Below are 46814 nucleotides of genomic sequence, written 5' to 3' on the forward strand. Positions count from 1 at the left end.
TATATTTCATGGGAGGAGGAGCATACTAATGGCGTTTACTAATGAACAGCTTGAAAGGTATTCACGCCACATTATTTTAAAGGAAGTTGGAGCTAAAGGCCAGAAGAAGCTTCTTAATGCGAGCGTGCTTATAATCGGTGCAGGCGGACTTGGTGCTCCTGCAGCTATGTATCTGGCAGCAGCCGGAGTTGGAACAATCGGTATTGTTGATGCTGATGAGGTTGATTTATCTAATCTTCAGAGACAGATTATCCATTCAACAGCAGATATCGGTAAGGCTAAGGTTAAATCTGCTAAAGAAACAATGGAAGCAATCAATCCTGATGTAACAGTTAAGACTTACAGAGAATTCGTTACATCTGAGAATGTTATGGAGCTTATCAAGGATTATGATTTCATCATTGATGGAACAGATAATTTCCCTGCAAAATTCCTTATTAACGATGCGTGTGTTATGGCTGGAAAGCCTTTCTCTCATGCCGGAATTATAAGATTCAAGGGTCAGCTTATGACTTATGTACCAGGAGAAGGACCATGCTACAGATGTGTATTCAAGAACCCACCACCAAAGGACGCAGTTCCTACATGTAAGCAGGCAGGCGTTATCGGAGCAATGGGTGGTGTTATCGGAAGCCTTCAGGCAATGGAAGCTATCAAGTACATCATTGGCAAGGGAGACCTTCTTACAGGAAGACTTCTTACATATGATGCTTTAAAGATGGAATTCCATACAATTAAGCTTCCAAAGGACCATCATTGTGCTATATGCGGAGATAATCCTACAATTCATGAGCTTATTGATTATGAACAGGCTGAATGTGATATGCATATGTAGGAGAAAGATATATCAAGGCAGAATAATGGGATAATCATGTGCAGGCACGCTTTCGCTACTTGTCGTTCACAGCGGTACTAAGCTCGCCAACGCCGAAGGCGTTGGCTTGCTAAGTGCCGGTGACTCCAAAGTGCGCTGCACATGGTTATCTCATTATTCTGCTTATATATGTTTTCTCTGCCAGCGTGTGCGCGGGGCTTACGCTGGATAAGTATGAAAGTGATAATTTTGTTTTGGAGGACAGGTATGGTTATACGAATTAAAAAGCTGGATTATGATTCAATTGTACGTTATTGCTTAGATGGGCTTCCTAATGAATCTTGTGGGCTTATTGCGGGATTTGTTGATGGGGATGTTAAGTCTGTTGAGAAGGTGTATTTTCTTACTAATCTTGACCATAATAATGTACATTTTACTATGGATCCTAAAGAACAGTTCGCAGCAGTCAAGGATGCAAGAAGTCTTGGATTAACCATGCTTGGAAACTTTCATTCACACCCGGAAACTCCTTCAAGACCTTCCGAGGAGGATAAGAGACTAGCATATGATTCGACTGCTGTATATATGATTATGTCACTTATGGATAATGATAATCCGGTGTTTAAAGCATTTGGTGTCGATAAGGATAAGAATGTTACGGAGCATGTGCTGGAGATTGTGTAATATTTGTAATATTTATAAAAAGTATTGACAAAATAATATTTAATTCATATTATTAATAAGTAAATAATGTTCGCCTACCACTGGCGGCTGATAAATGAATGGTTCGAAAATAATGCTCGCTCACCATTGGCGACTGATAAATGATTGGCTTGAAAATTACCTCTTCACTTAGTTTAAGTGAAGGGGTTTTGTTTTTTATTAGGGGATTATGGAGGACAAATGGAGATAAAACAAGGATATGCGTATCATATAAAAGATGAATATTTTACAACGGCAAAAGATGAGCATCTTATGAAAAATAAGGAAGATAATTCCCCGATTCTCGCTATGATAGATTGCTATTTCTAAGATTTGTTAGTAACATTTTAATAGACAAAGAACAGTGCTGTGATATTAATACTACAATCAGGAGGTAGCTCTATGGACAAACAGAAAACAGGTGAGCTTATTAAGAGTGCGAGAATTAAGAAAGGATATACACAGGTTGAATTGGGTGATTTGCTTGGAGTGACTAACAAAGCAATTTCCAGATGGGAAAAAGGAGACAGTTTTCCCGATATCAGTGTAATTGAGGAATTGTCGAGGGTGCTTGATATAAGAATTCAGGATATTGTGATAGGAGATGTTACGGAGCCTGATAGCGAAACAGCAGTTACAGAGGTTGTAAGAGCAGTAAAGCTTCAGGACAAGGTGAAGAAAAGAAAATTCATTTCGAGTGGTGTATCCTGCATAGCTGCCGGATATATGCTTGTATGTGGATGGTATTCATTCAGAGGACAGGCAGATAATTCAATTCTGGGTTATCTTACGGTTTCGCTGGCTATAATGATTGCTATAATGCTTGCAGGTGAAAAGTCTGGCGGAGTACATATGCATAACGGGAATGCAGGCGGGCGTGTATATAATATAATAGGATTTGCAAGTATGGGATACTGTTTTATTATGATGATTGCGTGCAGCTGCATATTTAATAATCATGAGGTAGATTTATGGAAGATTGCCAGATACATAGGAAAGATTATAAATGTGCAGCTTATTATAGTTTTTGTGCTTAATCTGGCTGTGCTTGTTATTCAGGATTATATCAACGAGCATAAATACGAAGGAGTAATGAGTGAGGCTTACAGTCTTGTAACAGCATGTTTTATGAGCATGATGTATGCTTGTTTTCTGCATACATTATCAGATATTCATAGTTTTAATAAATATATTATGATAATAGCTGTTGTTGCAGTGATTGAAATGCTGGCAGCTTATTTCATTAGTTTCAGAATTAAAAAACATAATTGGTCTTTTGAAAAGTAAAAAATAGATAATGAAAATGTATAGGAGCATGTTGCAAGATATCAAGTAACATGCTCCTTCTTGTTGTAACAAATTAATTATTATTAAGAGTCTTTTCAGTTTTTGAATAATCTTCTTTGGATTATTTCTCAACAAATTTCCACATGGCAGTCTTACCTACATTATCAGCATTATAAGATATATCTTACTGACTTGAATCAAGCATCAGCCGATTCCTAATAAAAAATAAAATGCCAAATATGTCGAATAGGCGTCTAAATATGCATGGTATGAAATTGTTATATTAGAATGTGATAGTATAATCTTAACATGAAACAGGTGCTAAACATGAGGAGGTGATAAAAATATGTTTACTGAATTTGTCAGGGGGAAAATTGCTAACAAAACAAAGAATGCAGCAATTAAAGTCGCAACACATTATGCAAATGTTGCATGTCCGTTTTTTACTTACCAGCCAAAGATGAGTGCAGAAGTAAAGAAACTTAGAAAATTTTAATTGAGGAGGAAAATGTTATGAAGAAGCGATTTAATTTTACATCAGCGTTGACGGTAGTATTAAGTTCAGCGTTGATTGCTATGACAACTCTGCCAGTATTGGCAAGTAATACCAATTATGATTTTGATTTCAGTTTTGATGCAGGTAATACTTGTGTGACCAGTACAGAGTATAAAGAAACAAGACATGCTATAACAATGTATTGCACATGGGAAGAAGGAGTATCAGGTTCATCATATGCAGTTCGACCACGTGGAAGATCTTCTGGAATTTGGGGAGGTGAATACAATATGTATGAAGGAAAAAGTGTCAGATGGTATGGAACCGGAATATATGATGAGGGTGTATATATGCAGGCAAGACTTAATTCAAATGATTCAGACGCATTCTCAGGTTATTGGAATCCAGATGATGCGCAGTATTAAGATTTCGTAGCTGTATGAACAAGGATGCCTTCATTTAGAGAAAGTGTAGGCATCCTATGTTAATAAAGGGGGACACGGCTTATGAGAAGGAAATTGATAGAGAAGACAGCTATATTGGTGGTGAGCATGACTGTTATATCAGGGTGTGGAGTTTCGTATAAAGATTATTCAGATACGAATGTAACACAGGAAGATATAGAGAAACCGGATGAAATTGAAACAAGATGTGAATATGTAATTGAGGACGAGGTTGCAAAATTGCCATCAGATGTAGTTATTATAGATGATTATTCAAAAGAAGGAACAATTTTTACATCACCACATTTGAATTATGATATCAGTATTAAAGTTAATAAGGTTATTCTGGCTGATAATATGGATGGGTACAAAGAAATAGGCGGTACCGACAGCAATTTTATGGAATGGATAGAACAGGTAAGTGAAAGAGAAGCAGGGTTTACTAATATATATGATAAAGATAATGGAATGTTTTATAGCAGATATGAAGGAGTAGGAACTAAGATTTTTATGATATCAGCTGAACTTGATAATAATTCGGAATCTGAAGCAACAATAAATATTGATGGAATCAGACCTTATTATATGGACAAGGGAAATGGGGAAATTACAAGATTGAATATCAGCGAGTCGATATTTCATGATTATGCAGAATCAACAGGTGCAGACCGTGGATATATTACACTTATGGCAGGAGAACGCCGGAATATAGTTTTATGCATGGTTGAACCGGATAAGATAATACAAAGTTATTATAAAAATGAAGATGATAAAATTGTTGCGGCTGCTACAGAGGATATAGATTATGACAATATTTATCTGAGATTAAGTCTTCTGGGAGTCCAGCAGGTAGCTAATGGAGAAAATTTTATAAAAGTTAATATAGAATAAGAGGGTGATGTAGTGGGGAGAATGATAAGAATAGAACTGTATAGAGCTTTTCATGGAAAAGAGCTGAAGGCAGCAATGCTGTTAGGTGGATTGCTGGGAGTGGCACATTTTGTGTTGGAAGTTATTCCGTTGGTTAAACATATATTTGACGGATATAATCCATATATTGCGTCTTCTGTAGTACGAAATGTTAGTGAAGGCTGGATGGGTGGAATGATTAATGCAGAAATCAATATATATCAGATGGTAGTATTTCTGCTGATAACAATACCATATGCAGCATCATATTATACAGACAGGAAATCTGGGATACTTAAGAATATTGCCATAAGAGGAGAGAAAAGTATATACATGGTGGCAAAATCAATAGCAGTGTTCATCACAGCCGGGGTTTCGGCAGTATTTCCATTATTACTTAATCTTATGCTGACAATGACTGTGCTACCGGTTATTACTTATGACTGGTATCAACTGCCTAATTATAAGGCTGTATTTATGAAACTGGCTATTAAAAATGTTGTTGTATATTCGCTGGTGTATATGATACTGATATTTGTATTTGCGGGACTTATAGCTGGCCTTGCTTTATCCTTATCTTTATATGCTAATAACAGATTTGTTGTTATGTCACTGCCATTTCTTATATGTGTTGTATCGGGCAGACTTGTTACATATGCCAGCAATCCAATCATAAGAGGTCTTGCAATACAGAAAGTGTTTTATGTTCCACAGAGTTCACCAACAACACTGGTTTCCTTATGTATATTGTTTGTTGTGCTTGTTATATGTGGTTATGTACATTTTATAGTAAGGGGCGTGAAAATGGATGTTTTATAATGACAGATTATCTGGTAAAGAGGGAAAGAAAAGAACTGCAATCATTGTCTGCATAATAGTAGTTATTATAGCATGGCTTGTGCTTGTAATAAGAATCAATACGATATTCCCCAGGAAAAAGATTGAAAAATGTGGGTATGGTCAATGGATTAATTACACACCTGATATAGAGGATGTTATTACAGCAGATGTGAGTATTTCGCCAGTTGCGTGTAAAATGTATGATAGAGAAAGTATATTAAAAGAGTATACAAAGGAACAGCTTGGAGTATTTTCAGTGGGGAAAGATGACACTGATTATCTAGTGTTTACAATTGATATAAAAAATAATGCACAGGAGGCGGTAAGCATAAACCGTCTGATAACATTTTTTTTCTATTGTACAGAATTTAATGGGGACAGTAATTCACTGGAAAAAATGAATATTGACATAAATTCAGTTGAAGCTGGTGAGATACAGAGAGTACAGCTGGTAACCAGTATAAGACATGATGATGTCTGGAAGATAAACAGCAGACAAAGATATGCAGAATCTGATGTTTATATAATTATGTCACAGTATCCGTTGGAAAGAAGAATGGTGTTTTACATTGAACAGTTGTAGGAGAATTTATGAAATGTGGAGTCAGGATAAGTAAGTCAGAATTGGGAGATATGTTTTTTTATGTAATTGTAAATCTTATTTCAGTTATTGCGTGTGAATTTGCATTTGCATCAAGAAAGACGATGGGAATTACATGCGTTAAAGATTTTGTGATTACATATAATTATAAAATCGTTCCATATATGGCAATGCCGGTTATTATGTTACTGTTAATATCATATTTCAGGAGAATGTATGATGATAACAGAATGGTAAGATATGTTAATGTAAGAAAATTCTATCTGGCTGTTATTGCCGGAGGGGCTGTAAGAATTGCAGCATATGTATTTATTACGGCAATTGTTGTGCTTACAGGAGGGATTATATCAACACATGGAATTATGAATAACTGGAATGAGAAAAATGCCATGGCACAGAGGGTTTATGGAGGATATCTGACATATACAGAATCCGTGACGGTATTTGCAGGTGTATTCATAACTCTCATTTTTATAATGTTTATTATTATGGAATTGTTATTAATAATATATAGATATGTGCGTAGCTGGATTGCTGGATATTTTATATGTATGGTTGTTAATCTTTACATGCTGATAGAACAAGGCAATATCAGAATATTAAGAGCGTATATAACTTACCGCGTATATCAGAGCGGATGGGAATATAGAAATCTTGTATATCTTGTGGTCTTGGCGGTAGCACTGCTCATGGTTGTGTTAATAATGGGAAAGTCTGACAGTTTAAGGAGAAACAGATAATGTTTTGGAATATATTAAAGAATGATATAGTCCGTGGAATGTTTAAAAGAAAATATTTGTATATAATAGCAACAATTGTAATAGTGGTATTGGTAATTGTGGCAGATTTGAGTCTAAGAAGAAAAATAGGAACGCAAGGATATTGTGGCAGTGTGTCAGCAGGAGATCTGCTTCAGGTGTTCTACAGGGGCAGTAGAATAATCAGACTGGATAATATCATGGAGTATTACATGTCAGAACAATATCTGTTTATGGTGCTGGGTATCTCATTTATTGTGGGGAGCTATTGTGTTAAGGACTTAAGCAGCGTTGGAATGCAGATAATATTGAGGTGCGGAAGCATTGGCAAGTGGTTTGTAAGTAAAATAGTGTGGTGTTTTGCAAGTGCATTTTATATAACTGCCATAACAGATATCTTGATTGAAATTATAAGTGTAATCCATCGTTATGAACCAGGACTTAATGTACATATGGAAGTGCTTCATATGTATGGATATTCGAAGAATACATCAGCAGTAGCTACAAGTGAAATGGTTATTATAAGTATTGTTCTTCCATTGATGTCATTATTTACCATTGCATTGGTGCAGATGCTGTTGTCTATGCTATGCTCACCAATAATATCACTACTGCTTATATCAGCAGGAATGGTTATAACAATATTTTCGGGGAATGCATTTCTGATATTTAATGGATTGATGTGTATGAGAAATAATGTATATATATCAGGGGGAACAGACAGTGTGCATATGATGCTGGCTGATGCTGTAATAATATTGCTATGTGCAATACTGGGATATGTATATATAAGAAGGATAGATATACTGAATGCTAAGGAGGTATAGTGCATGAGAGTTGTTTTAAAAAATGTATGCAAAGACATAAAAGGTGCAAGAGTACTTGATAATGTTAATCTTGAACTTGAAAGCGGCAGAGTGTATGGATTTAAAGGTAAGAATGGCTCAGGTAAAACCATGCTTATGCGGGCTATAAGTGGGCTTATAAAGGTGAAAGGTGAAATTGAGATTGATGGGGAAATACTTGGAAAAGACTTTTCATTTCCACCAAGTATAGGGATTCTTATAGAAAATCCATCGTTTGTTCAGGAATATACAGGGTTAAAGAATCTAGAAATGCTGGCATGCATTAAAAATAATACAGGAATTGAGGATATAAGGCATGTCATGGAACAGGTAGGACTTGATCCTGACGATAAAAGAACATACAGGAAATATTCACTGGGAATGAAACAGAAACTAGGAATTGCTGCAGCCTATATGGAGAATCCGGATATTATTATACTTGATGAGCCAATAAATGCGCTTGATGAAGCAGGAGCAAAGCAGGTTCATGAGATACTTGAGGAGCAGAAAAAGAGAGGAGCACTTATAATAATTGCCTGTCATGATAAGGAAGAACTTGAAATGCTGTCTGATGAGATAATTGAGATTTACGAGGGCAGGATTGTTGCCCAAGAGAAAGTGTGAATGAAATAATAATGGATAATAGAATATATAATTATATTGTGCATAATTCTGATATAAATAATAAAGATGAAAATAAAGTTATTGAATTTGGAATAGAAATGATTAAGATGTTAAGTGTGGCTGCAATTGTTGCAATATTAATTGCTATGATAATGAAAATGTTGCCTGAAGCAGTTTTTTTCCTTTTTACATTTATACCGTTGAGACAAAATGCTGGTGGTTATCATACCAGACATAGAATTACATGTGCAATAATGTCTGTGTTCATATATATATTTGTTTTAATTATTATAAAGAATTTTGAATTCAATGCATTAATGCAGATATTTCTGTGTTTTATTGATTCACTTATTATATTATGTTTTGCACCTGTTGAAAATGAAAATAATGAGTTAGATGATAAGGACAAACAAATCTATAAAATGCGGACACTGAATATTCTGATTTTGGAGTCGTTAGCATTTTCAATACTTTTTATTGGTAATCAACAGTCTTGGAGTGGTATAATAATTATGTCTGTAACAGTTGCAACAATGTTGTTGAGCATTGGGAAACTGCAGAATATTATAATGAATATAAGGTGAACTGTATGAGGTACAGGATTGGAATTTGTGATGATGAGATATCAACATGTTCGGAAATAGAAACATGTATTCAGCAAAGATTTAGGAATAAAAGCGATAGTGTTGAGGTATTTGTCTGGAATAGTGCAGAATCCTTCATAAATGATGTGCCAGAAAAGACTGATCTGGATATATTATTTCTTGACATAGAATTACCAGAAAAGAATGGTGTGGATGTTGGTTACTATATAAGGGAATCAATGATGAATGTAGGAATGCATATAATATATATTTCTTCTAAGACATCTTATGCATTAGATTTGTTTGATATACATCCGTATAATTTTTTTGTAAAGCCATTAAGTTGCGAAAAGATATGTTCGGAAATAGAAAAACTCCTCCAGCTAGACAGACAGGATAAGAGATTTTTTACATACATTTATAATAAAAGTCAATATAAGGTTTTATATGGAAATATTATATATTTAAAAAGTGATAAACATCAGATTAACATAATTTGTTCTGATAGTGAAAAAAGATATGTGGGAAAGCTGAAGCAGGAGTTAAATAGACTCCCGGTTTATTTTGTTATGGTTAATCAGTCCATAGTAGTTAATATTAGACATATTAAAGAATTTTTACTTAATGAGATTGTAATGGATAATGGGGATTATATTGCAATAAGCAAGAATTATAGGAAATCGTTCAATATGCAGATATTGGATTTGCAAATGGAGCAGGATAATATATGAGAATGTTTGATATAGTATTGACTGTAATAATTGAGTTAGCCAGAATTTTTATTACATTAGAGTATTTTAGGATATTTCTGGATTGCGAAAGCAGATTTAAGGAAATGTTGGCAGGTTTATTAGCATTTTTATTAACAACGGGGTGCTTCTTGATAATCAGTAATAATTATATTAATACATTGTCTACAATAGCAGGGATAATTATAATTTCACTGGTATATGAAGGGAAAATCCGGAGCAAATTGTTACTTAGTATACTTTGTTATTCAATAATGGTAGCTTTGGATTTCATTGTTTATATGGTGACAGCAGTTAATATTGTTACAGAGCAATATCAGGTAGTTGCTGCATTTGTCTCCGTTTTGTTTTTTTATATAGTTATTATGATGTTAAGACTTGGATTTAGAAAAAAGTTAAAGTCAGAATTTATGGGACAGTGGTATATATTGTTTATCGTATCTATTATGAGTGTATGCACACTTTTTGCAGTCTATAAGGAAAGTGGATTATCTTCATATGGAATACTATTTATGAGTACATCTGTATTGATATTAAATTTAATGCTTTATGTGTTTTATTCTAATATGTTAGATAGATATATATTTATGCAGGAAAATGAGAATCTTAAACAACAAATGCATTATTATGATGCGCAGATGAAGACGAACATTGAGAATGATAAGAAAATAAGAGCTATCCGACATGATATGAAACATCATATAAGGGAGATTAACAGTCTGGCAGAGGCTGGAAAACTATATGAATTAAAGAAATATTCAGATGAATTGATGGGAGATATAAATGGTTCGGAAACGGTATTTAATACTGGAAATATCACATTAGATGGAATTTTTAATTATTATAATGGAAAGTTTAAGGATAAATGTATAGAAACGGATATTAATGTAGTTGTACCTGAAAATATGGGGATTAGTGCAATGGATATTAATATAATTATGGGTAATTTGCTAGATAATGCTTATGAGAATGCTATTAAAGTAAAAGACTCTTATATAAAAGTGAATGTAAAATATAATGGAAATATGTTATATATATATGTATCCAACACATTTGATGGGAAAGTAGAAGAAGAAAATGGTAATATTGTCAGTCTGAAGGGGAAAGAGCATGGTTATGGTTTGGAGAATATAAACAGGATTGCAGAAAAATATGGAGGAAATATCAAGATTGAACATAGTGATAAAAGGTTTGTAGTAAGTGTTATTATGTACATTATCAATTAGACAAAATAAAGCACGAGTGTTTTCTGATAATTGAATAGTCAGAAAACACTCGTTTCCATTCTCACACATGAAATATCTCAACAAGAAATATCATTGCAAGTCCGTAATAAGTGACAACAGCAACGAGGTCGTTCACAGTCGTGATAAGCGGACCTGACGCAACAGCCGGGTCAATGTGAATCTTGTGGAAGAACATAGGAATAATAGTTCCCACAAGGCTCGAAACAACCATTGCAACAATAAGAGATAATCCGACACAGCCAGATATTAAAAATGCTGATATCCACGCATATTTCTTGAATATATGAATATAGACACCTAAGAATACAAGTGCCATGATTCCAAGACTTGCACCATTAATGAAACCAATCTTCATCTCTTTGAAAAGAAGTGATAACTTTTTCTTAGCACTTAAAGTCTCATCCATAAGTACACGGATAGTTACAGCAAGTGACTGTGTTCCGACATTACCAGCCATGTCAAGAACGAGAGACTGGAAACATATTACAATCGGAAGGACAGCAACTACTGATTCAAATATTCCTACAACTGATGAAACTGCCATTCCAAGAAACAGCAGTATAATAAGCCAAGGCAGACGTTTCTTGATACTTACAAGAGTTGGCTCGCTTAAATCATCTTCAGAAGTAAGACCGGCGAGCTTTGCATAGTCATCACTCATTGCATCGTCAACGAGTTCAACGATATCTGTTGCAGTAAGGATACCGCATATTTTTCCATCATCAGTAAGTACAGGAATGGAATCCTCTTCGTAATCTGCAATCTTATCAATACATTCATTGATATTTTCATGCTCATATACATAAGGGTATGAACTGCTTATTATGTCGGCAAGATTATCATTCTGCCTTGCTATAATTAAATCTTTTAAATCAATTGCTCCGGCAAACTTGTCAGCACTATTGACTACATATATAGTTGATATATTGTCGTGCTCACCAGCCTGCTTGACAAGGGCACTCATGGCTTCTCTTATAGTAAGGTTATCTGGTATGCATATGAAATTATTAGTCATGCAGCTACCAATCTCATCGTCCTCATAAGAAAGAAGCTTCTGGACATCTTCCTTTGCATCAGCGTCTAAGTGTTCAACAATTTCATTCTTCTTAGTTTCTGACAAATCGTCAAGTACATCAACCGCATCATCAGAATCCATGTAAGATACTACACGTGCAGCTTTCTCTAATGACAGTTCTTCAAGATATTTTTCAGCATCATCAAGATAAGAGAAAATCTCAGCAATCATATGTTCATCAAGAACGTTATATATATGCTGTCTTTCAGCAGGTGTAAGAAGAGTGATTGCTTCAGCAATATCTTTTTCATGATACTTAGAAAGTGCCTTAACTAATTTCTGCGAATTCTTAGATGACTTAAAAATCCTGCCAAGTTCTTTTACATAATCTTTCTTTGGAAATAATACTTTGTTCATTGTGACCTCCTTCTTGCCTGAATTGGGCATAAAAATACATCGCTACAGATGATTGTGATAGTAAGGATCCTCTGATGCGATGTATAAAAGGCACAATTTATTAGAATGTGGTTATGAGATTCTCACAGACAGCCACATTCCGAGCTTACACTTATAGTATACACCGCAGTTCTTACTTCGTCCTATACGATCGCAACTATCCATGAAAATCCACCTCCGTTCATAATCAGAAATTTTTACGGGCTGATTGTATCATAATATTTTTTAAAAAACAACAAAAATATGTTACAATATTTTAAATATTATTCAGGCAGGTAAGAGTATGACATTACAGCAGTTAAGATACATCGTTATGGTTGCAGAGACAGGCACGATTACTGAGGCGGCAGGGAAATTATATATTTCACAGCCAAGCCTTACCAATGCAATTCATGAACTTGAAAAAGAGATGAATATTACGATATTCAACAGAACTAATAAAGGAATAAGTGTATCTAAAGAAGGTGAAGAGTTCTTATCGTATGCAAGACAGATTCTTGACCAGGCGGCAATCTTAGAGGATAAGTATAAGGGCGATAATGGTGGAAGAAAGCAATATTGTATATCAACACAGCATTATTCTTTTGCAGTCAACGCATTTGTTGACCTTATAAAGCAGTTCGGGCAGGATGAGTATGATTTCAGCTTAAGAGAAACGCAGACTTATGAGATTATCGAGGATGTTGCAAGGTTAAGAAGTGAGATTGGAATACTGTTCATTAATGATTTTAATGAGGCTGTTATTAGAAAGATTTTAAAGTCATATGAACTTGAATTTCATGAGCTTTTTACAGCAAGACCACATGTATTCATAAGCAGAAAACATCCACTTGCAGAGTGCAGTGTCATTCATAATGAGCAGTTAGAAGAATATCCTTATCTGTCATTTGAGCAGGGCGAACATAATTCATTCTATTTCTCAGAGGAGATATTCTCAGAAACAGCAAGAAAGAAGAACATAAGAGTCCGTGACAGGGCAACACTTTTTAATCTGCTGATTGGTCTTAATGGTTACACAGTAAGTAGTGGTATTATTGACAAGAAGCTCAACGGAAAAGACATTATAGCAGTGCCGCTTGCTGATGAATCAGATATGCATATTGGTTACATAACTCACAGAAAAGGGATGCTTAGCAGGCTTGGAAGTACATATCTTGAGGCTATAAGGAAGTATCTTAAATAGTCATTGCATATATGTAAAATGAGTTAGCCATAGTTTTAAACTATGACTAACTCTTTTTTTTATGTATTATACAAATGCTTTTTTGGAATTTATAATGACAATATCAAATAATAGATGAGGAGAGCAGGTATGAAGACAGCAGTAGCAGGTTATCCAAGGATAGGAACATTAAGAGAGTTAAAGTTTGCATTAGAAAAATATTTCAGAAAAGAAATAAGTGCAGATGAACTGACACAGACAGCAAAGGAGTTACGAAAGACACACTGGCTTATACAGAAAGAGGCAGGAATTGATTATATCACAAGCAATGATTTTTCATATTATGATATAGTGCTTGATACAGCATTTTTACTGAATATAATTTCTGAAAGATACAATGAACTTGAGGTTTCAGAGCTTGATAAATATCTTGCAATGGCAAGGGGCTATCAGGGAGAGAACGGTGATGTAAAAGCCCTTGCAATGAAGAAATGGTTTAATACTAATTACCACTATATTGTTCCAGAGGTTGAGGACAGCACGCAGATAAGACTTACAGGTAATAAGCTGTGGGCAGAATATGCAGAGGCAAAAGAACTTGGAATTGAGACAAAACCGGTAATCACAGGTGTGTATACATTATTTAAGCTGTGCAGATTTACAGGCAAGAAGAAGGCAGATGATTTTATCAATGCATTTATTGAAGCATATAAAGATGTTTATAGCAAATGTGAAGCTGTAGGAATCCAGTGGCTTCAGTTTGATGAGCCTGCACTTGTACAGGACATGACAGAAGAAGACAGAGAACTGTTTGTCAAAATGTATAGTGATATTTTAGGTAAGAAGAAATCATGCAAAGTATTGCTTCAGACATATTTCGGAGACGTGAGGGATGTGTATGAAGATATTGTTAAGCTGTCGTTTGACGGAATCGGACTTGATTTTATTGAGGGAAAGAAGACAGCAGAACTCATTGAAAAATATGGATTTCCAAAGGACACGATATTATTCGCTGGACTTGTAAATGGAAAGAATATCTGGAAGAACCATTATGAGAAGACTTTGAATGTGCTTAAAAAGCTTGAAGATAAGGGAATACAGACGGTTTTATCAACATCATGTTCGCTGCAGCATGTTCCATATACATTAAAGCATGAGAATAAACTTTCGGATGAATATCTGAATTACTTCGCATTTGCAGAAGAAAAGCTTGTGGAATTAAAGGAATTAAGCGTGCTTGCCGAGTGTGGAAATATTGAAGAAGATGAAAGATTCAAGACAAACAGGAAGCTTTTTGCAGGTACAAGAAAATGTGATAATGAATCTGTAAAGAAAAGACTTGCGGAAGTTACAGAGGCGGATTACAGAAGACTTCCTGCAAGAAGTGAGAGACAGCAGCTTCAGAAGAAAGAATTTGCATTACCGAAGCTGCCTACAACTACAATCGGTTCATTTCCACAGACAAAAGATGTTAAGGCCAACCGTTCAGCATTCCGTAAGGGTGAAATCAGCGAAGAACAGTATGTTGAATTTAATAAGAAGAAAATTGAAGAATGTGTCAGATGGCAGGAAAAAATCGGACTTGATGTACTTGTTCATGGAGAATACGAAAGAAATGACATGGTTGAATATTTCGGTGAAGCGTTGGGAGGTTTTCTGTTCACAGAGAAAGCATGGGTTCAGTCATATGGAACAAGATGTGTTAAACCACCTGTTATATGGGGAGATGTTTACCGCAAGAAGCCGATAACAGTTGAGTGGTCTGTGTATGCACAGTCACTTACAGATAAGATAATGAAAGGAATGCTTACAGGTCCGGTAACAATTCTTAACTGGTCATTCCCAAGAGAAGATATTACAATCAAGGAATCAATTTCGCAGATTGCACTTGCAATAAGAGATGAGGTGCTTGACCTTGAAGCAAATGGAATTAAGATTATTCAGATTGATGAGGCAGCTTTAAGAGAAAAGCTTCCATTAAGAAAATCTGACTGGAATACAGAATATCTTGATTTTTCAATACCAGCATTCAGACTTACTGCAAGCGGTGTAAAACCTGAAACACAGATACATACTCATATGTGTTACAGTGAATTTACAGATATAATCCCAGCAATAGACGATATGGACGCTGATGTTATCACATTTGAAGCATCACGCTCAGACCTTCAGATTCTTGATTCGTTAAGAGAAAACAACTTTGAAACAGAGGTTGGACCGGGAGTATACGACATTCATTCACCAAGAATACCGTCGGTAGAAGAGATTACCCGTGCAATAAAGATAATGCTAACAAAGATAGACAAAGACAAGTTGTGGGTAAATCCAGACTGTGGACTTAAGACAAGAGGTGTGCCAGAGACAGAAGCAAGCCTTAAGAATATGGTTAAGGCAGCTGAGATTATCAGGGCTGGGTTGTAGTGTAGGCATTTGTGAGACTGGAGATGGTTTATTGTGAGGCGGCGGGGTGGATTGGACGTTGAAGTGGAGAAAGTCACAGAGGAAGTCCAAAAGGGACTAGAAAACATGTCGGATTGGACGTTGAAGCAGTGGGAAAGCAAGCAAAAGTCCAAACGGAATGAGAAAACGTGTCAGATTGGACGTTGAAGTGGAGAAAGTCACAGAAGAAGTCCAAAAGGGATGAAAAAACGTGTCAGATTGGACGTTGAAGCAGTGGGAATGCAAGCAAAAGTCCAAACGGAACGAGAAAGAGTGACGGATTGGATGTTGAAGCTCAGAAAAACACGCAAAAAGTCCAATGAACAAAAAACGCAACAAAAAGGGCGATGTCAAAACTGACATCGCCTTGAATTATATACAGTTTCCAACTAAAGAATCCTACACTCCGCTATAAGCACTATATCCGCCGTCAACAGGTAACACTATACCATTGACAAAGCTGGCTGTTTCATCGCTTGCAAGAAAGAGTGCAGCACCAATAAGCTCTTCAGGATTGCCAAAGCGTCCCATAGGTGTTCCGGCAATAATCTTTCTGGCACGGTCTGTATATGAGCCATCAGCATTGAATAAGAGATCATGATTCTGCTCGGCAGCGTAGAATCCTGGCGCAATTGCATTGCAGCGTATGCCGCTTTCGCCAAAATGTACAGCAAGCCACTGTGTAAGATTAAGAATAGCACTCTTGGCATTACCATAAGCCATAACCTTAGTAAGAGGAAGAATAGAAGTTACAGAAGCAATATTGATAATACTGCCACTTCTTTTTTCAACCATATCCTTAGTAAATACCTGAATAGGAAGAAGAGTTCCCATGTAATTAAGATCCATAACATCGCGTATTCTGTCTTCATCAAGATTCCAGAAAGAATAGTCAGAATCTTCTTTTTCTTTCTTTAACATCTCGATGGAAGTAATTGCACCAGGCTGGTTGCCGCCTGCACCATTAATGAGAATATCACAGCTGCCGAGTTCATTCTTAATAGTTTCATAAGCAGCTGAAAGCTCATCTTTATTAATTACATTGCAGCTGTAGCCTTTAACAGTAACATTTTTGTTATATTCATCCAGAGCATCTTTAGTAAGCTTCTCAGAAACAGAAGCAAGCTTTTCTTTGTTACGTCCGATTATTGCAACCTTAGCACCGCATACGGCAAGTCCATATGCCATGGCTGAGCAGAGAGTTCCGCTTCCTCCGGTTACAATAGCAGTTTTACCTGAAAGATTAATATTAAATGGTACCTTCATTTTACTTAAGAAAATCCTCTCTCATAGGATTGAATACATCACAGAGGATTCCTTCTTCAAGACATGTAACACCATGGGTTACGCCAGAAGGCATGTATACGCTGTCGCCCTGATTAACGATTTTAGTTTCATCACCGATAGTGAATTCAAAGCTTCCCTTAGCAACATAAGTAATCTGCAGATGCTTGTGGCTATGGAAATTGCCCTTAGAACCTTTTTCAAAATGAATCTCGCACATCATAAGGTCATCAGAGTAGCATAATATTTTTCTTGTAACACCAGGTTCGCAGTTAGTAGCTGTAACATCTTTGTTAAATGTAAACATATATAATACCTCGTTTCTATATTATTGATTGTTTGTATGTATATATTAAACTTTTACATCAAAAAAAACTAGCATAATTATCAAACTATGTTATATTAAATACAGATATATTGTTTAAACATTTTACATGAAGGGGGTGCACATTAAGATGATGATTAACGGCGTTAATGATATGAATAGAAATCTGTCTGTTAATGTAGCAGGTGTTGATACACAGGATATAAGCTCTGCAAGACTTAAAGCAATGAAGCGTTCCGGACAGGTGGAATGTGAAACATGTGCGAACAGGGAATATAAGGATGGTTCAGATGAAGTAAATGTTTCATTTAAGAGTGCAGCACATATTGACCCGTCAGCAGCGGCCACAAAGGTTATGGCACATGAACAGGAGCATGTTTCTAATGCGAACAGGAAGGCTGCCAGTAAAGATGGCGAAGTACTGAATGCGACAGTTACACTTAAAACGGCTGTCTGTCCAGAGTGCGGAAGGTCGTATGTGTCAGGTGGTGTCACAAATACAGCAATTAAATATCCTGCCACATCTTACGGACAGAACCAGAAATCAGCAGATTATCCTGAATTTGCGGGTAAAAATGTGGATTATGCAGGATAATTGATGTATGAGCGTGGAATAAAGTATGGAAAAAGTAACGGAGAATAGTAGTTTTATGTATACAATATGGCTTGTGCTGGCACTTATATGCATGGGATATTATATAGTGTGTGCAACATACGCAGGGGTAGGTTCATCATTTATATTTATATGGCTGCTGGGTGCTGTCTTTTTTGGATTAGTATTTGCAGTGAGAGTATTAGAAATCAAAGGAATAATTCATGTGGCAAAGGTCTTAAGAATTTGCTTTATAGTGATAATGGCAACTGGTGCGTCTCTTTTTATTTTTATAGAAGCACTGATAATTAAAGGAATGATGGCAAAGCCAAAGGATAACTGTGATTATATAATAGTACTTGGCTGCCAGATAAGAGGTGACCACATAACAAGGTCACTTAAGAACCGGTTAGATGTTGCTGTTTCCTATGCAATAGATAACCCTGATACCACAATAATAGTATCAGGCGGCAGGGGAAAAGGTGAAAATACAACAGAAGCATTTGCAATGTATAATTATCTTGTATCTAAAGGAATAGATGGCTCACGCATAATACAGGAAGATAATTCAACAGATACATCAGAGAATATGAAGTATTCAGTACAATACATAGAGAATACAGATTCACTGGTTGGCATAGTAACCAACAACTTCCATATAGCAAGAAGCCGCCTTCTTGCCAGACATGCAGGATTAAACAATACCTGTGGAATGCCAGCAGAAAGCGACCATGTACTATTCATAAACTATATGGTAAGAGAAGCAATCGGAATAGTAAAAGATTTTGTGTTCGGAAATTTTTAAGAATTTATTATTTATATATAAAAAAGAAGTACCTGTATTTTAGTCTGATAACCAAATTATTACGAACCCGGTGTGCAAATGGCAGCATTTACTTACACAAGGTGAGTAATATCTGAGGTTATCAGACTAAAATACAGGTATTTCTTTACATATATTAATGATAAAACCTCTGTATTTCATTGATTAAAGAATAAGTCTGGTTATATCCATCGTTATACATTGAAAGAATCTTATTAAAGTCCTTTTCAATCTTTCCAAAGCCCTTGCTTTTAGTAGGGCGGATAACGAGGCAGCGGCCTTCTTTTTCGTAGCGTTCAAGACGCTTTAAGCACCGGTTGTAACGTTCAGCACGAAGAAGAATATCACGCTGAATTTCAGGATATTTAAGGAAAGCTCTTGCAAGGGTCCGCACTGAACTTGTTGTCTGCTTCTGATAGCCTGCTTCACGGGTAAGAACAACAACAACTCTGTCACAGCCATCTTCAAATGCTTTTTCAAAAGGTATGGAATCACTTAAACCACCATCAAGGTAAGGTGTCCCATCAAGATATATAAGAGGAAAAGCCAGTGGGAGAGCACATGTTGCCCGTAAAAGCTGGTTGGTGCGGTCATATCCTGTGAATGTTTTATATTCAGGTTTTCCGGTGAGTACATTAGTTACAACACATTTGAAAGTACCTTTATATCTGTGAAATGCATCATAATCATAAGGCACAAGTTCATTTGGAATAGTGTCAAATGTGAAATTAAGCCCATAAAGAGAACGGTTATCCCTGTGTACCATGTTACTAAGTCCCACATAACGTTTATCATTTCTATAATCAATAAGAATCTTTAAGTTTCTTCCAATCTGTCCTGATGCCATGGATACGCCGTATGCAGCGCCGGCTGATACACCAATCATGTAATCAGGCATAATTTTATTTTCTAACATGGCATCCATAACACCGCATGAAAATATGGTTCTGAATGCGCCACCTTCAAATACAATTCCTGTTTTCATAATCTGACCTTTCTGAATAATAACTTTATACAAAATGTGTATGATATTTTTATAAAAGCATTTACAATGAATTATTGATTATATTTTCGTATTTAATCAGCATATAGTCAATAAAAATCTATGTTTTTGGCTATATTTGTTAAAAATGGGTTGCTTAAAGGCATTTTTTAGTGTACAATTTCTATAAAATATGGGCGGAATTGATATATATGTTTCCCCATATAAGTTGACAAGGAGACAGAAATAATGGACGCAGTAGTAAAGTATATTGACGGACTTCTGGAAAAAAGCACACCAGATGCTCCTGTATGGAACATTGAAAAGATTAAGCAGGGCCTTAAGTCAAAGTGGAACTATATTGATGGCTGTATGATTAAAGCAGTTCTTCAGATGTATGACTTAACCAAGGATGAAAAGTATCTTAAGTTTGCAGATGATTTTATAGATTACAGAGTCTTTGAAGATGGTACAATAGATGGCTACAGCATTGGTGAGAAGAATATTGATAATGTTAATGCTGGTAAGACTTTATTTGAATTATATGATCTTACAGGTAAGGAAAAGTATAAGAAGGCAGCAGATTTAGTATATTCACAGATAGAGATTATGCCTAGATGCCAGAATGAAGCAAGAAGCTTCTGGCATAAGGATATATATCCTAATCAGGTATGGCTTGATGGTCTTTATATGGGACTTCCATTCTATCTTGAATATGAGACAAGATACAATGACAGAAAGAATTACTCTGATATTTTCGGACAGTTCAAGTTCGTAATTGAGAATATGAGGAATCCTATTAACGGACTTTATTTCCATGCAATGGATACAAGCAGGGAAGCATTCTGGTGTGATAAGGTTACAGGTTTATCACAGCACAGCTGGTTAAGAGCTATTGGCTGGTATACAATGGCGCTTATTGATACACTTGATCAGGTTGATAATAAGGACCATAAGTATGATGCTGAATGCAAGATGCTTGAGGATGCATTTAAGGATCTTGTCGATTCAATGCTTAAGTATCAGGATGAGAGTGGTATGTGGTATCAGGTAGTTAATTATGGTGGTATGGATAAGAACTATCTTGAGACAAGCGGAAGTTCAATTATGGCATATGCACTTCTTAAGGCTATACGTCTTGGATATCTTTCTGATGATTACGCACAGTATGCCAAGAAAGCAATTGATGGCATCTGTGAAAGATACCTTAAGACTAATGAAGATGGTTCATTATCACTCGGTGGTATCTGTCTTGTTGCAGGACTTGGTGGTAATGGAAGAAGACCTGGTACATATGACTATTATATGTCAGAGCCAATCGTAGAAGATGATGCCAAGGGTGTAGGACCATTCCTTCTTGCATATACAGAGCTTTTAAGATACGAGAATAAATAACAGGCAGAATAGAGAACATAATAAAACGGGGTCTTACAGCATATGTCTGGGACTCCGTTTTTTATATATCTGAAGGAGATTAATTATGAAGAAACCATATATAACATTGGAAGAAGCACTTGCAGCAAGAGAAGAAGGAAGGAGAAGCGTTAAATTCCTTACAGAGGCTAATGGATGTATCAATGGCTGTTGTTCAGGAGTTACAATATGTTCAGAAACAGAGTTTAATCCAGATCCTGGATTTCATGATGACCAGGAGGGATTTTTTGTGTTGGAAGGAAATGGATTTGTCAGGCTTGACAACGAAGAGTTTGAGGTTAAAGCGGGGGATTCATTCATAGCATTACCGGGTGTAAGACATACAATGAAAACGGTAGATTCAGAAAAGCCATTGAAGGTTTTCTGGTTTCATAGTGGAATCTGACCAGATATATTTTGCGGCTGGCTTGATGGGGAGCCGATATGGAGGTTGCAATGTTTGATGAACTAAGCAGTGAAGATGAGAAGAAGAAATGGCTGTTTAAAGAGAATATAAGGCTGCAGGAATTAAGCAGAAATCTGGAAGATGAGAGAAAACTCATTGAGATTCAGATGGGAATGCTTCAGAGACAGCAGAGTAAGAATATGCTGCTAAAGAAACAGCTTGAGAGTCAGAGAGATTTATTTGAACAAAAATGGAATATTCTGGAAAGGGAAACAAGACAGCTTGCAATTGATAAAGATAAGTTCGAGCGGGAAAAGCTTATATATAAGGACAAGGTTTACCGTGAGGCAAGGCGCAGTATGTCCAATGCTGAAAATGTAAAGATATTCTTTAAGGGTGTTGAGGATACAGCATCCTTAAAAAAGCGTTATAAGGCGCTTTTAAAGATATATCATCCTGATAATATGCATGGAGATAAAGAACTTTTACAGGCAATTAATACAGAATATGAAAGATTATCAAGATTTTATCTTGGAACATAATAAAAAATGATGTATAATAAGCGTTAGTTTTGTAAAACAAGGCAGAAAATAAGGAGGAATATATGTTTAAGATTAACGATAATTATTTAAAGCTTCCAGGAAGCTATTTATTTTCAACAATCGGTAAGAAAGTAGCAGCTTATCAGCAGGCTAATCCAGATAAGGAAATCATCAGACTTGGTATTGGCGATGTTACACAGCCATTAGCACCGGCAGTAATTGATGCATTACATAAGTCAGTTGACGAGATGGGACATGCCGAGACTTTCCACGGATATGCACCAGATCTTGGATATGAATTCTTAAGAAGTGCAATTGCAGACCATGATTACAAGAAGCGCGGATGTGATATATCAGCAGATGAGATATTCGTATCAGATGGAGCAAAGTCTGATTCAGGTAATATCGGAGATATCTTCTCAGTAGATAATAAGATTGCAGTATGTGACCCTGTATATCCTGTATATGTTGATACTAATGCAATGGCAGGAAGAACAGGAGATTATATTCCAGAGAAGCAGGCATGGAGTAATGTTGTTTATATGCCTTGTACAGCAGAGACTAACTTTGCACCAGAACTTCCAAAAGAAACACCAGATATTATATATCTCTGCTTCCCTAACAATCCAACAGGTTCAACAATCACTAAGGACGAACTTCAGAAGTGGGTTGATTATGCTAATAAGGTTGGTGCTGTTATTATCTATGATGCAGCATATGAAGCATACATTTCAGAACCAGATGTTCCTCATACAATATATGAGTGTGAAGGTGCAAGAACATGTGCAATCGAACTCAGGTCATTCTCTAAGAATGCAGGATTTACAGGTGTAAGACTTGGCTTCACAGTTATTCCTAAGGATCTTAAGTGTGGAGATGTAACACTTCACAGCCTCTGGGCAAGAAGACATGGAACTAAGTTTAACGGAGCTCCTTACATTGTACAGAGAGCAGGCGAGGCAGTTTATTCAGAAGCTGGACAGAAGCAGACAGGTGAGCAGATTGCTTACTACATGAACAATGCAAAGACAATTCTTGAAGGACTTAAGTCAGCAGGATATACAGTATCAGGTGGTGTTAATGCACCATATATCTGGTTAAAGACTCCAGATAAGATGACAAGCTGGGAATTCTTCGATTACCTTCTTGAAAAGGCTAATGTTGTTGGTACACCAGGTTCAGGATTCGGACCAAGTGGTGAAGGATACTTCAGACTGACAGCATTTGGTTCATACGAGAACACAGTTAAGGCACTTGAAAGAATCAAGGCGCTTTAATCAGTAATATAATAGGTATTAATAATAAAAATGCTGTGCGTTAACAAGATGATGTTAATGCACAGCTTTTTTTATAAAATTAATTAGCTTTTTTAGTTTCGTCTTTCTTCTCAGGTATAATCTTTACAATAACAGATTCAGCTCTGTTAGAAGCAACCTTTTCGACAAACATCCAGACATTACCAACAGTGATTTTATCACCGGCTTTAGGAAGTCTGTCAAGTCTTTCAACGATAAGTCCACCAACTGAATCGTTATCTTCCGACTCGAGCTTAGTACCAAGCTCATCGTTTAAATCGTCAAGCTTAAATGAGCCATCAACTCTGTATGTAGTATCATTAATCTTAGATAAAGCTTCCTTTTCGTCAGTATCATATTCATCACGAATTTCACCAACAATCTCTTCAAGCAGGTCTTCGGTAGTAATCATTCCTGATGTTGTTCCATATTCACTAAGGACAATGGCAATGCTTGTTGAACTTAACTGCATTTCCTTAAACAGGTCAGAAGTATTCTTCTGCTCAAATGTAAAGAATGGCTTTCTGATAATGTTCCTTATGTTAAATGTATCGTTATCAGAAGGATTGACAATTAAATCCTTAATATTAAGAATGCCAATTACATTATCAGGTGTATTCTCATAAATAGGAATACGTGTATACATTGTCTGCCTGAACAGAGAAATTATATCATCATATGATGAGCTGACATCAGCAAGAGTCATATCAATCCTTGGAATCATAACATCTTTAGCTGTTGAATCACCAAAATCAAAAAGGTTATTAATGATTTTCTTTTCATTAGATTCAATTACACCTTCCTGCTGGCTTACATTAACAATGGTTCGTATCTCATCCTCAGTAAATATATCTTTCTTCTTGTTATTGTCAATTCTTAATAACCATAAGAAGAAGCCTGCAAGGTGGTCTACTATGAATATAACAGGTGTAAGAACAATCATAAGCACCCATATTATAGGAGCATAAGCCATTGCCATATTAGTGGCATACATGTTGGCTGTATTCTTAGGTGTAATCTCACCAAATATAAGAACAAGAAGCGTAAGAACACCGGTAACAATACCTGTCGCTTTATTACCCCATACACTGATTGTAAATGATGTAGCTAATGCAGAACAGCTGATATTGACTATGTTATTGCCAATAAGAACAGCAGAGAGCATCTTTGCCGGCTGGTCAATAATCTTAATTACAAGAGCAGCCCTCTTATTACCCTCTTCAACTAAAGACAGCACTTTGATTCTGTTCACAGTGATAAATGAAGTCTCTGCAGATGAGAAAAATGCTGATAAAACCAATAAAATAACAATTGCAATAAGTTGGATGATACTATCCGTATCCAAGAAAAATCCCTCCAGTCATAAAATTAAAATATTTCTTTTCATTCTACAGTACGCACATTGTGCCGTCAAGTGCTATTAAAGAAAACAGGAGATAATCATAAGATAACATTTTTAATCATACAATTAATAAAAAGAGGACAACAAGGAAATCAATGGATTATATAAGAAAAATGGTGAAATCTCTTATTGCAGGATATGTAATAACGCTGCTTATGCTCGGACTTCTTACATATCTTATGAAAAAATTTATACTTGATGAAAAAGCAGTTGATAATATTATATTTGGAATATATGTGGCAGGAAGCTTTACTGGTGCAATGCTTAGTGCATGGATGATAAAAAGGAGGAGAGTGGCTGCAGGAATTATATATGGAGCAGTGTATATTACAGTGTTATTGGTAATAGCTGCAATAATGAAGAAACAGGCACCGGACAGTAGTAATAATATCGCCATGTCAGTAGCTGCATGTGTGGCTGCAGGGGCATTTGGTGGATTTTTCAGTCCATAATGTGGGTAATGATAATAACAAATAATTTTTTTGTGAAAAATTTTAAAAAATAAAAAAGGAAAAACACATGTTTTGTTGAATAATTAAATTGTGAGCTTTAAAATTAGTGTTTCAGTGCGGGAGGCACATACAGATGAACATTAGAGAGGAACAGGAAAAGAGGGAACATCTGATATTCAGCCCATATGCAAGCTTTTCTGACGAGTCAAGAGGACGCGACAGAGATGAAGAACCATGTCCTATGAGGACTATATATCAGAGAGACAGAGACAGAATTATTCATTGTAAGACATTCAGGCGTTTAAAGCATAAGACTCAGGTGTTTCTTGCACCAGAGGGAGACCATTATAGAACAAGACTGACTCATACCTTAGAGGTTGCCCAGATTGCAAGAAGTATAGCAAGGGCACTTAATCTTAATGAAGATCTGACAGAAGCTATTGCATTGGGGCATGACCTTGGACATACACCTTTTGGACATGCAGGTGAGAGAACACTTAATTCTTTATGTCCAATGGGATTTGCTCATTACAAACAGAGTATAAGAGTTGTTGAATTTCTTGAAAAGGATGGTCAGGGACTTAATCTTACATGGGAAGTGCGTGATGGAATATTGAATCATAGAACATCAGGCAATCCATCAACTCTTGAAGGAAAAGCAGTAAGACTATCAGATAAGATAGCGTATATTAATCATGATATAGATGATGGAATAAGAGCAGGGATATTGAAGGAAAGCGACATTCCTTCAGAATATACTGATGTTCTTGGTAATTCAACCAAGGAAAGACTTAATACCATGATTAGCGATATTATAATGAACAGCATAGGAAAGAATGATCTTGTAATGTCAGAGCCTGTACATAAAGCAATGACAGAATTAAGAAAATTCATGTTTGAAAGTCTGTATCTTAATCCGACAGCTAAAAGTGAGGAAGCGAAAGCAGATAAGCTGATAACAGAATTGTACAGATACTATGTTGCGAATACAGACAAACTGCCGGATACATATAAGAGATTTATAACAGAATTTGACGAAAGACCGGAGCAGGTTGTGTGTGATTATATAGCTGGCATGAGTGACCAGTATTCAATAAGTAAGTTTCAGGAAATCTTTGTACCAAAGGCCTGGAAGGGATGAAGTAATGTATTCGAGAGAAGTAATAGATGAAGTAATATCCCGGAATGATATTGTTGATGTTATATCCGGGTATGTCAAATTGAAAAAGAATGGAAGTTCATATACCGGACTATGTCCGTTTCATAATGAGAAATCACCATCATTTTCGGTTTCAGGACAGCGGCAGTTATATCATTGTTTTGGATGCGGCGCTGGGGGTAATGTCATAACATTTGTAATGGAATATGAGAATATGACATTCTTAGAGGCAGTTAAGATGCTGGGAGAGAGAGCCGGAGTTGCACTGCCGCAGACGTCTATGTCAGAAGAAGACCGCAAAGAAAGAGGGATAAGAGACAGGCTTTTAGAGATTAATAAGATTGCTGCCACATATTATTACAGGCAGCTTAGAAGTGAGAATGGGAAAGCCGGACTTGATTATCTTAAGAAGCGTGAATTGTCTGACAGTACGATTAACAGCTTTGGACTGGGGTATGCAACACAGTCAACAGGTAATCTGTACAAGCTGTTGAAGGACAAAGGTTATGATGATGATATTCTGAAGGAATCAGGACTTTTTACTTATGAGAGAGGCATTCATGAAAAGTTCTGGAACAGAGTAATTTTTCCAATTATGGATATTAATAATAAGGTCATAGGATTTGGTGGACGAGTTATGGGTGATGCCAAGCCAAAGTACCTTAATTCACCGGAGACAAGATTGTTTGACAAGAGCCGCAATCTGTATGGACTTAATATAGCAAGAACGTCAAGAAAGCCTAACATGATAATATGTGAAGGCTATATGGATGTTATATCAATGCATCAGGCGGGCTTTAACCAGGCGGTTGCGTCACTTGGAACGGCACTGACACCGGGACATGCAAGGCTGTTAAAGAGATATACAGATAATGTGCTTATAACTTATGACAGTGATGAGGCAGGAGTTAAGGCGGCACTTCGAGCAATACCGATTCTTAAGGAAGCAGGGCTTTCAACGAAGGTAATTAATATGCGGCCATATAAGGATCCTGATGAGTTTATTAAGGCTATGGGTGCAGAGGCATTTCAGGAAAGAATTGATAATGCAGAGAACAGCTTTATGTATGAGATAGGAACCATGTTAAGAAATTACGACAGGGGGGATCCGGAAAGCGAGACTGCATTTGAAAGAGAGGTTGCAGCAAAGCTTGTTACATTTAAAGAAAAGCTGGAACGTGATAATTACCTTAAAGCAGTGTGCAGGCAGTTTATGATACCAGAAGATGGCATGAGGCAGATGGTATCAAGACTTGGTAATCAGGAAGGGATTATTTCAAGAAATGCAGGTGCAGGTACTCCGCAGCCAACTGTTGAGCGTAAGCCGAAGAAGAAGCGTGAAGATGGTTTAAGACAGGCAGAGAAAATGCTTCTTACATGGCTCATAAGTGACAGGGACATATTTGATAAGGTTGCAGGTTACATTAAGCCAGAGGATTTTATTGACCCGTTATTTTCGGGTGTGGCAGAGAAAGTATATGAACAGTATGGGACAGGAAATATAAGTCCTGCTGCAATTATAGCTGATTATGCAACAACAGAAGAACATACGGAAGTCGCAGCAATGTTTTCGGCAGACCTCGATGAGAGCCTTAATAATCTGGAAAGAGAAAAGACTCTTAATGACATTGTTATCAGAATTAAGGCTAACAGCCTTAATCATGAACTTAATAAGACTGTAGATCCGAAGCGTATGCAGGAGATAATAATTGAACAGCAGAAGCTGAATCAGATTCATATTAAGTTATAAATATATAGAGCGTGTTACGCGAAGAAGAATGGAGAAGAGAAATGGCTAAGAAAATGGTAGAAACATTAGAAGAGAATGTTAAGGAGACTAAGGAAGAAAAGACAACAGAAAAGAAGACTCCTGCAAAAAAAGCAGCAGCAAAGAAGACAACTAAGAAAGATGAGATTAAAGAAGAAGTAAAAGAAGAGACAGAAAACAGTGACGCAGATGATGCAGAAGCACAGGAAGCTAAATTCTGGGAGAAGATAGAGGGTATTCTTGCAATAGCCAAGAAGAAAAAGAATGTACTTGATTATCAGGAAATTATGACATATTTTCAGGATACAGATTTTGAAGCTGACAGAATGGAGAAGGTATTTGAAATTCTTGAGCTAAAAAAAGTAGATGTAAGAATGAATGATGTACCTGATGAAGATGAGGATATTATTCTTGATGATGAAGATGAGATTGATATTGAGAAGATAGATCTTTCTGTTCCTGATGGAATCGGTCTTGATGATCCAGTAAGAATGTATCTGAAGGAGATAGGTAAAGTACCTCTTCTTAGTGCTGATGAAGAGATTGAATATGCCAAGAGAATGGAAGAAGGAGATGAGGAAGCCAAGAAAAGACTTGCAGAAGCTAACTTAAGACTTGTTGTAAGTATTGCAAAACGTTATGTTGGACGTGGTATGCAGTTCCTTGATCTTATTCAGGAAGGTAACTTAGGTCTTATAAAGGCTGTTGAGAAATACGATTACAGAAAAGGATTCAAGTTCAGTACATACGCTACATGGTGGATCAGACAGGCTATTACAAGAGCTATAGCTGACCAGGCCCGTACTATAAGAATTCCTGTTCATATGGTAGAGACAATTAACAAGCTTGTAAGAGTACAGAGACAGCTGCTTCAGGAACTTGGAAGAGAACCATCACCAGAGGAGATTGCAGAGAATATGGATATTCCTGTAGAGAGAGTAAGAGAGATTCAGAAGATTTCGCAGGAACCGGTATCTCTTGAGACACCTATTGGTGAAGAGGAAGATAGCCATCTTGGAGATTTCATTCAGGATGATAATGTTCCTGTTCCGGCAGAGGCAGCAGCTTCTACACTTCTTAAGGAACAGCTTGTTGAAGTACTTGGAACTCTTACAGAAAGAGAGCAGAAGGTATTAAGATTAAGATTTGGTATGGATGATGGAAGAGCAAGAACTCTTGAGGAAGTTGGTAAAGAATTCAATGTAACAAGAGAACGTATCAGACAGATTGAAGCCAAGGCATTAAGAAAGTTAAGACACCCAAGCCGCAGCCGTAAGTTAAGAGATTATCTTGATTAGGATTAAGCTATGGTAAGAATATCGGACAGATTAAGAACAGTTGCACATATGTGTAATAAGGGCGCAGTCGTGGCTGACATAGGTACAGACCACGGCTATCTTCCTATATATCTTGTGCAGGAAGGAATAGCTCCGTCTGCTATTGCGATGGATTTAAGAAAAGGTCCGCTCGAAAAAGCAAAGAAGCATATATGTGATAATTGTTTAGAGGACAGAATACAGACAAGACTTTCAGACGGATTGGAAAAGCTTTCAGAGAATGAAGCTGATATTATAACCATATGTGGTATGGGTGGCAGGCTTATAGCTGATATTGTAACTAAGGGAATGAATGTTATTACCCGGAATACAACACTTATAGTATCACCGCAGTCAGAAGTAGGAGATTTCAGACATTTTCTTGTTTCACAGAGATTGGTTGTTGATGATGAGAAGATGCTTAAGGAAGACGGTAAGTATTATTTTATTATCAAATGCAGAAAGTCAGACGAAAATGTTTATTCTGAATACAGTGAGACGCAATATCAGTACGGATGGAAGCTTTTAGAGAACAAAGATAAGACTCTTTATGAATATCTTATAAAAGAGAAAGAGACTAATGATGGGATAAGTAACAGTCTTAAGAAAGATGAGAGTAATCCTACGGTTAAGTTAAGATTACAGCAGCTTTCGCAGAAGAATAATATAATTATGGATGCATTGTCATATTATGACTGATGCGTAAGAGGAGGATGCTATGGGAATGACACTGGCACAGCTTGCAGCAGAGAAGCAGAACGAATATAAGGATGAGATTATACTCGCTAATGTTAATGGTAAGCTTAAAGAACTTGGAGAAGAATATATCCCTGATAGTGATGTTACATTTGTTACAACTTCGACATCAATAGGTAATGAGACATACAGAAGAAGCGTGGTTCTTCTTATGCTTGCAGCCATAGATAAGATACACAGGAATATTGACAGAGTTGTTGTTGAATATTCTTTAAGTAAGGGATTGTACTGTACATTTGATGGAGACTTCAGACCCGACAAAGAGTTTATAGATGAAGTTAAGTCAGTTATGTACAGTATGGTTGAGAAGGATCTTCCAATCAAGAAAGAGCTGATGAAGATATCTGATGCTATGAATCTTTTTAAAGAAAAAGGAATGACAGATAAGACATCACTGTTCAAATACAGAAGAAGTTCATTTGTTAATGTGTATGACCTGAATGGCTACAAAGATTATTTCTACGGATATATGGCATCTTCTACAGGCATGCTTGGGGTATTTGACATATTCCTGTATGACGAGGGAATAGTGTTACAGCTTCCGGTTAAGAACGCACCTCTTGAAGTTCCTGAATTTAATCCACAAACAAAGCTGTTTAATGTGTTAAAGGAAAGCACAAGCTGGGCAAAGATGCTTGGCATGTCTACGGTTGGAGAACTTAATGACCATATAACTAATGGGGATATGACTTCTTTTATGCTTACGCAGGAGGCACTTCAGGAACAGAAAATTGTTGAGATAGTTGATGAGATAAAGAAAAGACCGCATACTAAATTCATCATGATAGCTGGTCCATCTTCTTCAGGAAAGACAACATTTTCACATAGATTATCAATTCAGCTTATGGCTAATGGATATAAGCCACACCCAATTGCTGTCGATAATTACTTTGTTGAAAGAGAGCAGACACCTATTGATGAGAATGGTGATTACAATTATGAAGACCTTCATGCAGTAGACATTGAACTTTTTAATAAGCATATGACCAGACTTCTTAACGGAGAAAAAGTGGAGCTGCCGGAATTTAACTTTAAGTTCGGAAGAAAGGAATATAACGGTAATTTCTTACAGTTAGGGGAAGAGGATGTTCTTGTAATAGAAGGAATCCATTGCCTTAATGATGAATTATCATATTCACTTCCAATAGATAGTAAGTTCAAGATATATATCAGTGCACTTACACAGCTTAATGTAGATGAACATAACAGGGTATCAACTACAGATGGAAGACTTTTAAGAAGGCTTGTAAGAGATTACAGGACAAGAGGAGCATCTGCAAAGAAGACTCTTTCAATGTGGGAGTCTGTAAGAAGAGGCGAAGAGAAGAACATCTTCCCATTCCAGGAGCAGGCGGATGTTATGTTTAACTCAGCAATGCCATATGAACCATGTGTATTAAAACCATTCGTTGAGCCTATACTTTTCCAGGTAACAGAAGCTGACCCTGAATATCAGGAAGCAAACAGGCTGCTTAAGTTCATGAACTATTTCCTTCCATGCGGCTACGAGAACGTACCAATCGATTCTATATTACGGGAATTCGTAGGCGGAGGATGTTTCAAGGTGTGATGATTGTAAATAAAAACACCCAGGGCTTAGTGCTCTGGGTGTCTGCTTTCAAGTGAATTTCTGTATTCACGGGACATCTCAAAAAGACTTGCGACATAGCCTGGGGTCTTTTTATTGATGTTATCTTTAATTGTTTCAAGCATTTCAATATACTGTTCAAGAATGTTGCTGATTGCAGAGCTGTTAGTCAAACATATCTGTTCCCACATTTCAGGAGAAGAAGCTGCAACTCTTGACATGTCACGAAAGCAACCTGCGGCAAGTAACTGCATATGCTTTTCTTCGTCATCATTATCTGATACTACATGAACGAGTGCAGTTGATAAAAGATGTGGAACATGGCTTATGGCGGCTACTGATTTATCGTGTACATGATAGTCCATGACAATAGGGTTCATGCCAACATCTGATGCAAATTGTTTCATGAATTCGATTTTTTCAGGCTTGGTTTCTTTGGTCGGTGTGATTATGTACCTTGCACCTTTTATAATTGATGAACTTGAATTTTCATAACCTGTTTTTTCGGAGCCGGCCATAGGATGTCCACCAATAAAGCGGTCATTAAGTCCTAATGAATCTGCTGCTTCATGTATGATAGTCTTGACACTCCCAACGTCAGTAATTATGCAGTCCGGATTGGCAATGGCTTTTAATTTTGTAAGATATTCTGTGATAGTAATTACAGGTGTGCATAACAGGATTATGTCACACTGTGTAAATGTTTCATCTACCGCAGGTGCGGCAACATCAACAATACCATCAGCAACCGCGGCTTTAACCGGTTCTAGATGTCTGCTTGTGGCAGTTATATGATAATCCCTGCCACTTTCTTTAAGGGCATGGGCTAAGGCTCCTGCAATGAGTCCGAAACCTATGAATCCAACCTTTGTCTTCATATGTTATAACCTCCATGTAAGAAATATTAATATTCATGTGAATAGTGGTATTTTAACACTTTAAAGCGATAATGTAAAGGCGGCTATTTAATTGACAAATTAAAGTGATGTGTGTAGAATGTTTTTATGCGTTTTTAAGGAGGAATGTGTTATGTCGGCAGTATATAACCACAAAACAGTTGAAAAGAAGTGGCAGCAGATATGGCAGGATGAAAAAGCCTTTGCTGCAACTAATGATTATTCAAAACCAAAGTATTATGCACTTGTGGAGTTCCCATATCCATCAGGACAGGGGCTTCATGTAGGTCATCCAAGACCATATACAGCGCTTGATATCGTAGCAAGAAAGAGAAGAATGCAGGGATATAATGTTTTATATCCAATGGGTTGGGATGCATTTGGTCTTCCAACAGAGAACTATGCTATTAAGAACAAGATTCACCCTAAGATAGTTACTAAGAATAATATAGATCATTTTAAGGAACAGCTTCAGTCAATTGGTTATTCATTTGACTGGGACAGAGAGATTAATACTACAGATCCTGATTATTATAAGTGGACTCAGTGGATTTTCCTTAAGCTTTTTAAGGCTGGACTTGCATATAAGCAGGAGATGCCTATCAACTGGTGTACTTCATGTAAGGTAGGTCTTGCTAATGAAGAAGTAGTTAATGGTGTATGTGAAAGATGTGGTTCACCTGTTGTCCGTAAGGTCAAGAGTGAGTGGATGCTTAAGATTACTGATTATGCAGATAAGCTTATAGAAGGACTTGACCATGTCGATTATATCGAGAGAGTTAAGACACAGCAGAAGAACTGGATTGGACGTTCTACAGGTGCTGAGGTTGATTTTGCAATTGCTGGTAAGGAAGATAAGTTAAGAATATATACAACAAGATGCGATACACTTTTCGGTGTTACTTATATGGTTGTATCACCAGAGCATCCATATCTTGATAAGTATAAGGATGAGATTAAGAACTGGGATGAAATAGAAAGCTATAGAGAGCAGGCTTCAAGAAAGTCAGATTTCGAGAGAGCAGAGCTTGCAAAGGATAAGACAGGTGTAGAGATTGACGGACTTAAGGCAGTTAATCCGGTTAATGGCAAGGAAGTTCCAATCTGGGTATCAGATTATGTACTTATGAGCTATGGTACAGGTGCTATCATGGCTGTTCCTGCTCACGATGAAAGAGACTGGGAGTTTGCCAAGAAATTTAACCTTCCTATCATTCAGGTTGTAGCAAAGAACGGTGAAGAAGTTGATGTTAATGAGGCAGCATTTACAGATGTAGCAACAGGTGTTCTTATTAATTCGGATTTCATTAACGGACTTGAAGTTAAAGAAGCTAAGGAAAAGATGATTGAATTCCTTACAGAAAAGGGAATTGGTAATGCAAAGGTTAATTATAAGCTCCGTGACTGGGTATTCTCTCGTCAGAGATACTGGGGAGAGCCTATTCCAATTGTTCATTGTGACAAATGTGGCTATGTTCCAGTTGATGAGAGCGAACTTCCATTACTTCTTCCAGAGGTAGAAAGTTATATGCCTACAGATAATGGAGAATCACCTCTTGCAGCCATGACAGACTGGGTTAATACAACATGCCCATGCTGTGGCGGACCAGCTAAGAGAGAGACTGATACAATGCCTCAGTGGGCTGGATCATCATGGTATTTCTTAAGATATACAGATCCACATAACACAGAGACACTCGCAAGTCAGGAAGCACTTAAGTACTGGCTTCCGGTAGACTGGTATAATGGAGGAATGGAGCATACAACATTACACTTACTCTATTCAAGATTCTGGCACAGATTCCTTTACGACCAGAAGGTTGTACCTTGCCCAGAGCCATATCAGAAGAGAACATCCCACGGTATGATTCTAGGTGAGAACGGCGAGAAGATGAGTAAGTCAAGAGGCAATGTTGTTAATCCTGATGATATCGTAAGAGATTATGGTGCAGATACATTAAGAACATACGAGATGTTTATCGGTGCATTTGACGCAGCAGCTTCATGGTCAGAGGATGGCGTTAAGGGCTGCCGCAGATTCTTAGACAGAGTATGGAAGCTTCAGGATATAATGACTGATGAGGAAGGTTTCTCTAAGGAATTTGAGACAAAGATGCATCAGACAATTAAGAAAGTTTCATTTGATTATGAGAATCTGAAATACAATACAGCTATTGCACAGCTCATGACTATGCTCAATGATTTCAGCAAGGCAGGTAAGATTACTAAGGGAGAACTCAAGACATACCTTATCTTACTTAATCCGGTTGCTCCACACATTACAGAAGAGATGTGGGAAGCAATCGGCGAGAACGGAAGAGTATATCAGCAGACATGGCCTGAATACGATGAAGCTAAGACAGTTGAGTCAATGGTTGAGATAGCAGTCCAGATTAATGGAAAGACTAAGGCTACTATCAATATTGCAAAGGATGCTGACAAGGACAGTGTAATTGCTGCAGCTAAGGAAGCACTTGGAAGCAGGCTTTCTGGTAACATTATTAAAGAAATATATGTACCGGGAAGAATTGTTAATATTGTTGCAAAGTAATTAAGAATAATAAAATATTAATTCATATTAAGAAGAGAGAGAAGCTCAGGCAGAAGCCTGAGCTCTTTTTCGCTTAGCTGCCCAGACATACTGTTGATGACTAACTGACAATCTTCTTTTGTGAAGGTTATACCGGATTTCTTAGCTTTATCATTGATTGCAAACAGAAGAGGGATGATTTCATCATTTTTCTTTCCCTGGGATAAAGTCTTGAATTCGTTGAGAAGAAGCTGCTTTCTAAAATCTAATTCTGACATAAAATCCTCCAAATATTAAAGATTAAGATTGTTTAACTGTTCTGTATAAGCTTCATACATTTTTTGCTGGGCAGGATTAAGAAAACTATTACTGCCATTCTGATCACGATTTAAAATGTTGAACAAATCGGACATTTTATTATAGTTCTTAAAATTACTCAGAATATTCCGGAGATTGTCTGGACAGTAAGTAAGAATAACATTCATGATATTTTCATCTGAAAGTATATCCTGTATGGAACTGTTTAAAGAAAGGTGGGGCTTTGCAGAACATGCCGCAATACGAAGGCTTTCCGGGCGGCTGTAATAGTTCATTGTACATGAAAATTCATATGCACGGAGCAGAGGACTGAGTGTCTGCTGGGTATTAAATTCCATAAAAGGAAGAATTGCTTTGGCAAGCTGTATGAATTGTGGCAGTGTCTGCATATCAAATTCTGTTATGGGAAGTTCTTTCATGTGAACTCTCGGCGGAATATTTTATTCTATATATATTAGGTTATATGTCTTAATTATTCCTATAAGTCTTAGCAATTAATAAATAAGCCCATATAATATATAAAAAAGGAATTATGATATGGTAATTAATATGGATGTTCAGGACAATGGCAATATACTTGTTGAAGAAGAGAATACCATATATGAAATAGATGGAAAATGTATGATGGAACGAAATAATAATTAATATATAAGGGCTGCCGTTTAAGGCAGCCCCATATTAAATAATTACTGGCATCCGCATCCACTGTTGCATCCACATCCGCTGTTGCATCCGCAACCAAAGCCATTGAGGAAGTTAGTTCCATTGCCACAGCCACAGCATAAGAAGAGGAGAATTATAATCCAGAAGGAATTGCAACCATTTCCATAACCATTGTTGCATCCACATCCGTTATTTCCGTCAAAGAGGAGAAGGAGAATGATAATCCATACAATAGAATTGCAGTTATCTCCACATCCGCCGCATCCTCCGCAGTTTGTTGCTGCTAAATCACTCATGTAAAAGTCCTCCAAAATTAATCTACAATACAATATTATGGCTTACAGCATGACCCTGTTACACAGTATATGAAAATTTTATTGCAATCTTTAGGAAATTATTATATTCTAAATATAGTGCGTTTAAATGGAAAAGCACTATAAATATTAGCAAAGAGTGGGATGAATATTATGAAAGTATCGGTTATTATACCTTCACTGAATCCTGATAATAAGCTTGTAGCTGTAGTTGATGCTTTACTTGAAGAAGGCTTTAAGGACATCATTATTGTTAATGATGGAAGTGATGAGGAACATATGGCTCCTTTTAATGAAGTAGCAGCACATAGTGAATGTACAATTCTTACACATGAAGTTAACAAGGGAAAAGGAAGAGGCTTGAAGACTGCATTTGAATTCTGCCTTGAGAATAGAAAAGATATTGATGGAGTTGTGACAGTAGATGGTGATAATCAGCATCGTGCCAAAGATATTAAGAAATGCAGTGAAACTATGGTCAGTACAGGAAATGTCGTTTTAGGCGTAAGGGATTTTACTGGTGATGATGTACCGGCAAGAAGTAAATTTGGCAATAATATGACTAGTGGAGTATTTAAGGTGCTTTGCAGATTGAATATTTCGGACACACAGACCGGCTTAAGAGCAATACCTTACAAGTACCTTGAGACATTTGACAAGGTAGAAGGCGAACGATTTGAGTATGAGACTAATATGCTGCTTGCTTTCAAAAAGTATAATATTGGATTTCAGGAAGAATCGATAGAAACTGTGTACATAGAAGATAATTCATCATCACATTTTAATCCTGTCAAAGATTCAATTAAGATATACAAAGTGATATTTAAATATTTATTTAAAAGCACAGGCATGAAATATGTAGGAAGCTCTATTGCTTCGTGGGCTATAGATAATATAATATTTAATGTGCTTGAATTTGTGCTTATAGGGCTTACAGTCAGCTTAAGAATATTCATAAGTACAGCAGCGGCAAGAGTGCTTTCATCAGTTTTTAATTTCTCGCTTAACAGAAATGCAGTATTTAAATCACAGTCCGGTCTTAAACAGACGGTGGTAAGATATTACATTTTATGGTTCTGTCAGCTTGCTTGTTCTTATGCTTTGGTGTATATTGCTACAAAGCTGCTGGCATTAAGCATTGTGCTTTCAGGAATTGCCAAGATAATAATTGATCTTGCATTGTTCTTTGTAAGTTATCAGATTCAGAAAAGATGGGTTTTTAAGTAACGGTTTAGGAGGAAGTTATAGTGGCAAAAAGAAAGAATAATATTGACGATATAGATATCGTTGATGATTTTGAACTTGAAGATATTGATGATTTTGATCCGTTTGATGTTTTAGATGACAGCTATGAAGATGAAAAGTCGTATGGTAACGATAAGCCACAGGGTGGCAATACATCTAATAGAAGAAATAAAAATAAAAAGAAGAATCCAGTTCTTGTATGGGCAGGAAGAGTCGGTGCGACACTTTTGTCAACTATTCTTATTCTGGTGATATTTCTGTATGCTGTTATGGCAATGCTTGTGTATGGACCATCTAAGACAGCAAAGATTCAGTTTGTACTTTCTGTACAGGAGACAAGTGCAATAGGATTTCTTGCTAACTGGTTCTGCTCTCAGGATGAGATAGACCAGATTAAGGCCAATAACGCAATTAAAGATACAGATGAGATAACAGATGCGGGACTTGTAAATATTGATACAGCAGCCCAGGATCCAGAAACTCCTGATATTGAGATTGTGGACGTAAAGGGCGCTACATATTCTGGAAAACTCATGATTGTAAAAGATCCAAGCAGATTATTTGTGGGAACAGTTCCTGAATTTACCAATGGAAATGGAATGGTTGTTGCAGATATTGCAAAGAGATATGATGCAATCGGCGGAGTTAATGGCGGAGAATTTGTTGATGGGGAAACAACTTATACAGCAATGCCGATTGGTCTTGTAATGAAAGACGGAGAGATTCTTAATGATAATGGCGGAACATCTCATGTTACCGGAATTACATTTGATAATAAGCTTGTTCTTGGTAATATGAATGCTGCAAAGGCAAAGGAACTTAATATAAGAGACTGCGTAAGCATAAGCAATCATATTGGTCCATTTCTTATTGTTAATGGAGAGGCTCAGGATATTGTTGGTATTGCAGGGGGAACTAATCCAAGAACTGCCATAGGACAGACAGCAGATGGAAAGATTCTTCTTCTTGCAGTAGATGGAAGACAGCCTAACAGTATAGGTGCTACATTTTCAGACCTACAGGATATTATGGCACAGTATGGAGCTGTAAATGCATCTACAATGGACGGTGGAACATCAACACAGATGTATTATGATGGGGAAGTAATAAATGTACCATATTCACCAACAGGCCCAAGAAGCTGTCCGACAGCATTTTTAATTAAGTAAGGAGGAGAGTAGTATGCCAAGAAATAATAAAAGAAAAAAGAAGCTTTCAAATTTTAAAAAATTCTTATGTATATACTGTGGAATTCTTCTTCTTGCAGGTGTGATTACATTAATTATGCTTCATAGTCTTTTAAAAGATTATGAAGAGGGAATGCCGTCAGGAGCAATGGATAAGATTGTGAATCAGTTTACTCCTGATGGTATTGGAAAGCTTTTATCAGATAATAGTGTGAAAGTAAATGAGTTTGAAACAAATGATACAATAACATCATATTTTACGGATAAGTTAAATGACGGTACAGTATCATATAAGAAGAAGGCTGGTGAATATTCTGAAAAAACTCCTGTGTATGTAGTATATGCGGGTGATACGCCGATAGCAAAGGTTGAACTTAAATCAGCAGGAAAGAATGCACATAAATTTAATAAATGGACTCTTGGAACTGTTTCTTTTGGAGATTTTACAAAGAACCTTGCAGAAGTTAAAATAACAGCTCCAACAGGTGCTGATGTTTATATTAATGGAGTACAGGTTACTGATACATACAAGACAGAGTCAGAAGTTAAGTTTGCACCTTGTCTGCATGTGTCTGATTATGTTACGGTACCAACTAATGATGTGTATGATGTAGGACAGCTTATAGCACAGCCGGATATAACAGCAAAGCTTAATGGTAAGGATCTGACAGTTGATTATGACAAGAAGACAGGATATACAATTTACTATCCGTCGGACGATGAATTGTATAAAAGTATGGAATCTAGGATATATACAATAGCGGAGCAGTACGGAGCTTATATTATCAACAGGGGAAGTCTTTCTAAGCTTTCAAGCTATATGGTTGGTACTGCGGCTGAATATGTAAGTGACATTCCAGCTATATGGGCATACCTGTGGGGTAAGTCATATACTTATCAGTTCAACAATGAATCTATTACTAATTTCAGAAAGTATTCAGACAAATGTTTCTCATGTGATGTATATTATGACCTTTATGTTGATTACAAGACAGGTAATACAACATATAAGACATCGCTTACATATACATTTGTAAAACAGAATGGTACATGGATGCTGGCTGATTTCTTAATTAATTAATATAAAAATATAAGCCGTTCTAATCGTATGTGGTTGGAACGGCTTTTTTAACAAAAAATTTATGGATTTTATTGTATATAAGATGTAAAATCTAATTCGAAAACAATTATTACATAAGATTTGGAGATGAATATGTCGGAGTCTAATAAACGTAATTTTATAGTTCATGGAAGTATTCTCGCAATTGCAGGTATTCTTGTCAGGATAATAGGCATGCTTTACAGAATTCCTGTAGTTAACATTATAGGAAGTGAAGGCAATGGTATATATGGAGCTGCTTTCAACATATATAATATAATGCTTGTGTTGTCTTCGTACGGACTGCCAATGGCTGTATCAAAGCTTGTGTCAGCAAGATTTACAAAGAAAAGATATAAAAGTGCTGCTAAAGTATTAAGATGTTCTTTAATGGTTGCAGTGTGTACAGGAGGTATCGCAGCACTTCTTGTATTTTTTGGCGCTTCATTTATAGAGAATGTTATATATGGAGGAGGGCTTCCGGGACTTGCGGTTCCATTAAGGATTCTTGCACCGACAATATTCCTTGTTGCAATTCTTGGGGTTATAAGAGGATTCTTTCAGGGACAGAGTACAATGATTCCAACTGCCGTATCGCAGATACTTGAGCAGATTGTTAATGCGATTGTTAGTATTGCAGCAGGATATGGAATGATGAAAGCATTTGCTTCATCACCTGATGTGGCAGCATATGGCGCTGCAGGAAGTACGCTTGGTACTGCTATGGGAGCGCTTACGGCTGTTTTATTCATGGGATTTTTGTATGCGATATATACACCGACATTTAACAGACTGAAAAGAAAAGACAGACATACAGAGAACCAGAGCACAGGGCAGATTTGTAAGATAATCATATATACAATGATACCAATTATACTTGGACAGACATTTTATCAGATAAGTGCTTTGATAGACGATGTAATGTTTAGCAATATAATGGTTGGAAGAGATGTTACTAAGAGCATATCTATGGATCTTGGTAATTTCAGTTCAAGCTACAGCCTGCTTATAGGAATTCCACAGGGGGTTGCATCTGCAATGTCTGCTTCGATGCTGCCTAGCGTTGTTGCATCATTTACAGACAGGGATTATGATTCTATATATGATAAGATTACTAAGACATTAAAGACTAACATGTTTATTGCTGTTCCATCATTTGTAGGGCTGTTTATTATAGGTCAGCCTATAATAAAGCTGTTATTTTCCCGCTATAACAGCGTTCAGGGTGGAATGATGTTAAAAATAGGTGCGATTGCGGTAGTATTCTATACACTCTCTACAGTTACAAGTACAGCACTGCAGGGAATTGACCGTGTAAATGTACCAATGATTCATTCATCTATATCACTTGCTGTTCATATTGTGCTGGTATTCGTGCTTCTTAAGTTCTCAGCACTAGGAATATATGCAGTGGTTATAGGTAATGCAACATTTCCAATATTAATATTTATACTTAATCTAAGAACCTTATATCAAGAGATTGATTATACGATGCCGTATATAAGTGTATTTGCAAAACCAGGTATATCGGCACTTGTAATGGGCGTGTTTACATGGCTTTCATATAAGGGAATGTATACACTTACATCATCTAATGTTCTGGCACTGGTAATAGCCTTTATGGTTGCATTAATAACATATTTTGGTCCTTACTATGCTTTAACTAAGATGAGAGTATTTGAATAAAGCAGGAATGTGATTCCTGACTGGAAAGGAATAATATGCTTTGTGAGAATTGTCATCAGAATGAAGCTTCAATTCATTATACAGAAATAATTAACGGAGTTAAGAAGGAACACCATATATGCATGGATTGTGCAAGAAGGCTTAATTTTGCAGGAATGTCAGACAGTTCAGATGCGGAGTTTCCATTTGTAAGGCTTCTGACGGGTCTGCTGGCTGGTAATTCAGCCCAGGTGGAAGATGGTCCTATGATGCATATCAGATGCCCTGGTTGTGGAATGACATTTGATGAATTTACTATGGTTGGTAAATTTGGTTGTGCTGAGTGCTATGGGGTATTTGGACCTCTTATTGAGGATAATATGAAAAGACTGCATGGAGATTCAGTTCATAGGGGAAAGATATATAAGAAGTACTCAGGGCTGTCTGATGGAAATAATGAGACAGATACTCTGCCAGTCATGCAGGATGAAAATGATGATTATGAAAGTCGTATCAGGGAACTGGGGATAAAGTTAAGAGAGGCTGTTGAGATAGAGAATTATGAAGAGGCAGCCAGATTAAGGGACATGATTCACCAGTTAAAGAAAATGGATAATACGGATGATTCAACACAGGGAGGCGGTCACGATGCTTAGATGGTTTGAAGAGGGCGGCAATAACTCTGATGTTGTTATATCAAGCAGAGTAAGGCTTGCCCGTAATATTAATGGATATAATTTTTCTTACAAGATGTCAGACACAGATGCTAAAAAGCTGGTAAAAAATGTTACTGACCAGTTAAAGACAGTGTCGCCAATAAGCGGTTATAATTCATATAATTTTGACTATCTTGATGCTTATCAGAAGATGGGCATGAGGGAGAGACATGTTATAAGTCCGTATCTTGAAAAGCAGGATTACGCAGCAGGATTTGTTGCACCTGATGAAGATGTGTCAATAATGATTAATGAAGAGGATCATATAAGAATACAGGCATTTGCTGCTGGAATGAATATGCAGAAAGCGTATACACTGGCTGATAAGATGGATGATGTTATCGGAGATGTACTTGACTATTCGTATGATCAGAAGTTTGGCTATCTTACAACCCTTCCATCTAATGCAGGTACAGGAATGAGAGCAAGTTATATGCTACATTTGCCAGCACTTGCAGGAAATGATAAAATATCAGGGCTGATTCCTGAGGTTGGAAGATTCGGACTTGTGCTAAAAGCAATGGAGGGTGACAATAACAGAGCTTTAGGTGATATATACCAGCTTACTAATCTGGTAACACTTGGAAAGAGTGAGAAAGATATAATTGACAATCTGGATAATATAGCAGAACAGATTATTGCACAGGAAAGAAATTACAGGAAGCAGTATATTACAAAAAGAAAAATGACAGCACTTGATATGGTGTACAGGTCATATGGTGTGTTAAAATATGCCAGAAAGGTTACACTTAATGATGGAGAGCTGCTGCTTTCCCAGATAAGATTCGGACTTGCATCAGGGCTTATTAAGGCTGACGGATTTGATGAGAGTAATATATATCAGCTTATGATTGGAATTCATCCGGCAAATCTTCTTATGATTTCTAACAAGGATATGGATGAAGAGGAACTGGAAGTGTCACGAGCTGATTTTATAAGAGAACATCTTCCAACAATACATTAACAGATATTTACGAAATCAATCATAGAAAGGGTTATAGATATGCAGAGCAGATTTACCAGCAAAGCGCAGGAGGCACTTAATTATGCGGCAGATACAGCGGCTATGTTAGGTCATGGTTATATAGGTTCAGAGCATCTTCTTATAGGACTTATCAAAGCGGAGGGCGGACTTGCATCTTCAGTTCTTCTTAGCAATGATATTACGGATGAGAAGATAATTAATCTTGTTTGCCAGCTTATAGCACCAGATAGTGTAGTTAATGTTAAAGAACCATCAGGATATACTCCAAGGGTTAGACATATACTCGACAATGCAGCACGAGAGGCAGCAAGATTTAAGTCAGAGCTTATAGGAACAGAACACATTTTAATAGCAATAATAAAAGAAACAGACAGCGTAGCTTCAAGGCTTCTTAATACTATAGGGGTTCCTGTCAAGAAGATGTATGTTGATCTTCTTATGGCTATGGGAGAAGATGCCGGCAGGGTTAAAGAAGATTTCCAGAATGGAAGACCAAGAGGAAATGATAAAAAAAGCACAGCAACTCTTGACCAGTACAGCAGGGATCTTACACAGATGGCAAGAGAAGGCAGATTGGACCCTGTTATTGGCAGGGAAGAAGAGATTCAGAGGGTTATTCAGATATTGAGCAGAAGAACTAAGAATAATCCTTGCCTTATAGGTGAACCGGGAGTTGGTAAGACTGCCATAGCAGAAGGACTTGCAGCCAGAATAGTTGAAGGAAATGTGCCTGAGACAATTAAGGACAAGCGTCTTCTGACATTAGATTTGTCAGGTATGGTTGCCGGTTCTAAGTACAGGGGTGAATTTGAGGAAAGAATCAAGAAGGTAATAGCAGAGGTTAAAAATGCTGGAAATGTATTACTTTTTCTGGATGAGATTCACACAATAATAGGTGCAGGAGGAGCAGAGGGAGCAATAGATGCGTCTAATATATTAAAACCATCTCTTGCAAGAGGAGAAATCCAGCTTATTGGTGCTACAACTCTTGAGGAGTATAGAAAACATATTGAGAAGGATGCTGCTCTTGAGAGAAGATTCCAGCCTGTTAAGGTTGAAGAACCTACGGCAGAAGAGGCAATTCAGATATTAAGAGGCCTTAAGGGCAGGTATGAAGAGCATCATCATGTTACAATTACAGATGAGGCAGTAGTTGCAGCTGTTAAGTTATCTAAGAGATATATCAATGACAGATTCCTTCCTGATAAGGCTATTGATCTTATTGATGAAGCATCTTCTAAGACAAGGCTTGATGCATATGTAATGCCTGATGAGATTAAGACATTAGAGGCACAGATAGAACAGCTTACCAAGGATAAGGAAGAAGCAATAAAGTCAGAAGCTTATGAGCAGGCTGGTGAAATTAAGAAGAAACAGTTAAAGAAAAAAGAACAGCTTGAAAAGATGACAAAGCAGTGGCAGGATAGTATCAATAAGAATAATCTTATTGTCGATGAAGATGAGATTGCTTCTGTTGTATCGACATGGACAAAGATTCCTGTACAGAGAATTGCACAGGCAGAGTCTGAGCGTCTTATGAAACTGGAAGAAACTTTACACAACAGGGTTATAGGACAGGACGAGGCTGTTGCAGCTGTTGCTAAGGCAATACGAAGAGGAAGAGTGGGACTTAAAGATCCTGACAGACCAATTGGCTCATTCCTTTTCTTAGGACCTACAGGTGTTGGAAAAACAGAACTTTCAAAGGCACTGGCAGATGCAATGTTTGGTACAGAGAATTCTCTTATAAGAGTTGATATGTCAGAATTTATGGAGAAGCATACAGTGTCAAAGCTTATAGGTTCACCTCCAGGATATGTAGGATATGATGAGGGAGGACAGCTTAGTGAGAAAGTAAGAAGAAATCCATACTCTGTAATTCTTTTTGATGAAGTTGAGAAAGCTCACCCGGATGTATTTAATGTACTTTTACAGGTGCTTGACGACGGGCATATCACTGATTCAACAGGCAGAGTTATAGATTTCAAGAATACTATAATTATAATGACTAGCAATGCTGGAGCTGAAAATATTGTATCGCCTAAATCACTGGGATTCTCGTCAGGAATGACTGAGCAGCAGAATCATGAGGAGATGAAGGGCAAGGTTATGGACGAGGTTAAGAGAATATTCAAGCCAGAATTCATTAACCGAATAGATGATATAGTTGTATTCCATGTTCTTGGAAAAGAGCAGATAGCACAGATTGTCGATATAATGATTGCCAATGTCAATAAGCGTATTATGGAACAGATGAAATTATCAATAGAGCTTGATGATGCAGCTAGACAGTGGCTTGTCGATAAGGGTTATGATTCTAAATATGGTGCAAGACCATTACGCCGTACAATCCAGAATGAGGTTGAAGATGTTCTTGCAGAGCGGATTCTTATGGGAAAAGTCCACGCTGGCAATAAAGTGAAGATAACTGTAAAGGACAATAAGCTTAACTTTACTCTCAAGAGAGGAATGAATAAATAAATTAATAAATAAACAATAAACAACTGACAAATTGCTGGCGCTTTTTGTCAGTTTATTGTATAATCAGTACATACATATCGTAACATATAGGAGGATAATAATATGCCAGTAGTAAATGAATTGATTCGTTCAGAAGCGGATGGAGCAATCAGTTTTGGTAATTATAAGTTGGATACCAAGTCAAAGCTACCAGATTTCGAACATTGTGGAGATACATACAAGGTTAAGACATTTAACGAAATCACAAAGCTTGAGAAGAACGGCTCTTTTGTATATGAATCTGTTCCGGGTACAGCTGTTAATGATTTTAAGGCAACAGATACAAGTGTATCATTTAGGGTAGAAGGTAATGAGGATGCACAGATTACATTAGGTCTTGAAGAAGGTACATCATATGATATCAGAATTAACGATAAAGATGCAGGAACAATGGCTACTAATATGGGTGGTAAGCTTGTTCTTTCAGTTGAATTTGATGGTGAGAAGCCTGTTAAAGTAGATATTAAGAAGGCTTGATTATAATTAAAAGTATTTTGATTTTACAGGGCTGCTACACATTTATATGTTGTGGCAGCCTTTTTTAGGGGGGATATATGGCAAAGGCAAAGAATACAGCTTTTTTTTGTAAAGAATGTGGATAT

Annotated in this window: 49 protein-coding genes (2 of these 49 only partly in view); 40 read left to right on the forward strand and 9 right to left on the reverse strand. The window is 36.8% G+C overall.

From position 1 onward, the window contains the following. From thiS to EUBELI_RS03155, 16 genes are all read left to right on the forward strand, one after another. Positions 1–29: the 3' portion of a sulfur carrier protein ThiS gene (gene thiS, locus EUBELI_RS03090; RefSeq protein WP_012738891.1), read on the forward strand. The gene continues 181 nt to the left of window position 1, outside the view; only the last 29 of its 210 coding nucleotides appear in the window; the start codon falls outside the window, past its left edge; it ends in the stop codon at positions 27–29. Beyond that, entirely contained in the window at positions 29–835 is an 807-nt protein-coding gene (gene thiF / locus EUBELI_RS03095; protein WP_012738892.1) for a thiazole biosynthesis adenylyltransferase ThiF, read from the forward strand. Before thiS ends, thiF begins: the two co-directional genes overlap by 1 nt. A gap of 246 nt (positions 836–1081) precedes the next feature. Continuing rightward, a complete protein-coding gene (locus EUBELI_RS03100; protein ID WP_041687993.1) occupies positions 1082–1498 on the forward strand; it encodes a M67 family metallopeptidase in 417 nt (138 codons plus the stop codon). 219 nt (positions 1499–1717) lie between these two features. Continuing rightward, a complete protein-coding gene (locus EUBELI_RS14795; protein ID WP_265416933.1) occupies positions 1718–1846 on the forward strand; it encodes a hypothetical protein in 129 nt (42 codons plus the stop codon). 72 nt (positions 1847–1918) lie between these two features. Beyond that, complete coding sequence (locus EUBELI_RS13550; RefSeq protein WP_012738896.1) at positions 1919–2803, forward strand: helix-turn-helix domain-containing protein; 885 nt, start codon at positions 1919–1921, stop codon at positions 2801–2803. Between the two features lie 346 nt (positions 2804–3149). Then, the gene (locus EUBELI_RS13875) at positions 3150–3299 is read left to right on the forward strand and encodes a cyclic lactone autoinducer peptide (protein WP_012738897.1); all 150 of its coding nucleotides are present in this window, start codon (positions 3150–3152) and stop codon (positions 3297–3299) included. A gap of 17 nt (positions 3300–3316) precedes the next feature. After that, positions 3317–3724, forward strand: coding sequence for a hypothetical protein (locus EUBELI_RS03110; protein ID WP_012738898.1), 408 nt, complete (start codon positions 3317–3319; stop codon positions 3722–3724). 81 nt (positions 3725–3805) lie between these two features. Beyond that, positions 3806–4633, forward strand: a complete 828-nt coding sequence (locus EUBELI_RS03115) for a hypothetical protein (RefSeq protein ID WP_012738899.1) — start codon at positions 3806–3808, stop codon at positions 4631–4633. A 12-nt stretch (positions 4634–4645) separates the two neighbouring features. After that, the gene (locus tag EUBELI_RS03120; RefSeq protein WP_041687994.1) at positions 4646–5470 is read left to right on the forward strand and encodes a hypothetical protein; all 825 of its coding nucleotides are present in this window, start codon (positions 4646–4648) and stop codon (positions 5468–5470) included. Beyond that, on the forward strand, positions 5460–6074 hold the full coding sequence (locus EUBELI_RS03125; protein WP_012738901.1) for a hypothetical protein: 615 nt from the start codon (positions 5460–5462) through the stop codon (positions 6072–6074). Before EUBELI_RS03120 ends, EUBELI_RS03125 begins: the two co-directional genes overlap by 11 nt. An 8-nt stretch (positions 6075–6082) precedes the next feature. Next, complete coding sequence (locus tag EUBELI_RS03130; RefSeq protein WP_012738902.1) at positions 6083–6832, forward strand: hypothetical protein; 750 nt, start codon at positions 6083–6085, stop codon at positions 6830–6832. Next, positions 6832–7677: a hypothetical protein gene (locus EUBELI_RS03135; protein WP_012738903.1), complete on the forward strand. Its 846-nt coding sequence runs from the start codon at positions 6832–6834 to the stop codon at positions 7675–7677. Before EUBELI_RS03130 ends, EUBELI_RS03135 begins: the two co-directional genes overlap by 1 nt. 3 nt (positions 7678–7680) lie before the next feature. After that, entirely contained in the window at positions 7681–8319 is a 639-nt protein-coding gene (locus EUBELI_RS03140; RefSeq protein ID WP_012738904.1) for an ABC transporter ATP-binding protein, read from the forward strand. Beyond that, positions 8316–8903 (forward strand): accessory gene regulator B family protein, encoded by a 588-nt coding sequence (locus EUBELI_RS03145; protein ID WP_012738905.1) that lies wholly within the window; start codon positions 8316–8318, stop codon positions 8901–8903. The genes EUBELI_RS03140 and EUBELI_RS03145 overlap by 4 nt, the downstream gene beginning before the upstream one ends. Before the next feature lie 5 nt (positions 8904–8908). After that, positions 8909–9634: a LytR/AlgR family response regulator transcription factor gene (locus EUBELI_RS03150; RefSeq protein WP_012738906.1), complete on the forward strand. Its 726-nt coding sequence runs from the start codon at positions 8909–8911 to the stop codon at positions 9632–9634. Beyond that, positions 9631–10878: a sensor histidine kinase gene (locus EUBELI_RS03155; RefSeq protein ID WP_012738907.1), complete on the forward strand. Its 1248-nt coding sequence runs from the start codon at positions 9631–9633 to the stop codon at positions 10876–10878. Before EUBELI_RS03150 ends, EUBELI_RS03155 begins: the two co-directional genes overlap by 4 nt. A 61-nt stretch (positions 10879–10939) precedes the next feature. On the opposite strand, the gene mgtE is transcribed toward EUBELI_RS03155, so the two are convergent. Then, a complete protein-coding gene (gene mgtE / locus EUBELI_RS03160; protein ID WP_228003409.1) occupies positions 10940–12331 on the reverse strand; it encodes a magnesium transporter in 1392 nt (463 codons plus the stop codon). A gap of 322 nt (positions 12332–12653) precedes the next feature. On the opposite strand from mgtE, the gene EUBELI_RS03165 reads away from it, so the two are divergent. Next, the gene (locus EUBELI_RS03165; RefSeq protein ID WP_012738909.1) at positions 12654–13553 is read left to right on the forward strand and encodes a LysR family transcriptional regulator; all 900 of its coding nucleotides are present in this window, start codon (positions 12654–12656) and stop codon (positions 13551–13553) included. A gap of 129 nt (positions 13554–13682) precedes the next feature. Beyond that, the gene (gene metE / locus EUBELI_RS03170; protein ID WP_041687996.1) at positions 13683–15953 is read left to right on the forward strand and encodes a 5-methyltetrahydropteroyltriglutamate--homocysteine S-methyltransferase; all 2271 of its coding nucleotides are present in this window, start codon (positions 13683–13685) and stop codon (positions 15951–15953) included. Between the two features lie 417 nt (positions 15954–16370). On the opposite strand, the gene EUBELI_RS03175 is transcribed toward metE, so the two are convergent. Both EUBELI_RS03175 and EUBELI_RS03180 read right to left on the reverse strand, forming a co-directional pair. Next, a complete protein-coding gene (locus EUBELI_RS03175) occupies positions 16371–17237 on the reverse strand; it encodes an SDR family oxidoreductase (RefSeq protein ID WP_012738913.1) in 867 nt (288 codons plus the stop codon). Position 17238: 1 nt separating this feature from the next. Next, positions 17239–17562 (reverse strand): cupin domain-containing protein, encoded by a 324-nt coding sequence (locus EUBELI_RS03180; RefSeq protein WP_012738914.1) that lies wholly within the window; start codon positions 17560–17562, stop codon positions 17239–17241. Positions 17563–17710: 148 nt separating this feature from the next. Between EUBELI_RS03180 and EUBELI_RS03185 the strand changes: the two genes are divergently transcribed. Continuing rightward, positions 17711–18175 carry a hypothetical protein gene (locus EUBELI_RS03185; RefSeq protein WP_022097483.1) on the forward strand — a complete coding sequence of 155 codons (465 nt, stop codon included), beginning with the start codon at positions 17711–17713 and terminating at the stop codon, positions 18173–18175. 25 nt (positions 18176–18200) lie between these two features. After that, positions 18201–18977, forward strand: a complete 777-nt coding sequence (locus EUBELI_RS03190) for a YdcF family protein (protein WP_012738916.1) — start codon at positions 18201–18203, stop codon at positions 18975–18977. A gap of 154 nt (positions 18978–19131) precedes the next feature. Here EUBELI_RS03190 and EUBELI_RS03195 read toward each other — a convergent pair whose 3' ends face one another. Next, entirely contained in the window at positions 19132–19980 is an 849-nt protein-coding gene (locus tag EUBELI_RS03195; protein WP_041687998.1) for a patatin-like phospholipase family protein, read from the reverse strand. A gap of 246 nt (positions 19981–20226) precedes the next feature. Here EUBELI_RS03195 and EUBELI_RS03200 point away from each other — a divergent pair, with 246 nt between their 5' ends. The 4 genes from EUBELI_RS03200 to EUBELI_RS03215 all read left to right on the forward strand — a co-directional run bounded on the left by EUBELI_RS03200 (position 20227) and on the right by EUBELI_RS03215 (position 23615). Continuing rightward, entirely contained in the window at positions 20227–21372 is a 1146-nt protein-coding gene (locus EUBELI_RS03200) for a glycoside hydrolase family 88/105 protein (RefSeq protein WP_012738918.1), read from the forward strand. A gap of 85 nt (positions 21373–21457) precedes the next feature. Continuing rightward, positions 21458–21796 carry a cupin domain-containing protein gene (locus tag EUBELI_RS03205; protein ID WP_012738919.1) on the forward strand — a complete coding sequence of 113 codons (339 nt, stop codon included), beginning with the start codon at positions 21458–21460 and terminating at the stop codon, positions 21794–21796. A gap of 38 nt (positions 21797–21834) precedes the next feature. Beyond that, entirely contained in the window at positions 21835–22338 is a 504-nt protein-coding gene (locus EUBELI_RS03210) for a J domain-containing protein (RefSeq protein ID WP_012738920.1), read from the forward strand. A gap of 62 nt (positions 22339–22400) precedes the next feature. Next, entirely contained in the window at positions 22401–23615 is a 1215-nt protein-coding gene (locus EUBELI_RS03215) for an LL-diaminopimelate aminotransferase (protein WP_012738921.1), read from the forward strand. A 79-nt stretch (positions 23616–23694) separates the two neighbouring features. Here the strand turns inward: EUBELI_RS03215 and EUBELI_RS03220 are convergent, their stop codons facing one another. Continuing rightward, a complete protein-coding gene (locus EUBELI_RS03220) occupies positions 23695–24978 on the reverse strand; it encodes an HlyC/CorC family transporter (RefSeq protein ID WP_012738922.1) in 1284 nt (427 codons plus the stop codon). A gap of 152 nt (positions 24979–25130) precedes the next feature. Between EUBELI_RS03220 and EUBELI_RS03225 the strand changes: the two genes are divergently transcribed. The 6 genes from EUBELI_RS03225 to EUBELI_RS03250 all read left to right on the forward strand — a co-directional run bounded on the left by EUBELI_RS03225 (position 25131) and on the right by EUBELI_RS03250 (position 32056). Continuing rightward, positions 25131–25487, forward strand: coding sequence for a TIGR04086 family membrane protein (locus tag EUBELI_RS03225; protein WP_012738923.1), 357 nt, complete (start codon positions 25131–25133; stop codon positions 25485–25487). Between the two features lie 133 nt (positions 25488–25620). Beyond that, entirely contained in the window at positions 25621–26628 is a 1008-nt protein-coding gene (locus tag EUBELI_RS03230; protein WP_012738924.1) for a deoxyguanosinetriphosphate triphosphohydrolase, read from the forward strand. Positions 26629–26632: 4 nt separating this feature from the next. Continuing rightward, on the forward strand, positions 26633–28396 hold the full coding sequence (dnaG, locus tag EUBELI_RS03235; RefSeq protein WP_012738925.1) for a DNA primase: 1764 nt from the start codon (positions 26633–26635) through the stop codon (positions 28394–28396). A gap of 41 nt (positions 28397–28437) precedes the next feature. Next, complete coding sequence (gene rpoD / locus EUBELI_RS03240; RefSeq protein WP_228003408.1) at positions 28438–29712, forward strand: RNA polymerase sigma factor RpoD; 1275 nt, start codon at positions 28438–28440, stop codon at positions 29710–29712. Positions 29713–29721: 9 nt separating this feature from the next. After that, positions 29722–30429 carry a tRNA (adenine(22)-N(1))-methyltransferase gene (locus EUBELI_RS03245; RefSeq protein ID WP_012738927.1) on the forward strand — a complete coding sequence of 236 codons (708 nt, stop codon included), beginning with the start codon at positions 29722–29724 and terminating at the stop codon, positions 30427–30429. A 19-nt stretch (positions 30430–30448) separates the two neighbouring features. After that, positions 30449–32056 carry a nucleoside kinase gene (locus EUBELI_RS03250; RefSeq protein ID WP_012738928.1) on the forward strand — a complete coding sequence of 536 codons (1608 nt, stop codon included), beginning with the start codon at positions 30449–30451 and terminating at the stop codon, positions 32054–32056. Between the two features lie 26 nt (positions 32057–32082). Here EUBELI_RS03250 and EUBELI_RS03255 read toward each other — a convergent pair whose 3' ends face one another. Beyond that, the gene (locus tag EUBELI_RS03255) at positions 32083–32952 is read right to left on the reverse strand and encodes a prephenate dehydrogenase (RefSeq protein WP_012738929.1); all 870 of its coding nucleotides are present in this window, start codon (positions 32950–32952) and stop codon (positions 32083–32085) included. A gap of 151 nt (positions 32953–33103) precedes the next feature. Here EUBELI_RS03255 and leuS point away from each other — a divergent pair, with 151 nt between their 5' ends. Continuing rightward, positions 33104–35521 carry a leucine--tRNA ligase gene (leuS, locus tag EUBELI_RS03260; RefSeq protein WP_041688000.1) on the forward strand — a complete coding sequence of 806 codons (2418 nt, stop codon included), beginning with the start codon at positions 33104–33106 and terminating at the stop codon, positions 35519–35521. A gap of 17 nt (positions 35522–35538) precedes the next feature. Here leuS and EUBELI_RS03265 read toward each other — a convergent pair whose 3' ends face one another. The 3 genes from EUBELI_RS03265 to EUBELI_RS03275 form a co-directional block, all read right to left on the reverse strand. Next, a complete protein-coding gene (locus EUBELI_RS03265) occupies positions 35539–35778 on the reverse strand; it encodes a hypothetical protein (protein ID WP_012738931.1) in 240 nt (79 codons plus the stop codon). 15 nt (positions 35779–35793) lie between these two features. Beyond that, the gene (locus EUBELI_RS03270) at positions 35794–36237 is read right to left on the reverse strand and encodes a hypothetical protein (protein WP_012738932.1); all 444 of its coding nucleotides are present in this window, start codon (positions 36235–36237) and stop codon (positions 35794–35796) included. 267 nt (positions 36238–36504) lie between these two features. Continuing rightward, the gene (locus EUBELI_RS03275; RefSeq protein WP_012738933.1) at positions 36505–36777 is read right to left on the reverse strand and encodes a hypothetical protein; all 273 of its coding nucleotides are present in this window, start codon (positions 36775–36777) and stop codon (positions 36505–36507) included. A 171-nt stretch (positions 36778–36948) separates the two neighbouring features. Here EUBELI_RS03275 and EUBELI_RS03280 point away from each other — a divergent pair, with 171 nt between their 5' ends. The 9 genes from EUBELI_RS03280 to radA form a co-directional block, all read left to right on the forward strand. Beyond that, the gene (locus tag EUBELI_RS03280; protein ID WP_041688001.1) at positions 36949–38022 is read left to right on the forward strand and encodes a glycosyltransferase; all 1074 of its coding nucleotides are present in this window, start codon (positions 36949–36951) and stop codon (positions 38020–38022) included. Between the two features lie 20 nt (positions 38023–38042). After that, on the forward strand, positions 38043–39209 hold the full coding sequence (locus tag EUBELI_RS03285; protein ID WP_012738935.1) for a phosphodiester glycosidase family protein: 1167 nt from the start codon (positions 38043–38045) through the stop codon (positions 39207–39209). A 13-nt stretch (positions 39210–39222) separates the two neighbouring features. Further along, entirely contained in the window at positions 39223–40308 is a 1086-nt protein-coding gene (locus EUBELI_RS03290) for a hypothetical protein (protein ID WP_012738936.1), read from the forward strand. A 132-nt stretch (positions 40309–40440) separates the two neighbouring features. After that, positions 40441–42012 carry a putative polysaccharide biosynthesis protein gene (locus EUBELI_RS03295; RefSeq protein ID WP_228003407.1) on the forward strand — a complete coding sequence of 524 codons (1572 nt, stop codon included), beginning with the start codon at positions 40441–40443 and terminating at the stop codon, positions 42010–42012. Between the two features lie 35 nt (positions 42013–42047). After that, a complete protein-coding gene (locus tag EUBELI_RS03300; protein ID WP_012738938.1) occupies positions 42048–42647 on the forward strand; it encodes a UvrB/UvrC motif-containing protein in 600 nt (199 codons plus the stop codon). After that, a complete protein-coding gene (locus EUBELI_RS03305; RefSeq protein WP_012738939.1) occupies positions 42640–43671 on the forward strand; it encodes a hypothetical protein in 1032 nt (343 codons plus the stop codon). Before EUBELI_RS03300 ends, EUBELI_RS03305 begins: the two co-directional genes overlap by 8 nt. A gap of 39 nt (positions 43672–43710) precedes the next feature. After that, positions 43711–46173: an ATP-dependent Clp protease ATP-binding subunit gene (locus EUBELI_RS03310; protein WP_012738940.1), complete on the forward strand. Its 2463-nt coding sequence runs from the start codon at positions 43711–43713 to the stop codon at positions 46171–46173. 102 nt (positions 46174–46275) lie between these two features. Continuing rightward, positions 46276–46689 (forward strand): hypothetical protein, encoded by a 414-nt coding sequence (locus tag EUBELI_RS03315; protein WP_012738941.1) that lies wholly within the window; start codon positions 46276–46278, stop codon positions 46687–46689. Between the two features lie 77 nt (positions 46690–46766). Continuing rightward, positions 46767–46814 carry the start of a DNA repair protein RadA gene (radA, locus tag EUBELI_RS03320; protein WP_012738942.1) on the forward strand. It continues 1332 nt past the right edge of the window, so the window shows 48 of its 1380 coding nt (coding positions 1–48); its start codon is at positions 46767–46769; its stop codon lies beyond the right edge, outside the window.

Origin of the sequence: [Eubacterium] eligens ATCC 27750 (genome assembly GCF_000146185.1) — a bacterium.
Taxonomy (GTDB): domain Bacteria; phylum Bacillota; class Clostridia; order Lachnospirales; family Lachnospiraceae; genus Lachnospira; species Lachnospira eligens.

Bases quoted from the DNA above. Each gene is read 5' to 3' on its own strand.
- EUBELI_RS03290 (WP_012738936.1), top strand. From the start codon at position 39,223: ATGCCAAGAAATAATAAAAGAAAAAAGAAGCTTTCAAATTTTAAAAAA.
- thiF (WP_012738892.1), top strand. From the start codon at position 29: ATGGCGTTTACTAATGAACAGCTTGAAAGGTATTCACGCCACATTATT.
- EUBELI_RS03180 (WP_012738914.1), bottom strand. From the start codon at position 17,562: ATGTTTACATTTAACAAAGATGTTACAGCTACTAACTGCGAACCTGGT.
- EUBELI_RS03275 (WP_012738933.1), bottom strand. From the start codon at position 36,777: ATGAGTGATTTAGCAGCAACAAACTGCGGAGGATGCGGCGGATGTGGA.
- EUBELI_RS03230 (WP_012738924.1), top strand. From the start codon at position 25,621: ATGAACATTAGAGAGGAACAGGAAAAGAGGGAACATCTGATATTCAGC.
- EUBELI_RS13550 (WP_012738896.1), top strand. From the start codon at position 1,919: ATGGACAAACAGAAAACAGGTGAGCTTATTAAGAGTGCGAGAATTAAG.
- EUBELI_RS03265 (WP_012738931.1), bottom strand. From the start codon at position 35,778: ATGTCAGAATTAGATTTTAGAAAGCAGCTTCTTCTCAACGAATTCAAG.
- EUBELI_RS13875 (WP_012738897.1), top strand. From the start codon at position 3,150: ATGTTTACTGAATTTGTCAGGGGGAAAATTGCTAACAAAACAAAGAAT.
- EUBELI_RS03205 (WP_012738919.1), top strand. From the start codon at position 21,458: ATGAAGAAACCATATATAACATTGGAAGAAGCACTTGCAGCAAGAGAA.
- EUBELI_RS03130 (WP_012738902.1), top strand. From the start codon at position 6,083: ATGAAATGTGGAGTCAGGATAAGTAAGTCAGAATTGGGAGATATGTTT.
- EUBELI_RS03185 (WP_022097483.1), top strand. From the start codon at position 17,711: ATGATGATTAACGGCGTTAATGATATGAATAGAAATCTGTCTGTTAAT.
- EUBELI_RS03155 (WP_012738907.1), top strand. From the start codon at position 9,631: ATGAGAATGTTTGATATAGTATTGACTGTAATAATTGAGTTAGCCAGA.
- EUBELI_RS03140 (WP_012738904.1), top strand. From the start codon at position 7,681: ATGAGAGTTGTTTTAAAAAATGTATGCAAAGACATAAAAGGTGCAAGA.
- dnaG (WP_012738925.1), top strand. From the start codon at position 26,633: ATGTATTCGAGAGAAGTAATAGATGAAGTAATATCCCGGAATGATATT.
- EUBELI_RS03210 (WP_012738920.1), top strand. From the start codon at position 21,835: ATGGAGGTTGCAATGTTTGATGAACTAAGCAGTGAAGATGAGAAGAAG.
- EUBELI_RS03115 (WP_012738899.1), top strand. From the start codon at position 3,806: ATGAGAAGGAAATTGATAGAGAAGACAGCTATATTGGTGGTGAGCATG.
- EUBELI_RS03300 (WP_012738938.1), top strand. From the start codon at position 42,048: ATGCTTTGTGAGAATTGTCATCAGAATGAAGCTTCAATTCATTATACA.
- EUBELI_RS03175 (WP_012738913.1), bottom strand. From the start codon at position 17,237: ATGAAGGTACCATTTAATATTAATCTTTCAGGTAAAACTGCTATTGTA.
- EUBELI_RS03200 (WP_012738918.1), top strand. From the start codon at position 20,227: ATGGACGCAGTAGTAAAGTATATTGACGGACTTCTGGAAAAAAGCACA.
- metE (WP_041687996.1), top strand. From the start codon at position 13,683: ATGAAGACAGCAGTAGCAGGTTATCCAAGGATAGGAACATTAAGAGAG.
- EUBELI_RS03245 (WP_012738927.1), top strand. From the start codon at position 29,722: ATGGTAAGAATATCGGACAGATTAAGAACAGTTGCACATATGTGTAAT.
- EUBELI_RS03225 (WP_012738923.1), top strand. From the start codon at position 25,131: ATGGATTATATAAGAAAAATGGTGAAATCTCTTATTGCAGGATATGTA.
- EUBELI_RS03295 (WP_228003407.1), top strand. From the start codon at position 40,441: ATGTCGGAGTCTAATAAACGTAATTTTATAGTTCATGGAAGTATTCTC.
- EUBELI_RS03305 (WP_012738939.1), top strand. From the start codon at position 42,640: ATGCTTAGATGGTTTGAAGAGGGCGGCAATAACTCTGATGTTGTTATA.
- EUBELI_RS03125 (WP_012738901.1), top strand. From the start codon at position 5,460: ATGTTTTATAATGACAGATTATCTGGTAAAGAGGGAAAGAAAAGAACT.
- EUBELI_RS03315 (WP_012738941.1), top strand. From the start codon at position 46,276: ATGCCAGTAGTAAATGAATTGATTCGTTCAGAAGCGGATGGAGCAATC.
- EUBELI_RS03255 (WP_012738929.1), bottom strand. From the start codon at position 32,952: ATGAAGACAAAGGTTGGATTCATAGGTTTCGGACTCATTGCAGGAGCC.
- EUBELI_RS03215 (WP_012738921.1), top strand. From the start codon at position 22,401: ATGTTTAAGATTAACGATAATTATTTAAAGCTTCCAGGAAGCTATTTA.
- EUBELI_RS03310 (WP_012738940.1), top strand. From the start codon at position 43,711: ATGCAGAGCAGATTTACCAGCAAAGCGCAGGAGGCACTTAATTATGCG.
- EUBELI_RS14795 (WP_265416933.1), top strand. From the start codon at position 1,718: ATGGAGATAAAACAAGGATATGCGTATCATATAAAAGATGAATATTTT.
- rpoD (WP_228003408.1), top strand. From the start codon at position 28,438: ATGGCTAAGAAAATGGTAGAAACATTAGAAGAGAATGTTAAGGAGACT.
- mgtE (WP_228003409.1), bottom strand. From the start codon at position 12,331: ATGAACAAAGTATTATTTCCAAAGAAAGATTATGTAAAAGAACTTGGC.
- EUBELI_RS03165 (WP_012738909.1), top strand. From the start codon at position 12,654: ATGACATTACAGCAGTTAAGATACATCGTTATGGTTGCAGAGACAGGC.
- EUBELI_RS03270 (WP_012738932.1), bottom strand. From the start codon at position 36,237: ATGAAAGAACTTCCCATAACAGAATTTGATATGCAGACACTGCCACAA.
- EUBELI_RS03195 (WP_041687998.1), bottom strand. From the start codon at position 19,980: ATGAAAACAGGAATTGTATTTGAAGGTGGCGCATTCAGAACCATATTT.
- EUBELI_RS03250 (WP_012738928.1), top strand. From the start codon at position 30,449: ATGGGAATGACACTGGCACAGCTTGCAGCAGAGAAGCAGAACGAATAT.
- EUBELI_RS03150 (WP_012738906.1), top strand. From the start codon at position 8,909: ATGAGGTACAGGATTGGAATTTGTGATGATGAGATATCAACATGTTCG.
- EUBELI_RS03190 (WP_012738916.1), top strand. From the start codon at position 18,201: ATGGAAAAAGTAACGGAGAATAGTAGTTTTATGTATACAATATGGCTT.
- EUBELI_RS03135 (WP_012738903.1), top strand. From the start codon at position 6,832: ATGTTTTGGAATATATTAAAGAATGATATAGTCCGTGGAATGTTTAAA.
- leuS (WP_041688000.1), top strand. From the start codon at position 33,104: ATGTCGGCAGTATATAACCACAAAACAGTTGAAAAGAAGTGGCAGCAG.
- EUBELI_RS03100 (WP_041687993.1), top strand. From the start codon at position 1,082: ATGGTTATACGAATTAAAAAGCTGGATTATGATTCAATTGTACGTTAT.
- EUBELI_RS03280 (WP_041688001.1), top strand. From the start codon at position 36,949: ATGAAAGTATCGGTTATTATACCTTCACTGAATCCTGATAATAAGCTT.
- EUBELI_RS03110 (WP_012738898.1), top strand. From the start codon at position 3,317: ATGAAGAAGCGATTTAATTTTACATCAGCGTTGACGGTAGTATTAAGT.